The following is a 57,671-nucleotide window of genomic DNA, read 5'->3' on the forward strand; positions in this document are numbered from 1 at the left end:
CATTTTCTCGTTCCGTCAGGAGAGTATATAGTGACTGTGCAAGCAATTCCCCTAGAAGAACCTTCAGTAGATGCCTTGTATAAGATAAGATATGAATTGTTTTTTGAAGAGAACTAGTTATTACGTTGGTGTAGTGGTTTTTTATGCACAAGTATATGATTAATTATGAATGCAGAGTAGGTCTTCCATCGTTCTATGAAGTAGGTTAGTGTTCTTTTAATAAAATTAGAAAACTACTGTCCAAAGGGCAGTAGTTTTCTAATTTTTATCCCGCATTAACGGGCAGTAAGCCCCCAAAAATTCAGAGGAAATCGGGGGGCTTACTGCTAGCATGTGCCCGATTGGTTCAACTAACCATCAGTGGGGGATGAAGAAAACCCCCACTGATGAAAGTTTCACTTTATTATCGTGCATTTGTTTGCAAAAGTTGACGAGCTTTTACAGCCGCCTTTACCATATGTTCTAATGCAGGAATAACTTCTTCTGTTTTTCTTGTTTTTAAGCCGCAATCTGGATTAATCCAGAAATATTTTGGATCGCACACCTTTAATGATTGTTCTACAATTACATACATTTCATCTATACTTGGAACACGTGGACTATGAATATCATATACACCAAGGCCAATTCCCTTTTCATATGGATTTTCTCTTAATGTATTGATAAACTCCCCATGACTTCTTGATGTTTCAATAGAGATAACATCTGCATCAAGCTGACGGATTGCTTCAACGATATCTTCAAAGTTACTATAACACATATGAGTATGAATTTGTGTTTCGTTTTCTACTGAAGAAGTAGAAAGGCGGAATGCTTGGACAGCCCATGTTAAATATGTGTCCCAATCTTTCTCTTTTAGCGGCATTCCTTCGCGCAGTGCAGGTTCATCAACTTGAATAATACGAATACCAGATGATTCAAGTAATTTAATTTCATGACGAAGTGCCAGTGCGATTTGATAAGCAACTTCCTTTCTTGGAATATCGTTACGAACGAAAGACCAATTTAAAATTGTCACAGGACCAGTTAGCATGCCTTTGACAACTTTATTGGTACAACTTTGTGCAAATACTGTTTCTTTTACTGTCATACCATTAATAAACGCAACGTCACCATAAATAACAGGAGGTTTCACACAGCGAGAACCGTACGATTGTACCCAGCCATTTTTCGTAAAGGAGAAACCAGCAAGTTTTTCGCCGAAATATTCTACCATATCTGTTCGCTCAAATTCGCCATGAACGAGAACATCAAGACCAATTTCTTCTTGATATTGAATCCATTTTTTTGTTTCTTCTTCAATGAATCGTTCGTACTGCTCATTTGAGATGTCACCGCTACGCCATTGTTTTCTAGTTTGACGAACTTCTTGTGTTTGCGGGAAGCTACCGATTGTTGTTGTTGGAAGTAACGGTAAATTCAGCGCTTTTTGTTGTAAATTGTAGCGATCTTCAAATGAAAGAGAACGAGAAAAGTCTTCTTCTTGTAATGTTGATAGTGTAGAGTGTACATCTTTGCGATTACGAACTGCTGAAGTGCGAATTGTTTCGTGAACACTTCGATATGTTTGTAATTCATCAGAAATACTTTCTGTTCCATGAACGAGAGCTTTTTGTAAAATAGTAAGTTCTTCTAATTTTTGATTTGCAAAAGCGAGCACATCGTATAATTCGTTTACAAGGTGCGTTTCAGTTGTCTTGTCAACAGGTGTATGAAGTAAACTACAAGACGGTTGTACAATCCATTCTTTTGGTTGTATAGTTTCTTGTAATGTATGGAAAAGAGAAAGGATTTCATCCAAGTTTGCTCTCCAAATGTTACGGCCATCTATACAGCCAACACCTAATACTTTATTGGAAGGGAATCCATGTTGTAGCAGGGCGCGCAAATTACCTTCTTTACCGTGTACAAAATCAAGTCCAATACCAGTAACCGGGAATGAAATAATCTCTTCATAGTTTTCTTCTATGCTATCAAAATACGTTTGCAGCATAATAGATATATTTGGAACAGCTTTACGAATCGTTTCATATAATTCTTTCGCTATACCAATTTCTTGTTTTGATAGAGATGTAAAGATTGGTTCATCAATTTGAACCCAGCGTACGCCAGCGTCTTGTAATTCTTGTAGCAATTGAATGTATGGTTGTATTAATTTTTGTAAAATTTTTGTAAAATGTTCTTTTTTATAACCCTTTGCTAAGCTTAAAAACGTATATGGCCCTAATATTACAGGTTTACCATCAACGCCTAGTTCTTGTTTTGCTTCTTCATATAAACGAAGTGGACGATTCTCTTTAAGAGAAATATGTAAACCTTCCTCATATTCTGGAACGATATAATGATAATTTGTATTAAACCATTTCGTCATTTCACAAGCAACGTGATCTTTTGAACCGCGTGCCATACCAAAGTATACGTCAAGCTCCGATGTATACTTTGAAAAACGTGATGGGATAAATCCGAGCATACATGCTGTATCAAGGACATGATCATAATATGTAAAATCACCAATTGGGATGAGATCGATTCCTTTTTCTTGTTGTACTTTTACATGTTGAAGGCGAATGTCTTTCATTTGTTTCACAAATTGTTGTTCATCCACTTTGTTTGCCCAAAAAGCTTCTAAAGCTTTTTTCCATTCGCGATGTAATCCAATTCGTGGATACCCTAAGTTACTTGTTTGAATTGTCATTGTCATTTCCTCCCTAAATATAAGTAAGCATTTCCGTTTACTCGGAAATGCCTTTAACGAAAAGTAGATATAGAAGCAGAAAATGCTCCTCTTTCGTTAAAAACACCTCCTCATCATCCGTGAGTCTATCAGTGCCGTTAAAATAGGCAGGTCTCCTGGCTCATGCATCAGCGATTTCTATCACCTTCCCGTTTTCACAGTGGTATATCGAAAGAAACCTTTGCACTTACAGTGGCGGGACCGCGCTGGATTTTCACCAAACTTCCCTTTTAAACACGAAATAAATTTTTTCGTGTACCTATCTCCTTTTGGAAAGGAATGTAACTAGCGTATATGATATTGAAACAAATTCTAACATAATATTTTAAATTTTGTCTACTATTTTAAAATATGAATATTTAAAGTTTTTAAAAAATATTCATTTAATTACATTAACATGAAAAATTTTCCAAATGCCACCACCAATGTGATGATGGATATGTATATGGAAAAACACAGTAGTAAGGCTGTATATGTTTATATATATCGTGAGCGTGGTGAAAGAGTAACCGGTCATAGGAGAGTAGTTCTAGTTGTTCATTTGGCTGTAATGTATGGGATTGAAAAGCAATTTCACTGCGAAGAATTAGTATATATAAGATTTGTTTTTGTAAATAAGAATGGTAGTATACAGAAAATCCGTATTGTTTAATTAAATTACCCTTCATAAGGTGTCACCTCCTTTATTCCGCTAGTTGTAGGAAGTAAGACTCCCACCTCAAGAATTTGAGAAGTCAAAGAAGTAAGGTGAGAGCTTTCCATAAGTGGAAGCGGAAAAGCTCCCTGCTTATGGAAGTTTCACTTTATCCCGCATTAACGGGCAGTAAAACCCCCACCTCAAGATTGAGAGAAAAGCAAAGAAGATAGGTGGGGGATAACTGCCCGTAAAAGCTCGATTGGTTCAACTAACCATTAGTGGGGGATGAAGCCTCCCCACTGATGGAAGTTTCACTTTATATATTCGTATTGTAATGAAAAGGGGAAGAGGTTACAAAAAAGAAAAAAGGAAAAAAACGCTTAAGAAAATCCATTTTCATGAATATAAAAAACAGTCACTCCTGGGTGACTGTTTCGATGTTTAAGTATCTAACTCTGTATGGATTTCTGAAAGTTTTTCTTCTAGTGCGTCTTTATACAGTTGTTTCAGCCAACGAAATTCAACAGAAGCATGATCAATAACATTTTCCAAAATATAAAGCTGTGCACGAGGAATGCTAGTCTTATTATTTATATATATGCTTTGCATCGTTGTTATAAATGTCTGTGTTTCTTCAATTTTCTTTTTAAGAATCGGCACAATGCATTGATTGTCACCGAAATGACTGAAAGAAAGCCCGGTATAGATTGGTTTATATATATGATTTTTCGCTTGAAATTGTTCGAGTAAAAGAGTATGAAAAAGATTTTCCCCTTTTTCTGTAATATGATAAATCGTTTTATCCGGACGATTTGTATCACGTATGATATGCGTAACAGCGATAGCTCCCTGTTTTTCTAGCTGCTCGAAGGCGTAATATAACGACCCTTTTGCATATTTTATATAACAATCCATTTGTCTTTCTTTCATAATGTGTTGCACTTCGTAAGGATGTTTCTCTCCTTCAAGAAGTAAACCAAGAATGACTAATTTCATGCTCATTTTGTTTCAACTCCAATAGCATCAAACTACTAAAATAAGTATATTCTCCTCCTCATCAAGGAGAAGGAGAGAAGAATGTTAACTAACTTGCTTTTGCTTCTTGTTTGTTGGTACAATTAGTCGCTCTTTTCCCATTAATAAGATGCATATAATGCTAAGAGCTGCAGGAATAAGTGCCCATAAAAATGTGTCAGCGATAGAGGTTGCTAGTGCATGTTTAATACCATCTAAAATTTGTGGCGGTATTTTCTCAGTCGCATTTGGAGATAATAAGAAACTTGTATCGCCGCCTTTTGGAGCCATCTTTGCTAGTTCTGGCGGGAAAACAGATTTTAGTTGCTCTGTAAATACATGATTTTGAATCGTACCAAAAATTGTTACACCAAGTGTCATACCAAGTGAACGGAAGAAAGAATTTGTTGATGTCGCAGAACCTCGTTCTCTCATACTTAAATTATGAATAGAAGCCATACTTAAGACAGAGAAGGAAAACCCGACGCCAAATCCAGCTAAAATCATAAAGACTGTAATCATTGTACGTGACGTATCGACTGTTAAAGTACTTAATAAATACATACCAAGAATAAAGAAAATACCAGAGATCATCATAATGTTACGGTAACTTGTACGAGTTGATAACTGTCCACCTATTTGGCTTCCAATAACAGATCCTACCATCATCGGTGTTAAAATTAATCCAGCATTTGCTGCGGATCCACCAAGAACACCTTGGATGAAAAGTGGAATGTACACTGTACAAATAATAAATGTTGCACCATATAAGAAGGCAACGCCTTGACTTGCTGCAAATAAACGTTTTCTGAATAAATGGAAAGAAATAATAGGTTCTTCCACTTTTCGTTCAATAAAGAAAAAGATAATCATCATAATAGCAAACGTAGTAAATAAGCTCACAATTACGCTTGAATCCCAAGCATACTGTTTACCTCCGAGTTCTAAAGCAAACATGAGGCAAACAATACCAATAATTAAAGTAACAGCACCTGCCCAATCAATTTTTTGTTTACTATATTGTAAAGATTCTTTATAGTATTTTGTAATTAAAAAGAGCGAGATAATCCCTAATGGAATATTAATATAAAATACCCAATGCCAGTTAATATAGTCAGTAATATAAGCACCTAACAGCGGTCCAAACACACTTGACGTTCCAAAAACAGCTCCAAATAGTCCTGTCATTTTACCTCGTTTTTCTGCTGGGAAAATATCATACATAATTGTAAATGCGATTGGCATAAGAGCACCGCCGCCAATTCCTTGAATTGCACGGTATACACTTAATTGTTCAATGCTAGATGCAGTGCCGCAAAGCATTGAACCAATTAGAAAGAGAAGTAATCCTCCTATGTAAAAACGTTTACGTCCGTACATATCTGATAGTTTTCCGAAGATAGGCATTCCGGCCATCGTAGCTACCATATAGGCAGAAGTGACCCATACAAATTTATCAAAGCCGCCTAAATCACCTACAATAGTAGGCATTGCAGTAGCAACAATTGTGTTATCCATTGCTGCCAGTAGTATTCCCAGTAGCAATCCTGTTACAACCAATTTTGTGTTACTTGCTTGCTTTTGAGTTATTTGTTCCTCCAAGCATAACCCTCCTTTGTATATCAACAATAAATTATATTATAGTCAAATTTGACCAAATGATAAATAAATTTTTTTCGGCAAAATTATTTTGTCGTACATATGTACTTTTTAGTCAAAGATCACAAACATATACATATAAATTATTTAGTCGATATATATGTGAAAAAATATGCTATCGGTTACCTATTATAAAAACTGTAGAAATGCAGAAATGTAAAATATTTTTTAAAAACATATTATTGAAAATGATTCATAATATAGGAAGTGACGAAAGGACATAGAGCTTACTTGTAAGAATTAGAGAGGACAGAGAACTGTTTATGTATTGTTATACAATATAAAGCAAATTAAAAAATACTAGAATGAGAAACAATATATAAAGTGAAAATTTTATCAGTAGGAAAGTTTTTCATATGCCACTTATGATTAGTATAAGATAAAAGAATACATGAAACTTTATCAGTAAAGCTGTACATGATGTGCAGCTTTTTTAGAATGATTTTTTCTTTCGTTTATCGAATACTATATAAAGTAAAGGATATAAAAAGGCTAAGTTTTTGTCGGAGGCCGCGAAGAAAAAGTAGAGAGTGTGAAAATTATAAATTTAATATTAGAGTGGGGTGAATTTGTATGGTGAAATACTGGGGGAATTAGAAAATCGAGATAAGTTTTCTTTGTGTATACAACCTTCTTTATGGTCAGGGGGCAATGACAAGGATTTAACTTATAAGCAATACACTCCTCAAATAGAAGTAACGCTTACGGTGTGTAATATGAAACAACAGTCTTCGTTTTCAGACACTATTTATTATGAACTTCAAGATATAATTGCGATTCAAATTGAAGTGGATAATAAAGGGAAAGAAGCTGTTTCTCGTATATGCGTAAGTCATATGATTAGAGATCAACTATCGTATATACCAAATACATTAACGTCTAATAGTGGGGAAAACGAATTTCTTTTTCAACTTGTTCGTTGGCGCATTGATAATTTGTCGCCAAAAGAAAAAGCATGTTTAGTATTGCAAGTAAAGGCTGAGCGTAACAATATATCACCTTCTTTACCTCTTCGTGCTACGTATACATTTCAACATAACCAACAAGTGTATGGACCATTGCAAACAAAGCAGGCCCTGTTGATAAAACGATAAAAAGGAATTATGGGGTAGGAACTACCAAAACGAATTTATTTTAAGTAATTAAATATCGCTTTATCCCGCACTAACGGGCAGTAGGACTCTCACCTCAAGATTGTGAGAAAACAAAGAAGATAGGTGGGAGATAACTGCTGGCATGCGCCCGATTGGTTCAACTAACCATAAGTGGGGGATGAAAAAACCCTTCACTGATGGAAGTTTGACTTTATGTTGTGCAGATGATACTAAGTTGTTATGTCGGTCATCGTTATGATAAAAAACAAGAAGTGAAAAATAGAATACAAGGTTTAAAAAGTAGAGAATTTTCGGTGAGTTTTTTCGGGAAATTAGTAGCTTTATCACAAAGAGAAGTAGGTAAAGTTAGTATATATTTGTTTTCTATTAGAAATTGGGAGGAACTAAAGGTTAGTGTTTTAGAACCAAAACTAGAGCAGATAGTTCTAAAAGTAGAACAAACATTGGTGCAGACAGTTCGAAAAAGTAATGTTATAACATATAATTATTGCAGCAGATAAAGGGCACGAACAATCAACATTAATGAATCGAATAACTGAAAATTTAACAAAAGTGTTGCAAGATGATATTGTACACATCACATTTATATTTGGTGGAGCAACATATCCATTAGAGGGAGACTTATTTGAAGTGCTATTAGAACTAGCACAAATGCGATTATTTCAAAATAGAGATATGCAACAAGTGGAATTATAACATTATTATTTCGAAACATTTTTTTCATTTTTGTTACAATGTTTGTGTGTTTTGTAACAAATCCCTTTAAAAATGTGGTTAATCATCATATAATTAACGATGGATGTGTCAGTATATTTTGCACAATGATTTCTCATTAAAAGTGTAGAGTAGGAAAGATCTCTACACTTTTCCTTTTGAAGACAATTAGAGAATAATTGGAAAATATTGCATCGATTCCTTTGTACTGTGTAAAATGGAACAAATAGAGATAGAGAGATAGAAAGATAGAAAGGGAATGATAGAATGGTAGACGTTACGAACCACCGCTCTATAATAATTAAGCGGTTGGTTATTGTTGTTATAGCAATTTGTGCTGTAGCAGCAGGATTTTTTCTGTTTCAATCAATTACTTCTCCTGCAAAAGCAGTTGCAAATCAAGAAAATTCCGTTCAGTTTGCAAGTGAACAGACAAACGTAGAAATGAAAAAAGCAGCGCCCGAAAAATATAATGGTCAAGTGCGTAAAGTAGTATATTTAACATTTGATGATGGACCAAGTGAATTTCAAAAGGAAATTTTAGATATTTTAAAGAAAAATGATATAAAAGGAACATTCTTTATGATTGGTGGAAATATTCCAGCCTATAAAGAGAGTGTGAAGCGCTTAGTAAAAGAGGGACATTATCCGGGTGTTCATAGTATGACACATAATTATACAAAGCTGTATAAAGAAGGCAAATTTGTCGAAGAAATGAAACAAGCACAAGATATTATGAAAGAAGTAACTGGTATTCATCCAAACCTTGTTCGCTGTCCATATGGAAGTATGCCAGGACTTACTCAAGCGTTACGTGATCAAATGACGTCTGCTGGCATGAAAGAATGGGATTGGACTGTAGATTCTTTAGACTGGAAATTACCAGGAAATCCAAATGGAGTAACCCAAAATGTTGTCTCACACGTTAATAAAGAACGAGAAGTTGTTTTAATGCATGAGAAAAAGCAAACAGTGCAAGCTTTACAAACAATCATTGATGATCTTCGTAAAAAGGGGTATGAATTCGAAGTATACGATGAAGCAGATCATTTTCCATTAAATTTCTGGCATGATAATCGCATATAAAATAGGAGGAATTGAAGTTGAAATATAAAAAGATAGCACTAGTAGCAGTTATATCAATGAGTTTACTTGCAGGTTGCTTCGGACCTAAACCAGAAGAAGAGTTATACGTAGCATTTGAGAATGCTGCAAAACAAGAAAAAACAATGTTTGAAGATGCGAAAACATTGGAGACATTAGAAAAGCAAGGACAAGAATTGTACAGCCAGATTGTAGAGGGCGGAAAAGATAACAATCAAGTGGTAAAAGAGAAATTAGATCAAGCTATAAAAAACGATGCAGATCGTGAAAAAGTATTAGATAAAGAGAAAGAAACATTAGATAAAGCGCAAGAAGAAACAAAAGATGTTGATAAATATATAAAGGAACTTGAAGATAAAAAACTGCAAGAACAAGCAAAGAAAGTACAAGATGCGTATACAGGCCGTTATGATGCTTTTAAACAAATGTATGATAGCTATAAAAAATCATTAAATTTAGAAAAAGAATTGTATACGATGCTGCAAGCAAAAGATGAAAAGTTAAAAACGATTAGTGAGAAAGTAAAAGCTGTAAATCAATCTTATCAAGATATCGAGTCTTCAAAAAATAAATTTAATGAATATACAAAACAATATAATCAAGAAAAACTGTCCTTTTATAAGCAAGCAAACATTAAAATAAAAGAAGACAAAAAATAAAGAAGCTTTGGCCAAAACGGCCAAAGCTTCTTTATTTTTTGTGTAAGTACGACGATACCAAGGAATGGATTCGCTTAATTTTTTTCTTGTTGAAATGCTTCTTCCCCAATATACTGCTGGAGCATTTTTTTAGCAGATGTTAAGGATAGATATGTTTTTGGATTTCGATATGCACAATCAAGGCTACCGAGATGTGGAAGGTTACGAAAATCATCTTTCGTAGGAGGAATATGGAAGTAATAATTACCTGCTCGGACAAGAACGTCAGATTGTTGTTGGCTAAAACGTGGGTTTTTGGAAAAGTGTAAACCTTCTTTCGTAGCTTGCTTTTCTGAAATTAATCGTTCTAAAGCTGTCTTTTTTAACCAATATAAATATTTCGGATTTGTAGCTGATTTTGCATGTCGGTTGACACTGAAAATTGCTTCAGCAAGTTGATGGACCGAAAATTGATTGTAGGAACGAGACTGTGATTGTGAAGATTTCATCTTAGCACTCCTTTCCTGTCTACAGTATCATAATCTAACAAAAGCTAGCAATTCTTCTATGTAGAAAATTATTATACGTATTTTCAATATTAAAGCAATGTTGTAATAAAAAACAACTATTTTGTATAATAGTTATATCTTTCTTTGAAGTAAGTTAATACTTTATCCCGCTATTCGCGGGCAGTAAGACCACTCACCATAAGATTCAAAGAGAAACAAGGAAGATAGGTGGGGGATAACTGCTGGCATGCGCTCGATTGGTTCAACTAACCATCAGTGGGGGAGGAAAAAACCTCACTGATGGAAGTTTCACTTTACTTCATTTAGAGAAAAATATCTAGAAGACCCTCTTACTTATGAATTTAAGTGCTCTTGCGCTATGTTGTACGGGTTTTTATAACTTCAAATAACAATATAATGATATAGAGAAAAGGATGACGAAAGCGTTGAAACGACAATATGGGATTATTGATATTGGATCAAACACGATGAGATTAGTTATTTATGAAAAACAAAATGGTGGTTTTTACAAAGAGATTGAAAATACGAAGGTAGTTGCTCGCTTACGTAACTATTTAGTAGATGGTATCCTAACCGAAGAAGGAATCCATATATTGTTACATACTTTGCTACAGTTTCAAGAAAGCACGCGGTTTCACCAGTTACATAAAGTATTGTGCGTAGCAACTGCAACAGTTCGGCAAGCTAAAAATCAAATGGAAATTAAACGTCTTGTTGAAGAACACACTGACTTTAAGCTTCGGGTATTGTCTGAGTATGAAGAAGCACGTTATGGATATATAGCGGTTATGAACTCTACCTCTTTTACAGAAGGAATTACTGTTGATATAGGAGGTGGAAGTACAGAGGTTACTTATTTCCGAAATCGAGAGGTTGTGGAATATTATAGTTTTCCGTTTGGAGCATTGTCATTAAAGCAACAATTCATTCGTCATGATACACCAACTTCGGAAGAACTTGAGGAATTAAGAAATTATTTATGGTATCAGTTTCAATCGCTTCCATGGCTTAAAGGTAAGAAATTACCGTTAATTGCAATTGGAGGTAGCGCACGAAATATGGTGAAAATTCATCAAAATTTAATTTCTTACCCGATTTCTGGACTACATTTATATAAGATGAAGCGAACAGATATTGAACATGTACACGAACATTTATTAACACTTTCATTTACAGAACTGCAAAAGTTAGAGGGACTTGCTAAAGATCGAGCTGATACCATTATTTCGGCAGCAGAAGTGTTTAGAACGTTAACAACTATTATAGAAGCACCATCTTTTGTGTTGAGTAGAAAAGGACTACGAGAAGGTGTTTTTTATGAAGAATTAACAAATTCGTTTGGGATTACTTATTATCCCAATGTTGTGGAAGAAAGCTTATACTTACTTTCTCATGAATATGAGATGGATATGAGCGTTGTGATGCAACTTATGAAAAATGCCATGACTATTTGCAAAGAATTAGAAAAAAGAGAGGTTATCTCCTTTACGCAAGAAGATTGGACTGTGCTTCATAGAGCAGCAAAAGTATTTAATATTGGAAAATATATTGATGAAGAGTCAAGCAGCCAGCATACATTTTATTTATTAGCAAATAAAACGATAGATGGCATGATGCATAAAGAACGAATTAAATTAGCATTAATTGCTTCTTATAAATCGAAATTGTTGTTTAAACAATGTATCGAACCATTTACAGATTGGTTTGAAAAAGACGAACAAAGAAAAATACGATTATTAGGGTCTATTTTGCAATTTTCTGCAGCATTAAATGTGACAAATCGTAATCTTGTCGAATCCATTCATATTGTAAAAAACGAAGATGGTCTTGCTTTTTATATTTGCTGTAAGCAATCAGCATTATCTGAAAAAGTACAGGCGGAAAAACAGAAAAAACAGATAGAGAAAGTTTTAAAAACGAACATTGAATTATATTTTCATGAAAGATGTTAATTTGTACGAACTTCTTTACAAAAAATTTACACTTCTTTCAATGGATATTTGTTAAAATGAATATAATAAAATTATATTGAAAAAGTTTTAGAGGGAAGTGTGATGGGGGTATGGAAACGGTGAAGAGTAGTCTTATAAACTTGAATGATACTGCTTATTATAACAATCGTGAATTAAGTTGGCTTGCCTTTAATGAGCGAGTGTTACAAGAAGCGCAAGATGACTGTAATCCATTATTAGAGAGATTAAAGTTTATCAGTATCTTCAGCTCAAATTTAGATGAGTTTTTCATGGTGCGTGTTGCAGGATTGAAAGATCAGGTAAGAGCTGGGTTTAATCAGCCGGAAAATAAAGCTGGACTAACGCCGAAACAACAATTGGGGGAAATTTCAACTAAGGCACATGAATTAATGAAAGTACAGTATGATACTTATCAAAACATTGTACTTCCTGCGTTGAAGGAAGAAGGAATAGAATTGTTGTCTTTTCACGATTTAACGAAAGAACAACGAGAATTTATTGAAGAATATTTTGATGAGCAGATTTTTCCGGTGTTAACACCTGTGGCAATTGATGCGTATCGACCGTTTCCTATGTTATTGAATAAAAGCTTAAATTTAGCTGCTATTTTATATGATGAAAGACAAACAGTAGAAGAAAATCAGACCAAGCTTGGCATCGTTCAAGTTCCATCATTATTAGAACGTTTTATTTTTTTACCAAATGAAGATAATAGGCAAAAATTCATTTCTTTAGAAGATGTGATTAGTAACTTTACTCATAAATTATTTACAGGATATATGGTATCTTCTGTTACGCGTTTTCGCATTACACGTAATGCGGATTTGACTATTCATGAAGAAGGTGCACGTGATTTATTAAAAGTAATTGAGAAAGAATTAAAAAAACGAAAATGGGGCGCAGCGGTTCGTTTAGAGGTAGGAACAGATAACTTGGATGAAAGAGTATTATCTCTATTATATGAAGCGTTAGAAGTAAAAGATGAAGATGTATATATGATTGATGGCCCACTTGATTTAACATGTTTATTTGCACTTTATAAGAAGTTAGCATCTGCATATGATAATTTAATCTATCCAGCACTTATTCCACAGCCACCTCAAGATTTAGGTGATGAAGAAGATGTGTTTGAAAAAACTCTAGAACAAGATATCCTATTGCATCATCCATTTGAATCATTTCAACCTGTCATTGATTTTGTAGCAGACGCAGCAGAAGATCCTGATGTGTTAGCAATTAAACAAACATTATACCGTGTAAGTGGAGATTCGCCTGTTATTAAAGCTTTAAAAACAGCAGCAGAAAATGGGAAGCAAGTGACAGTACTTGTGGAATTAAAAGCTCGTTTTGATGAAGAAAATAACGTTCACTGGGCAAAAGAATTAGAAAAAGCAGGTTGTCATGTTATTTATGGTGTTAGCCATTTGAAAACACATAGTAAAATTACGCTTGTTGTAAGACGAAAATATGGGAAGATTGAACGCTTTGTCCATTTAGGTACAGGTAATTATAATGATGCAACAGCGAAACTATATACTGATTTTGGATACATTACATCACGTAAAGATTTTGGTATTGATGCGACAAACTTTTTTAATTATTTAAGTGGATATACAATGAAACCTCATTTTCATCAATTATCGGTTGCACCATTCGATATTCGTCAGCAATTTATTGAACTCATTGATGAAGAGATTCGTTATCATAAACAATATGGAAGTGGTTATATTATTGCGAAAATGAATTCGTTAACAGATAAGCCACTTATTCAAAAGTTATATGAAGCATCACAAGCTGGCGTGAAAGTTGACCTTATTGTAAGGGGAACTTGTTGTTTACGTCCCAAAATTTTAGGTGTAAGTGAAAATATTCGTGTCATTAGTGTAGTAGGGCGTTATTTAGAACATAGCCGCATTTATTATTTTCACCATAATGGAGAAGAAAAATTATTTTTATCGTCAGCCGATTGGATGACGCGCAATATGGAAAAACGTGTAGAAATTTCATTTCCAATTTTAGAGTTCGATATGAAAGCGCGAATTAAAGATATTTTACAACTCATTTTAGAGGATAATGTAAAAGCACGTGAACAAAATGAGCATGGAGAATATTACTATGTAGTAAATGATGATGCGCAAGAAATTGAAAGTCAGATGAGACTCTTTCAAATGGCATATACACACACAGAGGAAGAATAAAGTGAAACTTCCATCAGTGGAGGGGTTCATCCCCCACCTATCTTCTTCGCTTTTCTCTGAATCTTAAGGTGGGGGTCTTACTGCCCGCGAATAGCGGGATAAAGTGAAACTCTCATCAGTGGATGTTTCATTCTCTATTGTATGGGAAATTCTCATCAATTGGGCACATATTAGCAAGTAACTCCTACCTATCTTTTGGGATTTCTTAAAATCTCGAGATGGGAGTTTTACTGTTCAAAAGTAGCGGGATAAGAAATAGGTATACTCATTTTCTGATGTTTTACAGTTATTTATATAATATAGAGAAAAGGCCTCGATATGAGGCCTTTTTCCATAGTTGTTTCTATTTACATTAGTAAAAATACGGTGTTGGACAAGGATAGCCGCCAAAGCCGCCAAAGCCGCCATAGCCGTAGCAAGGATAATATGGTCTAGGGCCAAATGCCAATGCTCCGCCGATTAAACCTCCTGCAAGACCAGCTAAAAAAGGGAATCCGAAAAATGGTATAAATCGTGAGTTTCCGACTGGACCAACTAGTGCTGAGCGGAATGGAATCGGCTGGTATTGTGGATACATGTTAAAACCTCCTTCATTGAACTCATTGTTATCATATGGAAAAGATAACGTGGATGAGCGAGTACAAGAGAGAATGGTGCGGAAAATAGGCGAAATAAGTTCGTATATTATGTCGATTGTAATGTAAAGAGTGTAATTTCAGGTTTTGCTAAAAATCGAAATGGTACACGGGTTGTTCCGAGACCTCGATTAACATACAATAACAAATCATAGTTTTGCTTAATATGATAAAACCCTTCAATATAATGCTTTGCAAATGTCGGGGTAATAATGGCGCCAAAGAAAGGGAGTTGTACTTGTCCGCCATGACTATGTCCAGAAAGTAGTAAATTGACAGGGAAATTTGCAATATGGGGTGCGATATCAGGTTCATGCACAAGAGCAATCGTATACAGATTATTTTGTGCTTGTTGCAAGGTTCCGTGTATGTCAGGTTTTCCAAGCATGATATCGTCAATACCAAAAATGGAAATTTCACTTCCATCTAATAGGCGAATGCGTTTTTCGATATTTTGTAATATCTCAAAGCCAGATTGTGTCATGATGTGACTATAGTATTCCGTCCCGTATCCACCATGATCATGATTGCCGAAAATTGCAAATTTACCAAGTGGAGCAATGATATTTTGTAAAATTGATGCAACAAGTGGAGTATCTGCGTATGTTTGATAATTATCAATTAAATCTCCAGTAAAAATTACGATGTCAGGTTTTTTTTCATTTATTTTTGTTACTACTTTAGAAAGTTGTTGAAGCGAGTAATAATATCCTAAATGTAAATCACTAAATTGAACCATTTTAACACCATTAAATCCACGTGGGATGAGTGGAGAATGAATCGTATGATACGTAAAAGAGAGAAGGCGTGGTTCTATATATTTAGCATAATAGTAACCCGCTCCGGTCGTTATACAAGTATACAATAGTGTATGAATACCTTTTTTGATAAAGTTTCTTCTTGTTATATGATTCATATTTATATGAGCGAGATGATAGGAAATAATCATAGTAGAAGGGTGTGATTTGTTGGGATGAGTCGCTACTTATCTTCTCTCCTTTCCTTTCATTGTTAGCGATAGAATATAGTATATTTTATTAAAAGATATCAGAAAAATTAAAATTTATAAAGAATTCTGATGGATAAAGTGATAAAATGAATATGTATTCATTTTTGGGAGGGGATATTGTGAAAGAAAAAGTAGTTGTAATTACAGGTGGTTCAAGTGGAATGGGAAAAGGAATGGCAACTCGTTTTGCGAAAGAAGGAGCGCGTGTTGTTATTACTGGACGTACAATAGAACGATTAGAAGAGGCAAAGAAAGAAATTGAGCAATTTGAAGGTCAAGTATTACCTGTACAAATGGATGTGCGTAATACTGAGGATATAAAAAGAATGATTGAAAAAATCGATGAAGAATTTGGACGCATCGATGTACTTGTAAATAATGCAGCGGGAAACTTTCTTTGTCCGGCTGAAGATTTATCGCCAAATGGTTGGAATGCTGTTATTAATATTGTGTTAAATGGTACATTTTATTGTAGTCAAGCGATTGGGAAATATTGGATTGAAAAAGGGATAAAAGGAACAATTATTAATATGGTTGCAACTTACGCATGGGATGCAGGTCCTGGTGTTATTCATTCTGCATCAGCTAAAGCAGGTGTATTAGCAATGACAAGAACGCTTGCTGTTGAGTGGGGACGCAAATATGGAATTCGTGTTAATGCAATTGCTCCAGGGCCAATTGAGCGTACAGGTGGGGCTGATAAGCTGTGGATATCTGAAGAAGCAGCAAAGCGAACACTACAAAGTGTGCCGCTTGGAAGACTTGGAACACCAGAAGAAATTGCTGGTCTAGCTTTTTATTTATGCTCTGAAGAAGCTGCGTACATAAATGGAGCTTGCATCACAATGGATGGTGGCCAACATTTACATCAATATCCGTTTTAAGGGATGGGATTTTTGTGACAAATTTGTGACAGATAGAAAGAGGGCCTTTACAAGGAACTTGTTTATGGGGTATATTTAAGACCTCTTTTTTCTTCATAGTAGAATTGCTAATTCCCCTTAGCATTTTACTCCTCTAATCCCTTCAGGAAAACTGAAGGGATTTTTTTATTATTTTTTTTACATAACGTGTTATAATTTTTGAAAAGTAAAAGGAGGGAGTACTATGGTAGATGCATTAGACGTGATGAGTAATTTGGATCAAGTCCTTCCTTATTATCAAGCTATTTTTAGTGCGGATGAACATACTGTAATTGGATATGAAGTAGTAGGACGCATACAAACAGAAGAAGGAATTCACAGTCTTGCCTCATTCTTTCATGATGATTCGATTCCAGATGAGTTTCAACTTGAAGTAGATAATATCATTTTAGGAAAAGCATTGGATCGGTATTTAGAAACAGATCAATCATTTTTATTATTTTTGCATCGTAATGCAAATATACTGATGAGCGATGAAAGTGAAAGCTTACTACATTTATTATTAACGTATGAAAAGAAAGGATTACGTTTAAATCGTATCGTATTAGAAATAACAGAACATGACTTTAAAGAAGATCTTGAACAATTTAATCATTTACTTATGTATTATCGTACATATGGCATTCAGGTTGCAATTAATAAAGTAGGAACAGGAACAAGTAACCTTGAAAGAATTAGTGTACTAGCTCCGGATATTTTAAAAGTGGATTTAACAAATTTACGTCAAACGGCACTGTTACAATCGTATCAGGATATTTTATATTCATTATCACTCTTAGCGAGACGTATTGGTGCAACGTTATTGTATGAAGATATTGATGCATTCTATCAGTTGCAATACGCTTGGAAAAATGGCGGGAGATACTATCAAGGGAATCATTTGCAAAAATTTTCAGAAAATTTTATCGATAAAGACATTTTGAAAGAACGTCTTGGTAATGAGTGTCATCAGTTTATTCAGCATGAAAAACGAAAATTACAAAAAGTGTATAAACTGACTGAAACCCTTCGAGAATATGTTGGAAATGTATTAGCAAAACAGAGAAAAATAGAAGATTTTAATAAATGGCTAGTGAATTTTAGTCAACAAGTAACATATTGTAGCTTCCGTATTTATATTTGTAACGAAGATGGCTTTCAAAAGTCAGGAAACGTCATGAAAAAAGACGGAGAATGGGTGTTAATGCCAGAATATTATATGAAGAATTGGAGCTGGCGCCCATACTTTTTAGAGAACATTATGAAGCTGCGCTTTGAACAAAAAGGAAGATTGTCTGATTTATACGGGGATCTTGAAACGGGTGAGTTGGTTCGGACATTCTCGTTTCCTATTGATGATGAGCATTATTTATTTATTGATTTGTCTTATGAATTTTTATATGAAGAAGATGTTTTATTATAATGCACGAAATATTTCGTGCATTTTTTTGTTTGTTTTTATCATAAATTGGTAATAGTGACAATTATGATAAGAATGATGTCTATCGCTGTAAAGATTTTACGAACGAAAGGCACTCTATCATTGTATAATCATTGCTAAAATGGATACTAGAAGGACAAGCTCTTTTTACAAGGAGGGTGCGAGAATGAGAAAGTATGGGATTTGGATTGTGCTATTTCTTTTTGTTGCATTTGTAATTGGACAAAGTGTGACAACTGTTTTTGGAAAAGAAGAAACAAAAATTGATCAAAATGAAATATTTGAAACGATTCGAAAAGGATATGAAGCACAATTTTCTATTCGTGGTAAGCGGCTATCAATGGATAAAATGTATGGTACATTATCCCCTTATTTCACAGATAATTTCCTTCAAGTTTTTACCGATGAAAATAGCCAGGATGTAAAACGAAGTGCTCAGTATTTATTGCCTACAAAAGAAGCGCCATTTACTTTTTCATCAAAAACAAAAATTGTATACAATCAAGAGCATGATTTGTTATATGTGTATGAACATGATATAACAAATGATCAATATCAAATTATCACACTGCAAAGAGATGGTAATAGGTGGAAATTGGCGGGGTATCACGAAAATAAACAGCTTTTATCTGAGATTAGACAATCCGAAAAAGAATAAAGTGAAACTTTACATTGATGCGAGCTTACTGTCCGCGAGTAACGTGGGAAAAGGCGACTCATGCAGTCGCCTTTTTATTGTTCTAGTTCTAAAAGTTGTTGTAATTTTTCAATTTGAAAGCCTGCTACAACTTCTCCATCAACGACAACAGTAGGGGTAGAATAGGAATCATAATCATATAGAAGACGATTACGAGCGGCAGCATCTTTTTTGACGTCATATTCTGTAAATGTAATATGATTATGTTTTAAAAATTCTTTTATAATTTGACATGGTGGACAATCTGGCTGTGTATATACATCTACTTTCTTCATGTAAATCCTCCTCTTTAACTCATCTCAATTATAGTCTTGTATGTAAAAAACTTCAATGAAGTGAAGTTTTCATTAACACGGATGCACTTTCTATTGAAGGCTAGATCAATTCTCCTTTGTTTATCTTATCTGCTTTTGAAGAACATGAAGAAAACGTTTTTTACACTGTTAAGTGCGGAAGAAAGGGCGTAGAGGTATTTATTTCGGCTTTTTATATGTTTTTTCGACAAATTTTAGTTGAGTTTCTTGCTCATAACCATTATCCTAAGGTGTGTGACATTTTTTCAGTTATGACGGATAGAATGAGTACTGCTGCAAAACCTATTCGTAGGAAGATTAGAGAAAGGGGAGATTTCATGTCTCTGCTCCAAGGAATTTTAACTCGTCTTGTTAGTCTAAAAGAACAAGCTGAAAGCGGCGAAGTAGCACAACGCTATTTTGAAGTGAACGGTGAACGCAAATGTAGCGTGAAATATTTTGATAAAAGCGATATGTACGAGCTAGAAGTGTATCAACAAGGAGAAAAACCACAAGTATATCAATTCGATAATATTGATATGGTTGCAATCGAGATTTACGATATTCTTTCTTGATACATAAAAAGAAGGTGCCTAAGAAGAAAAAGGCACCTTCTTTTTTTATGTAAGATGAATAACATTCGTTCCTTGTCCCTACACTGATAACATATTCTATAAAGTGAAACTCCCATCAATTATTTCCCACCTATCTTCTTCAGATTCTTTACTTATGGTTAGTTGAAGCAACTGGAATCTTACGGGGAGTTATTTTCCGAATATATAATCTTGAGATGGGAATTTTACTGCCCACAAATAGTGGATAAAGAGGTGAGAAAATTGGAAAGAATGCCTGTTGTTGTATGTCCAAAATGTCATAGACAATCAGAAATTACACATGTGTTAACAGCGCAATCTAATCAAAATGTTATTTTCAAATGTCCATTTTGTACATATTCGATCCGGAATATCGAAACGAGTAAAGGATAAGTAAGACATATTTTGTTATTCTGTCCCATACAATGAGAATACGAAAGTCTGTCTATGAGAAGGGACGTGACTGTATGGACGGAAAATATCAATTTTACAATTTATCAGAGCGACATATGAGCTTTGAAACTGTATTCTCACGAATTTGTTACTTTATTCAAAGTGCACCGCGTAATATGTATCGATTGTCAATTGGAACAGATTCACAAGTGCATCAAAATAATACTCGTTTTATTACAGCAATTCATCTGCATCGTGTTGGAAAGGGAGCATGGGGTTGTTTATATCATCAGACAATAAGGGGAAAGCCACCGAGTTTGCGAGAAAAAATCTACTTAGAAACACAGTTTAGCCAAGAGATTGCCTGTTTATTTACGCCTGAGCGAATACAACAGTTGTGGGAGCTTCTTTATCCATACCGCGAAGAAGGTGCTGAATTCGTTATGGAAATTCATTTGGATATCGGGAAATACGGTTTGACGAGAGAGTTTATTTTAGATATGACAAATAAAATTACAGCGATGGGGTTAACGCCTAAAATTAAGCCAGATGCCTATGCGGCGTTTAGCTATGCAAATCGGTACACGAAATAATTGTTGTATTGAATTTTCAATCTATTAAATAGGGGAAATCTTTTATATAATAAAGAATAAGGACAGTTGAATAAGGAGAGGAGAAAATGAGTAGAGAAATTGATTTAACAAAAGAGGAACAAAACTTATTGCTAGATGTTTTATTTCGGCAAAATTATGCGAGTGAAATACTTGCCGTTGAACTTTCTGATATCGAAACTGGGCGAAAGAAAACAGACATATCTCATTATAAACAAATCACAAACTTATTTGCTCGTCTGAGAAACGAAGGATATTAAGGCTGCCGAACGGTAGTCTTTTCTTTTATTTCTATGGTAAAATGAACTGTGGTTATTTATTTTATATGAGAAACAAAAGGACTAATAATAATATGTAACCGTTGTCATAAACTAAAAATAGAAGTGAGAAAATAGAGAATTACTTGAACGAATTAGTTTTTACAATTAGTTTACAATTGCTACTTGTTAGAATGGGTTAAAGTGGGGGATAACAATATGATTAGTATTCCGAAAGAAGAATTTCAGCAAGTTTTTGTAAAGGACTTAATGATTTCATCTGAAAAGGTAGCACATGTTCAAATTGGAAATAGTTTGGAGCATGCTTTACTTGTTTTGGTGAAATCTGGTTATTCTGCTATTCCAGTACTAGATCCGATGTACAAACTGCATGGATTAGTAAGTACGGCAATGGTTTTGGACGGTATTTTAGGACTAGAGCGTATTGAGTTTGAAAAATTAGAGGATATGAAAGTAGAAAGTGTGATGAAAGGTGATGTTCCATGCCTGAAGTTACAAGATTCATTTGCAAAAGCATTAGAGATGACGATTGATCATCCGTTTGTATGTGTTGAAAATGAGGAAGGGTATTTTGAAGGAATTTTAACGCGTCGTGCAATCTTAAAATTACTAAATAAAACGGTAAGACGGTTTAATCGATAATGTTGAAAAGGGCGACTTCAAGTGAAAGAAGAAGTCGCTTTTATCGTTCAGTTGTAACGAAGGAAGGAGAAAACATTGCAAATTGATGATTTTCAAATGATGGTGATCTTAGCACAAGAGTTAAATATGCGAAAAGCTTCTGAGCGCTTATTTGTGTCACAACCAGCGCTTAGTCAAAGACTTCAATCGATGGAAAAACAATGGGGGATGAAATTTTTTATTCGCTCGCAAAAAGGATTAACGATTACACCGGAAGGCGAGAAAGTAGCAAATTATGCTAAAGATATGTTACAGAGAGAAGAAGCAATTAAGAGCGAATTAGCAACATTTCAGACGGAAACATATGGTACTTTAAAGATTGCAGTGGCCTCTGTTATTGGCCAATACTGGTTACCGCCAGTTTTAAAGCTGTTTGTACAACGGTATCCGTTTGTAAAAATTTCCCTTTTTACAGGCTGGAGTAGTGAGGTGCAAAATCATTTTTACGAAGGTGATGTTCACGTTGCAATTTTGCGAGGGACGCAAGAATATAAAGGATATAAAAAGCAATTATTTGAAGATGAGCTGTATTTAGTTGATACGGAGATTAAGGATATTTCCATGTTAAAAGACACTAATAGACCATTTATTCAATTTAAAAGTGATTCGACATATTATGGACAAATACAGAACTGGTGGTATGGTTTATTTTCTAATCCGCCTAAACGTACAATTGTTGTCGATCAAATTGAAACGTGTAAGCAGCTTGTTTTAAACGGTATTGGTTATGCACTTTTGCCATCTACTGTTTTAAAAGAAGTAAAGGAAAAAACATATAAAACTCCAGTGCAACTGACGAGAGAAACATGGCTATTAACAAGTGAATCGGCTAGACAGTTAAAACAAGTGCAGGCATTTTTAGAAATTATTGAAGAAATTCAAGAGGAAAAATAAGATTATTATCTTGCGAGGAGCCTTTTCGTTTGGTAGAGTAACATTATAAATGGATTTAGGAGGCAACAAGCATGAAAATGATGGATGCAAACGAGATTATTTCGTTTATTCAAAAAAGCGAGAAGAAAACTCCTGTAAAGGTATACATAAAAGGGGATTTAAAAGAAATTACATTCCCAGAAACAGTACAAGCATTTGTAAATAAAAAATCAGGTGTATTATTTGGAGAATGGTCTGACATTAAGGCAATTCTTGATGAAAATAAAAAGCGTGTTGAAGATTATGTTGTAGAAAATGATCGTCGTAACTCTGCAATTCCAATGCTTGACTTAAAAGGTATTAAGGCACGTATTGAACCAGGTGCAATTATTCGCGATCATGTTGAAATTGGTGATAATGCAGTTATTATGATGAATGCAACAATCAACATTGGTGCCGTAATTGGTGAAGGTTCAATGATTGATATGAATGTAGTGCTTGGTGGACGTGCAACAGTAGGTAAAAACTGTCACGTTGGAGCTGGAGCAGTACTTGCAGGCGTTATCGAGCCACCTTCTGCAAAACCGGTTATTGTTGAAGACGATGTTGTAATTGGTGCAAATGTAGTTGTTTTAGAAGGCGTTACAGTAGGTAAAGGTGCAGTTGTTGCGGCGGGTGCAGTTGTAACAGAAGATGTACCGCCATACACAGTTGTTGCTGGAACACCAGCACGCGTTATTAAAGAAATTGACGAAAAAACAAAAGCGAAAACAGAAATTAAACAAGAGCTTCGTCAACTGAATCCAGAAAACTAAAAAAGAAAGCGTAAGGGCTTGCAAGCTCTTACGCTTTTTATCAATGGTGGTGAAAAAATGATGATAAATAAATTTATACAGATGCGCAGAGATTTGCATCAAATTCCAGAGCTTGGTTTTCAAGAATGGAAAACACAGCAATATATTTTAAATTATATAAGCACTCTTCCGAGTGAATATATAGAAGTAAAAACGTGGAAAACAGGTGTCATTGTAAAAGTGAATGGCCGTAATCCAAAGAAAACAATTGGTTACCGCGCTGATATTGACGGGCTTCCAATTATGGAAGAGACAGGATATGAATTTGCTTCATTACATGAAGGTATGATGCACGCATGCGGCCACGATATTCATACAACAATCGGTCTTGGATTATTAACAGCTTTTGTAACAGAGCGAATTGACGATCATCTTGTTTTTATTTTCCAACCAGCTGAGGAAGGACCGGGAGGTGCCCTTCCGTTATTACAAAGTGAAGAATTTCAAGCATGGAAACCGGATATGATTCTTGGGCTTCATATTGCACCTGAATATCCAGTCGGGTCAATTGCAACAAAAGAGGGATTGCTTTTTGCAAATACATCGGAGTTATACATTGATTTGAAAGGGAAAGGTGGGCATGCAGCATATCCACATACAGCTAACGATATGATTGTTGCAGCAAGCCACCTTGTCACACAGCTGCAATCTGTTATTAGTCGAAATGTGAATCCGTTAGATAGCGCAGTTATTACAATTGGAAAAATTACTGGTGGAACAGTACAAAATATTATTGCAGAAAAAGCTCGTTTAGAAGGGACGATTCGTACATTATCTGTTGAATCTATGAAACGAGTAAAGGGACGCATTGAAGCGATTGTTGCAGGGATTGAAGCGTCTTTTCAATGTACAGCTCATATTGATTATGGAGCGATGTATCACCAAGTATATAATCATGAAACGTTAACACAGGAATTTATGAAATTTACGGCCGAACATACAGATATGAATGTTATCACCTGCACAGAAGCAATGACAGGAGAAGATTTTGGGTACATGCTTCGCGATATTCCAGGTTTTATGTTTTGGCTCGGTGTAGAATCTGAATATGGTCTACATCATGCAAAATTACAGCCGAATGAATCGGCAATTGAAAAAGCGATTACTTTTTTAACAACATACGTAAAATGGAAAGGGAACAGAGCTTGAGGCTTGTTCCCTTTTTACATAAGAAAAATTTTATGGTCTATCGTGCATTTTTTTTGTAATTCTAGCACAATACTTTATAATGGTAGGTAGGGGAAAAAGTTATTAGTTAGTTATTTTGTAATAATTATTAAATAATATTGACTAAAAACTATTTCTTCTTATATAATACAAGAGTAGATAACATATAATTAAAAATTTAACGGAGGTTGATACATATGGCAGAACGTATGGTAGCAAAACAGGCTCCACGCTTTGAGATGGACGCTGTTATGCCAAACAAAGAATTTGGTAAAGTAAGTCTTGAAGAGGTTATGAAACAAGATAAATGGACAGTGCTTTTCTTCTATCCAATGGACTTCACTTTCGTATGTCCAACAGAAATCATCGCACTTTCTGAGCGCTATGATGAGTTTGAAGACTTAGATGCAGAAGTAATTGGTGTATCAACTGACACAATTCATACTCATTTAGCATGGATTAACACTGATCGTACGAAAAACGGTTTAGGTGAATTGAAATACCCATTAGCTGCTGATACAAATCATGTAGTATCTCGTGACTATGGTGTATTACTTGAAGAAGAAGGTATCGCACTTCGCGGTCTATTCATCATTAGCCCAGAAGGCGAATTAATGTATCAAGTTGTACATCATAATAACATTGGACGTGAAGTTGACGAAGTAATCCGCGTTCTTCAAGCTCTTCAAACTGGTGGACTTTGCCCAGCAAACTGGAAACCAGGTCAAGCAACTTTAAACGTTTAATTTTTTGACTGAGTGAAAAAAGGTCTAACAAATCGTTGTTAGGCCTTTCTCTACATATATAAGGAGGAAATGTTATGAAGTTACGTGAACCAATGCCTTCCTTAGAAGGAGCAACAGCTGTACTAAATGGAGAAGTAGTAAGGGAAGCGCTAATTGGCGATAAACCAACATTGATTCATTTCTGGTCTGTTAGTTGTCATTTATGCAAAGAAGCGATGCCGAGCATTAACGAATTCCGCGATGACTATAAAAATAAATTAAATGTAATTGCTGTGCATATGCCGCGTTCAGAAGAAGATTTAGATCTTGAAAAAGTGAAAGAAGTGGCAGAGGAGCACGGTATTGTACAGCCGATTTTAGTAGACAATAAGCATACGATTACAGATTCCTTTGAAAATCAATATGTGCCAGCATATTATGTGTTTGATAAAAATGGTGTGCTGCGTCATTTCCAAGCTGGTGGTAGTGGAATGCAAATGCTAACAAAACGAGTAAATCGTGTTCTTGATGAAGCTGAAAAAGCAGCTGAATAATGGAAAACCTCCCTCGTGATAGGGAGGTTTTTAGTTTACATTTCACATAAGAAATGTGTAAAATCAATGTGTTACTTAGAGAAAAAAGGTAGGGGATAGCGTGCAAATCGGAAGTACTATACTATGTTTCTTTTTATATACATATGTAATCGTAGCTGCAATATATTTTGGTGTTAGTTTCTATACATATTGTTTAGCAAAAAAGAAAGCTATGCGAACACATATGAGTGGGTGAGAGTGTATGTATCACCTGTTGCAGAAATTATGAATGCGTTTGTACTATTCTTGTTTGTTGGGTTAATTGCTTTTTCTACGAGCTTAGTTGGAAATAAAACGACTTTATTTATCCTTGGTGCCATTATTTTTATGTTATTAGGAATTCGAATTTGTAATATGGTATTTTGGAATAACGGTCTAGTTGAGGGATATACTAGCATCGGCATTCCGGGTTTGATAGCTGCAATTGTTACAAATATAGAAAATGAGTATAATCAGCTTCATTTTTGGTTAATTATTGTTCTAACAATTGTATCGCTTTTATATATAAGTGCGACTTTTTTAACGTATTGCGCATATAAACGAGAAGACAGGCAAGCGGTATTACTTTTTCGAAAGTGGGCTTTATTTTGGAGTGTTCCGACGATGTGTGTCATAGGGGCAATTGCTATTATTGTGAACGGATATGAACTAGTAGGATGGCAAAAGATGATTGAAATATGGTGGGTATTTATTGTTTCTTTTGTTGGTTTTTTAGGAGCTACTCATTATTTATTTCATCAGCAGCACTATCAATTTGCATTGTTATTTGCTTTTATACAGTTACTATTTGCTTTTTTTGGACAAGAAACTTTAGTGTTTGTATTTCAGACGTTCAGTTCATTTGGAAATATATTTATCTTCGGTATGTTAATATGTATGCTTGCGTTCTATTTACAACAATTTTTCTATATTCAAAAACAGAAATAAGAGTGGGGAGGAATTTATTGTAATATTTATCCCGCATTAACGTGCAGTAGGCCCTCCACCTCAAGATTCAGAGAGAGGCGAGAAAGATAGGTGAGGATAACTGCTGGCATGTGCCCGATTGGTTCAACTAATCATCAGTGAGGAGTGAAAAAAACTGACTGATGGAAGTTTCAATTTACAAAATATGCTACAATGATAGTTGATCCTAATCAAAAGGCAGTAAAGCCTTTACATCCAGTTTTTGAAGAGGCAAAGAATTGATAAGAGAATAACTGCTCATAAGAGCTTGATTCGTTCAACTAACCATCACTGGAGGGATGAAAAAACCACTGATGGAAGTTTCACTTTATAAGATTCAATATTATTGGAGGAATTTGTGTGAGTACGAAGGAAAAAGAGTTTGCTGTTATTGGTCTCGGCCGATTTGGCGGCAGCATTTGCCGGGAATTAGCGCAGCTAGGAATGGAAGTTATGGCAATTGATATGGATGAAGATCGTGTAAATGAATTTGCAAATATTGCATCCCATGCTGTAATTGCCGATTCTACAGATGAAATGGTATTAAAAAGTCTAGGAATCCGTAATTTTGATCATGTTGTGGTAGCGATTGGGGATAATCTTAATGCAAGTATTTTAACGACTCTTATTTTAAAAGAATTAGGCGTGAAAAATATTACTGTGAAAGCGCAAAACGATTACCATGAAAAAGTTTTAACTAAAATCGGCGCTGACCATATTGTTCATCCTGAGCGTGATATGGGGAAACGAATTGCGAATAATATTGCTTCAAGTAGTGTCTTAGACTATTTAGAACTCTCAGATGAACATAGCATCGTTGAGATTATTGCGAATGAAAAGATTGACGGCCATTCGTTAATTGAATTAGATATTCGTGCGAAGTTTGGATTAAACATTGTGGCAATTAAACGTGGAAAGGAAGTTCTCGTTTCACCACGTGCGACAGAAAATATTCAAATTGGAGATATTTTGATAGTCATTGGTCATGATAATGATGTGGATCGATTCGAAATATTTTTAGCGAAATAATAAAAAGGACAATGCCAATATAGCTGCATTGTCCTTTTTATTTAAATTTCCATAATGATTGGTAAAATCATTGGACGGCGTTTCGTTTTTTCGTATAAGAATGGAGCCAATGTATCTGTAATTTCATTCTTAATCTCAGACCATTGTGTCGTTTTGCGTTCCATTACTTTTTCTAAATGATTTGTAATTAATGTCTGTGCATCGTTGATTAAATCGCTGCTTTCGCGCATATAAACGAACCCACGAGAAATGATATCTGGCCCGGCTGCCACTTTGAATTCCTTCATATCGATGCTAACAACAACGATAACAAGTCCTTCTTCCGAAAGAATACGGCGGTCGCGAAGTACAATATTACCGATATCACCAATGCCGTTTCCATCAATATAAACAGAACCAGAAGGAATCTTTCCTGCGATTGTTGCCTCATCTTCACGAAGCGCAAGTATATCGCCGTTATCAATTATGAAGCAATTTTCTTCTGGAATGCCACAATCATTTGCTAATTTTGCATGCATACGTTGCATACGGTATTCACCGTGAATTGGCATGAAATATTTTGGTTTAATGAGACGCAGCATTAGCTTCTGTTCTTCTTGTCCACCGTGTCCGCTTGTATGAATGTCAGTTAATGGTCCGTGAATTACATCAGCACCTGCTCGATATAACATGTTAATTGTACGGCTTACACTTACTGTGTTCCCAGGTATTGGAGAAGACGAGAATACAACAGTATCACCAGGAATAATTTGAATTTGACGGTGTGTACCGTTAGCGATGCGAGATAATGCAGCCATTGGTTCACCTTGACTTCCAGTACATAAAATCACAACTCGATTTGCTGGTATGCGATTTAGTTGTGATGGTTCAATAATTGTATCTTTTGGACAGCGAATATAGCCAAGATTTTGTCCGATTTCCATTGCTGCTTCCATGCTTCGACCAAAAACAGCAATCTTTCGATTGTTTGCTACTGCAGCTTCTACAACTTGTTGCAGTCGATGAATATTAGAAGCAAATGTTGCGAATATAATGCGTCCTTCTACTTTACGGAAAATATCCTGGATGCTGTCACCTACGCGTCGTTCAGACATCGTAAAGTGAGGGACTTCGCTATTCGTGCTATCAGATAGTAAGCAAAGGACACCTTCTTTTCCGATTTCAGCCATCTTTGTTAAATCTGCCGGCTCACCAACCGGTGTGAAATCAAATTTGAAATCTCCTGTATGAACAACCTGTCCTTGTGGTGTTTTTACAACAATACCGTATGAATCAGGAATACTGTGCGTTGTGCGGAAGAAGGAAACGGATGTTTTTTTGAATTTAATCACATCGTCTTCTTTAATTTCATACAATTGTGCTTTTCGCAGTAATCCGTGCTCTTCTAATTTGTTTTTAATTAGTCCGAGCGCTAGTTTCCCACCGTAAATTGGAATATTTACTTGGCGCAATAAATAAGGGATTCCACCGATATGATCTTCGTGACCATGCGTAATAAAGAGTCCTTTAATTTTTTCTTCGTTACGTACGAGATACGTGTAGTCAGGGATGACATAATCAATCCCAAGAAGTTCGTCTTCTGGGAATTTAATCCCAGCGTCAATAATAATAATTTCATCTTGAAATTGAACAGCATATGTATTTTTGCCGATTTCACCGAGTCCGCCAAGCGCGAAAACAGCAGTTTGATCATTTTTTAAGAATTTCATAAATTAAACGTTCTCCGCTAATTTGAAATTTGCATATTGCTTTTCATATTCAAGATGAGCACCAGTAACAGACTGGATAAACTCAATATTATACGCGAACTTGTGTAATTTTGTGCGAACTTCTCTTTCAGACTCAGCTTCTAGATATAGCACCTTAGTATTTTCACGTACAGGTACTTCTAGCATTTTTTCTTGATAAAACACTTTAAAAATCATTAAAACAATCTCTCCTTGTCTATGTTTTAGGCTATCTTTTACCTATTATAAAGCAAACGGTTATGATTTTCATGTTTTTTCGAATAAGAATGAAGAAAAAAACCCGAAAGGGGCACGATTTAAGCAATTGTTTTTTTACGAAGCAAATCGTTCCAATATACTTTTAACTTTTTCTTCAATTTCTTTAGCACGATTGTCCCTTCCTTTCCTAGCTCAAAACATGCAAATAATCTTATTGGGATGTGCAATAAGAATTAAGTTTCAAAAAATGAACTACTTATAAGAAAATATTTCGTTCAACTTATAGTATGAGATAGAATAGAAAAGAAAATTCATGTGTTGAACCGTAGTACTGTTTTTATTTCTGTATATGCCTGGTTAGGTAGGAAGGTTAGATGAGAAGCGCTTTATTCATCAATATGTTATACTTTTTTAGTATTTAAACAGATATTCAGATCATAAAGCGATACGTTTGAATCGATGAAGTAGAAAGGGTTATGGAAATGAACGATAAAATTGTCTTTTTTGATATTGACGGAACATTGTTAGATCATAACAAGGAAATACCACAATCTACAAAAGAAGCTGTACGTCGCCTTCAAGAAAATGGGGTACATGTAGCAATTGCAACAGGACGTGCACCATTTATGTTTGAAGATATTCGTCAAGAGCTAAATATTCATAATTACGTAAGTTTCAATGGGCAGTATGTTGTATTTGAAGATGAAGTTATATATAAAAATCCTTTACATCCAGATGCATTACATGCCTTCACAAAGTTTTCAGAAGAGGCAGGCTATCCTCTTGTTTATTTGGATCATAAAGATATGAAAGCAACGGTGGCATCACATCATTATGTAACAGAAAGCTTTGCTAGTCTTCGTATGAGCCATCCTGTATTTGAACCTAGTTTTTATGAAAAGCGTGACATTTATCAAACGCTTTTATTTTGCAGGACAGGAGAAGAAGAAAAGTTTATCAGCGACTATCCGCAATTTCATTTTATTCGCTGGCATGCGTATTCCATGGATATTATTCCAATGGGAGGATCGAAAGCGAAGGGAATTGAAAAATTTATTGAAAAGCTTGGATTCACTCGAGAACAAGTTTATGCATTTGGGGACGGGTTAAATGATTTAGAAATGATTGAAACCGTAGGAACAGGAATTGCTATGGGAAATGGACATGAAGATTTGAAGAAACTTGCGAATTATGTAACGAAAGATGTTGCAGAAGATGGTATTCTGCATGGATTGCAGTGGGCAGGATTATTATAAAGGACTGGTATGAAAACTATTCCATTTAAAAATTAGTCTGTTTTCATTAACTTCAGTGAAAACAGACTAATTTTTTATCCCGCTATTAGCGGGCAGTAAAGGTCCTCACTGATAGAAGTTTCATTTTATCTTTCTAAAGGTGTTGCATTTTCTGGAATGATAAATGGATTGTCTTTATTAATATGGTCATAAAACATAACGCCGTTTAAGTGATCAATTTCATGCTGAAAAACAATTGCTGGTAAACCTTTTAAACGTAGTTTCACGTCTTCACCGTCTATTGTTGTTCCTTTTACAGTAATGCGAGTATAACGAGGCACATAACCAGGAATTTCGCGATCCACTGACAGACAACCTTCACCACCTGGTAAGTATGTACGTTCTACAGAATGACTGATAATTTTCGGGTTAAACAAAGCGTAGCTATATAATGTCCCATCTCTATCTGTTACATGAACAGCAATCATTCTTTTAGAAACACCGATTTGAGGCGCTGCTAAACCAATTCCAGGACGTAAATTATATTTTTCAACCATTTCGGGGTTTTGACTGTTAATAACAAATTCAATCATCTTTCGTAATATATGTGCATCTTCTTTGCTTGCTGGCAAAGCTATCTCTTCAGCAACTGTTCGTAGAATAGGATCTCCTTCACGAATCACATCATTCATTGTAAGCATATGCAATCTCTCCTTTCATCTTTAGTCTACCAAAGGTTATGAAAAAAGTCATGATAAAGAACAAGGCCAAATCGCCTTGTTCTTTTATGGTTGTTTCATTTTACATTAACGGATGCAAGCAGCACCGACGATAATTAAAAGAATAAACAATACAACGATTAAAGCAAATCCGCTTCCAAATCCGCCGCAACCACCATATCCCCCATATCCATACGTAGGACATGCTGTTGGGTAATAACATTGAGTGTATCCGTACATGGTGTGACCTCCTTTATACATGGTGTGACCTCCTTTACCATTTCCGCGAATGCTGCGGTTAGTATAATGTATGGAAGAAAGAAGAAAAATGTTATAGTCATTTGCCTAAAAGGAGGTAGATGCTGCATATTTTTACTAGCATAGGACAAAAAATAAGAGTGAAGTAAATCGTTTACATATTATTCTATGATCAAAATATGTGTGAAAAGGGAATAATATAACAGGAGGTTTTTGTTCACTAATACAGATAGTATTTTGGAAACTTGTATTTGTTAAGAAAATCTCGTTAATTTTCGAAAAAAATTTCGAAATCAAAGTGATTGACATGGTGATTAGAATAGTTGTAAACTAAAAAACGTGATCAAGATTGTATTAATTTGTTTAAATGAAAACATTAGTACAGATTGTTAGGTGCACAAATTATTCAATAACTGATGAATGGTGCGTCAGTTTTCGCGCTTATGCTTTCATTTTAGCGAAGTGCTAGTGAAAGCGTTTAAGAATATGGTTCAAGAGAGGAAGAGGTGAACGGAATGGGTACTAAAACAAAAAAGGCCCTATTTAATGTTGATGAGCAAATGAAAGCTATCGCAGCTCAATTTGAAACATTACAAATTTTAAATGAAAAAGGCGAAGTTGTGAATGAAGCAGCTATGCCAGAATTAACTGATGATCAATTAAAAGAATTAATGCGTCGTATGGTGTATACTCGCGTATTAGATCAACGTTCTATTTCTTTAAACCGTCAAGGTCGCTTAGGTTTCTATGCGCCAACAGCTGGACAAGAAGCTTCTCAATTAGCAAGTCATTTTGCTCTTGAAAAAGAAGATTTCATCTTACCAGGGTATCGTGATGTTCCACAATTAGTATGGCACGGTTTACCATTATATCAAGCATTCTTATTCTCTCGCGGACATTTCATGGGTAACCAAATGCCTGCAGATGTAAATGCACTTGCTCCACAAATTATTATCGGTGCGCAAATCATCCAAACTGCTGGTGTTGCGTTAGGTATGAAATTACGTGGTAAAAAATCTGTTGCAATTACTTACACTGGTGACGGCGGAGCGTCTCAAGGTGACTTCTACGAAGGTATGAACTTTGCGGGTGCATTTAAAGCTCCAGCAATCTTCGTTGTTCAAAACAACCGTTATGCAATCTCTACTCCAGTAGAAAAACAATCTGCAGCAAAAACTGTAGCACAAAAAGCAGTTGCAGCAGGTATTTACGGAATTCAAGTAGACGGTATGGACCCATTAGCTGTATACGCAGCAACTGCTTTTGCTCGTGAGCGCGCAGTAAATGGTGAAGGCCCTACTTTAATCGAGACTTTAACATTCCGTTACGGTCCACATACAATGGCTGGCGATGACCCAACTCGTTACCGTACAAAAGATATCGAAAACGAATGGGAACAAAAAGATCCAATCGTACGCTTCCGTGCATTCTTAGAAAACAAAGGCCTATGGTCTCAAGAAGTAGAAGAAAAAGTAATCGAAGAAGCTAAAGAAGATATTAAAGAAGCGATTGCTAAGGCTGACCAAGCTCCAAAACAAAAAGTAACTGATTTAATGGAAATCATGTACGAAACAATGCCTTACAACTTAGCTGAACAGTATGAAATTTACAAAGAAAAGGAGTCGAAGTAAGCCATGGCTCAAATGACAATGATTCAAGCAATCACTGATGCTTTACGCGTTGAAATGAAAAATGACCCTAACGTACTTGTGTTTGGTGAAGACGTTGGTGTAAACGGCGGTGTATTCCGTGCTACTGAAGGCTTGCAAGCTGAATTCGGTGAAGACCGTGTAATGGATACTCCACTTGCAGAGTCTGGTATCGGCGGACTTGCAGTTGGTTTAGCACTTGAAGGCTTCCGTCCAGTTCCTGAAATTCAATTCTTCGGTTTCGTTTTCGAAGTAATGGATTCTATTTCTGGTCAAATGGCTCGTATGCGTTACCGTTCTGGTGGACGTTGGACTGCTCCAATTACAGTTCGTTCTCCATTCGGTGGCGGTGTTCATACGCCAGAATTACACGCTGATAGCTTAGAGGGATTAGTGGCACAACAACCAGGTTTAAAAGTTGTAATTCCATCTACTCCATACGATGCGAAAGGTCTTCTAATCTCTGCAATTCGTGATAACGATCCAGTTATTTACTTAGAGCACATGAAATTATATCGTTCTTTCCGTCAAGAAGTACCAGAAGGTGAATACACAATTGACCTTGGTAAAGCTGATGTAAAACGCGAAGGTACAGATGTATCTGTTATCGCATATGGTGCGATGGTACACGCTGCATTAAAAGCTGCTGAAGAACTTGAAAAAGAAGGTATCTCTTTAGAGGTTGTTGATTTACGTACAGTTCAACCATTAGATATCGAAACAATCATTGCTTCTGTTGAAAAAACAGGTCGCGTAGTTGTTGTTCAAGAAGCTCAAAAACAAGCTGGTATTGCAGCAAACGTTGTAGCGGAAATTAACGACCGTGCAATCTTAAACTTAGAAGCTCCAGTTGTACGTGTTGCAGCTGCTGATACAGTATTCCCATTCTCTCAAGCTGAGAGCGTATGGTTACCAAACCATAAAGATATTGTTGAAGCTGTTAACAAAGTAATGAACTTCTAATTTTAGCTTTTCATGTGCAACAGAAATCAGCACATGCTGATTTCTGTTGCACTTATTCCATAATAATGATATGAATCAGGGGGCTGAATTCCGTGGCATTTGAATTTAAACTACCAGATATCGGTGAAGGTATCCACGAAGGTGAAATTGTAAAATGGTTTATTAAACCAGGCGATGAAGTAAACGAAGACGATGTACTTCTTGAAGTACAAAATGATAAAGCTGTTGTAGAAATCCCTTCTCCAGTTAAAGGTAAAGTACTTGACATTCTTGTAGAAGAAGGTACAGTAGCAGTAGTAGGAGATGTTCTTGTTAAATTTGACGCTCCTGGTTATGAAAACCTTAAATTTAAAGGTGACGATCATGACGAAGCTCCAAAAGCTGAAGAAGTAAAAGAAGAAGCTCCAGCAGCGGCAGCTACTCCAGCAACTGCAGAAGTAGTGAACGATCGCGTAATTGCTATGCCATCTGTTCGTAAATATGCACGCGAAAAAGGTGTAGATATTCGTCTAGTAGCTGGTACTGGTAAAAACGGTCGTGTTGTAACAGCTGACATCGATGCATTTGCAAACGGTGGACAAGTAGTAGCAGCAACTGAAGCTCCAGTAGCGGCAGAAGCTCCAGCAGCGAAAGAAGAAGCTCCAAAAGCACAACCAATTCCAGCTGGTGAATACCCAGAAACTCGTGAGAAAATGAGCGGTATCCGTAAAGCAATTGCAAAAGCAATGGTAAACTCTAAACATACAGCTCCTCACGTAACATTAATGGACGAAGTAGATGTAACTGAACTTGTTGCTCATCGCAAGAAATTCAAAGCTGTTGCAGCTGAAAAAGGTATTAAATTAACTTACCTTCCATACGTTGTAAAAGCATTAACATCTGCATTACGTGAATACCCAATGATGAACACTTCTTTAGATGATGCATCTTCAGAAATCGTTCATAAACATTACTTCAACATCGGTATCGCAGCTGATACAGACAAAGGTCTATTAGTACCAGTTGTTAAAGATACAGATCGCAAATCTATCTTCACAATCTCTAACGAGATCAATGAACTTGCTGGTAAAGCCCGTGATGGTCGCTTAGCTCCAGCTGAAATGAAAGGTGCTTCTTGCACAATTACAAACATTGGTTCTGCAGGTGGACAATGGTTCACTCCAGTTATCAATCACCCAGAAGTAGCAATCCTTGGTATCGGCCGTATCGCTGAGAAACCAGTTGTGAAAAACGGTGAAATCGTTGCAGCTCCAGTATTAGCATTATCTTTAAGCTTTGACCATCGCTTAATCGACGGTGCAACTGCTCAGAAAGCACTAAACCAAATTAAACGTCTATTAAACGACCCACAATTATTAGTAATGGAGGCGTAATAAACAATGGTAGTAGGAGATTTCCCAATTGAATTAGATACAGTCGTTGTTGGTGCAGGTCCTGGTGGATATGTTGCAGCAATTCGTGCAGCACAATTAGGACAAAAAGTAGCTATTATTGAAAAAGCTAACCTTGGTGGTGTATGCTTAAACGTTGGATGTATTCCTTCTAAAGCATTAATCAATGCAGGTCATCGTTATGAGAATGCAAAACATTCTGATGATATGGGTATTACTGCAGAAAACGTAACAGTTGACTTCACAAAAGTTCAAGAATGGAAAAACGGCGTAGTTAAGAAATTAACTGGCGGTGTAGAAGGCCTTCTAAAAGGTAACAAAGTTGAAATCATTCGCGGTGAAGCTTACTTCGTAGATGCAAACACATTACGCGTAATGACTGAAGATGCAGCTCAAACGTATACGTTTAAAAATGCTGTTCTTGCAACTGGTTCTACACCAATCGAAATTCCTGGATTCAAATATTCTAAACGTGTTATCAACTCTACAGGTGCATTAAGCTTACCTGAAATTCCTAAGAAACTTGTTGTAATCGGCGGCGGTTACATCGGTATGGAATTAGGAACTGCATATGCTAACTTCGGTACAGAAGTTACTGTAGTAGAAGCTGGCGATGAAATCTTAGCTGGTTTCGAAAAAGCAATGAGCACAGTTGTTAAACGTGCCCTTCAGAAAAAAGGTAACGTAACAATCCATACAAAAGCTATGGCTAAAGGCGTTGAAGAAACTGAAAACGGCGTAAAAGTTAGCTTCGAAGTTAAAGGCGAAGTACAAACTGTAGAAGCAGATTACGTATTAGTAACTGTAGGTCGTCGTCCAAACACTCAAGAAATCGGTCTTGAGCAAGTTGGAATTAAAATGACTGACCGCGGTCTAATTGAAATCGATGAGCAATGCCGTACAAACGTACCAAACATCTATGCAATCGGTGATATCGTTCCTGGACCACCATTAGCTCACAAAGCTTCTTACGAAGGTAAAGTAGCTGTAGAAGCAATTAGCGGTCACGCAGCGGCAATCGATTACATCGGAATTCCAGCAGTATGCTTCACTGATCCAGAATTAGCATCTGTTGGTTACACTAAGAAACAAGCTGAAGAAGCTGGAATGACAGTAGTAGTGTCTAAATTCCCATTTGCTGCAAACGGACGTGCATTATCATTAAACAGCACAGACGGTTTCGTACAGCTTGTAACTCGTAAAGAAGATGGTCTTCTTGTAGGTGCACAAGTTGCAGGTGCAGGCGCTTCTGATATTATCTCTGAGATTGGTTTAGCTATCGAAGCTGGAATGACAGCTGAAGATATCGCTCAAACAATCCACGCTCACCCAACATTAGGTGAAATTACAATGGAAGCAGCTGAAGTTGCTCTTGGAATGCCAATTCACATTGTGAAATAATGTAAAATAAATAAAACAACCGCCTCCTAGTATCTAGGAGGCGGTTGTTTTATTTAGAAAAAATGAACCAAAATCTAATTTCAGATTTAGGCACTAACACTCTTTTTAATTTCCCCTTTAGTTTTTCAAAATGGCTTTAATAAGTACTTTGTAATTGTATCATGCCTCTTTTTTACTCAATAAATTGGATAATAATGTAGAATTAAAGAAATTTCATTATAAAAATAAGAGGTGACTTAAAGTCCCTCTTATTTCTTATGTGTTTTATCCGCATTAACGGGCAGTAAGACCCACCTAAAGATTCAGAGAGAAGCGAGGAAGATAGGTGGGTCTTACTGCCCGTTAATGCCTGATTGGTTCAACTAACAATGAGCAGAAAGCGTACTGATGGAAGTTTTGTTTTATTTCAGTTCTGCATATACTGTTAGTTACATATGATAGTTAGTTTAAAAAAGTAAACACACCTTACTTATCCTCGTTTTTAGGATAGTTAAAGTGTGTTTCTTTATATTATGTAATGATTTCTTATGGCGCCCATATATTGTAATAAAATAGGACGTGCGAAAGGAGGCAATGCCATGAGAATAACATTGGTTTCATTCCTCCATTTCATCATATGGAGCGGATTTTCAATTGTATTATTATTATCAGACCGTGATAAGCTGCATTACAAAGTGTTGCTCTTTTTTGTATTTTTTTATTTAGCTTATATTATTGCCAATATTATGTTGCACTCCAGAAAAGAGGCGTTTTTTTTCACTGTTATAAATAGCGTGCTTTTTTTATGAGTAAGCTATTATTTTTTACTGGTTAACGTTTATAAAAGTACATTGTTCTTCCATTAAAAAGCTGTAATTCCCCTTCTAATTTTTTTGCTAAAAATCTACAAAATTCATTAGCTTTTCCTTTATCCCCAAATGTTGCAGAAGGCGGTAATGTAATTTGCACAAAAGATTGTTCGTTTTCTATACCTATTCCTACATAAATGGAATGGTAGCGTTCATGATTAGACTTTAGATAGAGAGTTGTGTCAGATGTATCAACCATTTCGTATGGAAAAGCAGTACTTGAGTATGTAAAGCCGATTTGTTGGCCTGTTTGGGCTGTAATCGTTTTATAATAATGAAAGAGTTGTTTTACATCGTCTAATGAGATAGATTGCTGTTTTGACTTTGGGACAAGTTTAATGAATGCATCCTGCATAATAAGCCTCCTAATGACATAATATATCACTATTTTAACATTGTTGTAAATTTTTTGACAATTAAAAAGGGATATCTCCTTTTTTGTTTAATATATACAATATGGAAAAACCAAGAAGAAAGGAGAGCGAGAGACGATGTTTGAAAAATTATATGATGAACATGAAAAAGCAAAAGTCCGTTTTCTTGGTTTCATGACAAATGAGACTCGGTATGATTTTGGTGTAGTGTATACGACTATGTTTTTTGGTAAACCGCTTGTCGTTTGTATGCAAACTGGTCGAGCAACTCTCCTTGGACAGGATGATATTGAGGATGTGCAACATTTACAAGCTGTCTTTAAATTAAAAACGAGTGAAGAAGCAAAAGATCTTGCAGAGTTTTTTAAGTTTCTGCTACCACCTACATCCGTGCATGCTGAATATGAGGAATAATTGTTAAAAAGCAGTCGTAATTATAAAATATACGGCTGCTTTTTAATTGTAAATGTTTCATACTAATAAAATTAAAAAATAATTAATGTGTCATACTTAAAAACTATTGACGAAAAAAGTATAACATATTAAAATAAAGACAGAAAGTTAAGCGGTTACAAAAAGGTCTTGGGGATTACAATAATAGGGGGAAATTTAAAATGGGAACTATCGTATGTCAAGTTTGTGAGAGCACAATTGCACATTTTGAGGATGAAAAAGTAACGGTATTATACGGAAAATGTAGCTCTAAATGCGATTGTGAGCATAAAGAGCATACTAAAGCCCAATAAATAAGGAAGCGCCTGCATATGCAGGCGTTTTTTAGTGAATTGAAGTTGTATGACCAACTGTTGCAATAATGGCATCATCTCGAATTGGAATGAGTTCAAGTTGTGTTTGTATTTTCTTCTCAGAAGCAAATCGACTCATCATCCGGCTATCTATACGTGTTAGAGAGTCTGTTAAGTATGCTGATAAAAAAGCGAAAGGAATACGTCGTTGATTGAGCAAATCTATAATTTGATTTTCTGTTTTTACACCGACTCCATGCCCATAAAAAAAGAAATTTCCTAAGTAAATTGCATTCTCTCCTTGCCATTCAATTGTTGCCGGGTTTACTTGTGGGTTTTTAAAATAAACAAGGTCACCAGGAACGATTTCTCCTCCGGTTTTTGTAATTAGTTTCAAATCCTTATCATAGTCCCATGTATATAAAAGCAAGTTTGCAAATAAGCGATTAAACGTTTCTTCATCGTATAAAGCTAATAGTGACTTATAGAAGATAATAATCATCGCAGTTGCACATTCTGTTCCGTATTTTTTACCATTTACAAAAATATCACGAATTGCGAAAGAGGGTAACATATTAGGGCGAAGTTGAAAGCCTCCTAAATGAGTGCGTTCCCAAAATTCAGGATTACAGTAAGATTGCCCAAATGTACGGAATTGTAATCCGCTCTGAAACAACTCTAAAGCGGAAGTAATAATATGAACACGTATATTTATATCAAAATTTAACTCTTGTAATGATTGAAAATTATATACTTCTTGATTTCCTGTCATGATTTCTAAAATTTGTTGTTTTTCCGAAAAGAAGGGGTCGTTTTCATTCTTTATATATGGATGTACAATGGAACGGCCAATTACAATCATAAGATCCCACCTATATATTTACATTCTTTTTATTTGGAATTAACGGATAGTGAGATTTTAGCCCCAAAATTAAGAAGAAATAAAGAAGAGTGCTACTGAGACGTGTCTAATTCCTCAAACTACCATTGATGAAAGTTTTGAGAAATTCAAGAGGAAAACCTAAGATCCCGATTGGTTCAACTAATCATCAGTAAAAAACAAACTAATGGAAGTTTCACCTTATATCGTATGAATAGGCGAGTAAAGGGTGCATAAGAAAAATACTGTGAAAACAAAGAGGTATATAATTGTAAAGAAAAAATCCCACTTCAAAGATAGGAAGTGGGAAGGGTGTTATTCGCTAATTGGCTTATATTCTTTAATGACACGCAATGTTTGTAATGTCATATCTTCAGGTCCTTGCACTGGTAATCCTGCTGCTAAATTTTTTTGAATATAGTCTAAGTTTTCTTGTGTAATAATTTCACCAGGTGTAAAAATTGGAATGCCTGGTGGATAGACCATAACGAAATCTGCTATAATGCGGCCGGCCGCTTCTGCAAAAGGAACAACTTCTGTTTCAGAATAAAAGGCATCGCGCGGAGATAGCGCCAGTACAGGAATTGCTGGAATTTCGACTTGTACTTGTACGCCTTTCTCTGCCATATGTTTAAATGTAGTTGACAAATCGTGTAGAGCGTGTGCCAATAGATTTGTTTCTTCTTCTGTATCTCCAAGTGTAACAAGGCACAAGATATTATATAAATCAGAAAGCTCTACCTCTATATTATACTGCTCTCTTAACCATAGCTCGGCATCGTGTCCTGTAATTCCTAATTCTTTTACAGAAATGATGAGTTTTGTTGGATCATAATTAAAAGTTGCATCTGTTCCTAGTAATTCTTTACCAGGGCAATATAGATGTTCAATATCATTTACTTGTTTTCGAACTGTTTCTGCTAGTTGAATTGTTTTCGTAATAATCTCTCGTCCTTCTGTTGCAAGACGCTTTCTTGCGACATCCAGTGAAGCTAGTAAAATGTAAGACGTTGAAGTTGTTGTAAGCATACTAATAATAGATTGAACATGCTTCACATTTACAAGCCCCTCTTTTACATTCAAAATGGAGCTTTGTGTTAATGAGCCGCCTAATTTATGAACACTTGTTGCGGCCATATCGGCACCAGCTTGCATTGCTGACATCGGTAGTTCATCATGAAAATGAATATGAACACCATGAGCTTCGTCCACTAAAACAGGTATATTATAGGAATGAACTAAGTCGACAATTTGTTGCAGGTCTGCTGCAAAACCAAAATATGTTGGATTAATGACAAGTAATCCTTTTGCATCAGGATGTTCTTCAAGTGCTTTTTTTACAGAAGGAATAGTAATTCCATGTGAAATTCCTAATGTTGGATCAATTTCTGGATGAATAAAAATCGGCTTTGCACCTGAAAAAATAATCGCTGACATAACAGATTTATGAACGTTACGTGGTACAAGAATTTTATCCCCAGGACCACAAACACTCATCACCATTGTCATAATTGCTCCACTTGTTCCTTGTACAGAAAAAATGTATGATCAGCGCCGAATGCTTTTGCTGCTAAATCTTGCGCTTGTTTAATCATACCTTTTGGGTGATGTAAATCATCGAGCGGTGCAATATTAATTAAATCAATTGATAATGCATTATGCCCAATAAATTCGCGGAATTCAGGATCCATTCCTTGACCTTTTTTATGGCCTGGGATATGGAATTGGATTGGATTGCGCTTGCTGTGCTCTATTAAAGCAGTAAACAATGGTGTTTCGTATTGGGACAACTTATACACCCCTTCTTCATTATTATTAATATTTATTAGTTTTGTTTTATGTTTATCCTGTTTCACTAAACAATAGTAGAGAGAAGGTCTACGCTACTAATTGAATGATCACTTTATGTTCTACAAACCAAAAGCATTATATCACCTATATTGGAAGATGTATAGAAAAATAATAATGGTAATTATCATTTTTTTTACGCAGGAAGGTCAATGCGTAAAAAATAAGAAATAGTGTATAATGCAAAGAGTGGGACAAGTAAGATCGAAATGGAATAAATGAGGTGTTATCATGGAATATCAATATCCAATTGATTATGATTGGTCAACGGAAGAAATGGTTGCAGTAATTAAATTTTATGAAGCAATTGAGCAAGCTTATGAGAAAGGGTTGAAGAGAGAAAATCTTATGAGTTTGTATCGCCATTTTAAAGAGATTGTACCAGGGAAAGCAGAAGAAAAGAAAATCGACAAAGAATTTCAAGAAGTGAGTGGTTATTCCATTTATCGAACAATTCAAAAGGCGAAAAATTTAGAAGAAGAAGATACCGTGAAAATGTAAAAAAATTTTGAAAATTAGAACGTGAAGTGTTATAATGGGATAACAACAAAAAACGGACAATACATGTATTGTCCGTTTTGCTTTATCGATTACAAATTTTATATAAAGGAAGGAGTGAGTGTAACGTCGCTTCGATTTTTTTGATAAATTGTTCATCAGTAAGATTTGTAAACTCTTCTGGAGACATATGAACTCCTACTAATAACTCTGCTTTTTTTACGGTAGATAGCCGCTCGATCATTTTCTGTAACTCTTCTAATTGAAGGGTATCATGTGATTTTACCTCAGGCTTAGTATGGTCAATGGACCAAACGAAATCATTTGGTATATTTGCTTTTAAATCATTTAAATGTTTTAAAAAGGCATGAGCCGTTTCCATTTTTTGTGGGCACTCATAAATTAAACCAAAGTATATAAAAGCATGTGTACCCCATAATCCAATTTGAAAATGTGGCAACATTTTATATCCGCGTTTATTTGTTGAAAATGCAACCCAAGTATCGTTTGGTGGATTGACTTTACGACGTGCGTGTTTTGCTACATGATAGAAAAAGGATTCACCAGTTTCTTTCGTTAAGAAATGAGCAAATTGTTCGCCGAGAGCCTCTAACTTCGGGTGAATATTCATTTTAATTGCAGTCATTCTTTCTTCCAGACCATCCACAGAGAATACTGTAAAATCTTTTTCTTTGAAAGTTTTTGATGTCATGGTTGTTCCCCCAACTCCTAGTTTGTTTCTATTCTAGCATAGCTTGTACAATTCATAAAAAAGATGCTTATAAAAAAATTTCAGATAAAAATACAAATTAGTTGCATAGATGATTTATCCCACATAATATAGTATAAAACAAAAAATCAGAAAATTAAGTAAATTTTCCGATTGAGGGCAAACGAATATTGGGAGGAGGCAAACGAATATGAGACAGGTAATTAATGCGTTAAAAAGAACAGATGCGGAGAAGAGAATTCCGGTGTTACGTTTAGAGTTAGATTATGAATTAGCAACTTTATATGATGCGATGATGGAAAATGATGATATGAAAAAAGAAGAATGTATGAAAAAATTAGAAGTGTTAAGACTTGAAATGATTCGGTTAGAAGCGTAATAATAGTGTATGTATAAAAATTTAGTTGGTGCGAACCTTATAAAGGGTTCGTTTTTTCTGTGAACTGTACAGATCGGAGTGTTTAAATATGCAAGAGGTGTGGAAAGAAATTGATGCGTACGCAAAACAATGGATAAAAGAAGCTGGACAGCACCTGGTTTCATCATTGAAGCAATCTCTTATTATCGAAACGAAGTCAAATGCCTCGGATTTAGTAACGAATATGGATCGGGAAATTGAACAGTTTTTTATTGGGAAAATTAAAGATACCTTTCCGGAACATTATATTCTTGGAGAAGAAGGATATGGAGATGAGTTAGCTTCATCAGATGGGATTGTGTGGTTAATTGATCCGATTGATGGTACGATGAATTTTGTTCATCAAAAGCGAAATTTTGCAATTTCAATCGGCATCTATGAGAACGGTATCGGAAAAATTGGTCTCGTATATGATCCAGTTCATGATGAGTTATATCATGCGCAAAAGGGTGCAGGAGCATTTTGTAATGATATAGAAATTCCGTTGTTACAGCCGAGTCAAGTGTCCTTAGGAGTTATTGCTGTAAATGCAACGTGGCTTACTGATAATCCTCGTCTTGATATGAGAAAGATGGCACAGCTTGTAAAAGAGGCAAGAGGAACACGTTCGTATGGTTGTGCAGCACTTGAAATGGTATATGTAGCGACAGGACGATTGGATGCATATGTGACGCCTCGTTTGTCTCCGTGGGATTTTGGCGGAGGAATGATTATTGTAGAAGAAGTTGGAGGCAAAGTAACAACCTTTACTGGAGAGGCGCTTCGAATTATTGAGAAGAGTAGCGTTTTGGTTGCAAGGCCGGGTGTGTATGAAGAGGTATTGCAATATGTACAATAAGAGTATAAAATCCATAGAAAAAACAAAAAAGTAAGAGGCATAGAAAATTGCTTCTTACTTTTTGTTGTTATCGTAGTTTACGCATTTTTCGTTTTGTTATAAATCCGTATCCGATTGTAAAAATCGTACCGATAATGCAAATAATAACACCGATTGGGCTGTTCTCAGCAATCATAATTCCGATACCAATCATAAAAATAACGCCAATGATAGCTGTGAATAAAAAGCGATATTGAATCTGTTCCATATATTTCACCCTCCAATTTCATTGTACTTTCACAAAAGTGAGAATACAACTATATTTTCATCCTTGATTTTATTTTGTTTGCCATTGTATCCCTTCGCTCTTATAATAGAGAAGGATTAAAAAGACACTAGGAGTTGGACATGTTGAAAAAACGAGAAGATTTACGAAATATAGCAATTATCGCCCACGTTGACCATGGTAAAACAACACTTGTTGACCAATTATTACGTCAAGCGGGGACGTTCCGTGTAAATGAGCACGTTGAAGAACGTGCAATGGATTCAAATGATTTAGAAAGAGAACGCGGTATTACTATTTTAGCGAAAAATACAGCGATTCATTATGAAGATAAAAAAATTAACATTTTAGATACACCTGGACACGCTGACTTCGGTGGTGAAGTAGAACGTATCATGAAAATGGTAGATGGTGTTTTACTTGTTGTTGATGCATATGAAGGTTGTATGCCACAAACACGATTTGTTTTAAAGAAAGCTCTTGAGCAAAATTTAACTCCAATCGTTGTAGTAAACAAAATTGACCGTGACTTTGCTCGTCCTGATGAAGTAGTTGATGAAGTAATCGATTTATTCATTGAACTTGGTGCAAGTGAAGATCAATTAGAGTTCCCTGTTGTATTTGCTTCAGCAATGAACGGAACAGCGAGCTTAGATTCAAATCCAGCAAACCAAGAAGAGAATATGAAATCATTATTTGATACAATTATTGATCATATTCCAGCACCAATCGATAACAGTGAAGAGCCACTTCAATTCCAAATAGCACTTCTTGATTATAATGATTATGTAGGTCGTATCGGAGTTGGTCGTGTATTCCGCGGTACAATGAAAGTAGGACAACAAGTTGCATTAATGAAGGTTGATGGAAGTGTAAAACAATTCCGTGTAACAAAATTATTTGGTTACATGGGATTAAAACGTCAAGAAATTGAAGAAGCAAAAGCTGGAGACCTAGTAGCTGTTTCTGGTATGGAAGACATTAACGTTGGTGAAACGGTATGTCCAGTTGAACATCAAGAGGCATTGCCGTTATTACGTATTGATGAGCCGACACTACAAATGACATTCCTTGTAAATAACAGCCCATTTGCAGGTCGTGAAGGTAAATATATTACATCTCGTAAAATTGAAGAGCGTCTTCGTTCACAATTAGAAACAGATGTGAGCTTACGTGTAGATAATACAGAATCTCCTGATGCATGGATTGTATCTGGACGTGGAGAGTTACACTTATCTATCTTAATTGAAAACATGCGTCGTGAAGGTTATGAACTTCAAGTATCTAAACCTGAAGTAATTATTAAAGAGGTTGATGGCGTAAGATGTGAGCCTGTAGAGCGCGTACAAATCGATGTACCTGAAGAATACACTGGTTCTATTATGGAATCAATGGGCGCACGTAAAGGTGAAATGTTAGACATGGTGAATAACGGAAACGGTCAAGTTCGCCTTACTTTCATGGTTCCAGCACGTGGTTTAATTGGTTACACGACAGAATTCCTAACATTAACTCGTGGTTATGGTATTTTAAACCATACATTCGATTGCTACCAACCAGTACATGCTGGACAAGTTGGTGGACGTCGCCAAGGTGTTCTTGTTTCACTTGAAACAGGAAAAGCATCACAATACGGTATTATGCAAGTTGAAGATCGCGGTGTAATCTTTGTTGAACCAGGTACAGAAGTATATGCTGGTATGATTGTTGGAGAACATACACGTGAGAATGATTTAACAGTTAACGTTGTAAAAATGAAACAACAAACTAACATTCGTTCTGCGACGAAAGATCAAACTTCAACAATGAAAAAACCACGCTTAATGACTTTAGAAGAGTCATTAGAGTACTTAAACGATGATGAGTTCTGTGAAGTAACTCCAGAATCAATTCGTCTTCGTAAAAAGATTCTTGATAAGAGTGAGCGCGAAAGAGCTGCTAAGAAAAAGAAATCTGTAGAAGCTTAAGTAATATAGGGCTGCCTTTTGATAAAAGGCAGCTTTTTTATCGTAATTATTTTTTGAAAATTTGTTCTTTTTTGTGGACAGTACTTTTTTTGCAGGGTACTCTTATAGTAAGTAAATTGGAAACGAAATAGAAGGAGTTGTTATTCATCTGCGTGAGTAAGGGGGAGAAATGTAGTGCTTGAAAAAATGTCATTTTTTGCGAAGTTGTACAATGTAGATGTCAATCCAGAAGTGGGGATGTGGTTGCTTTACGGTACCATTATTATATTCAGCATTATTGTTTATAATTTAGGGTTTGCTAGAAAATTACCTTTATTAAAGAATGTAGTAATTTATACTGTATTAATACTTGGTTGTACTATTTTAACGTTTTTTGCTATCTTTCTACCAATAGGAGAGGGACTTGTTGTAGCGATTATTATACTTGGTATATATAAATTGCGTTTGCGTCAAGCGAAACATCAAAAAGCAAGCTAAAGGGGTAATGAAGATGCGTTCTGTGCAAGATGCATTATATAATTGGTTAACGATTAAAATTGTTGCAGAAGCTCGTCCGTATGATGAGGCTGCGCAAGAAACATATATGTTCTTTCATAATATGTTACATGAAGATCATCAGTTGAAACATATTATGGTAGAAAAAAAGAAGATATGTATTTTGTTACATATGAAAAAGAAGGGGAAAAGAAATCAACTAGGTTTCCGCTTGAACTAATCGATTGTTTTCTAGATCAGATGAACCGTGAGCCAGAAAAATATAAATAAGCTCTTATCGTATTTGATAAGGGCTTATTTGTATGCTGCACATAGTATTGCATCATATAGGAGATGGACGTCGGTCTACTATAGAGTGATGTTTGTTTTATCTCGCTATTTCAGGATAGCAAGGGCCCGGTTGGTGATGGAAGTTTCACTTTATTGCTACCATTGTTCAAGAGGAACAGAGAAAGATGGTAAGGGGAAAATCTATTTTGGAAAACGAATGGCCCTAACGATAGGAATAAAGTCTATAATAAATACCAGTATTACATTATGTGCACAATTGTTTTTAACAAAATTTCCATGGTTATTCCACTTGTAAATTCAGCATATACTTCTTGTAATAGATTACCATTCATCTTCTACTGTTTTATCACGATACAATCTAAAATGCCCTGTTGCTTTTCGTTCTAAAGTACGTTCTGTAATTCGATCTGTACATTGTTTGCACATATATGTATGAATAGGACGGTTACGAAGCCGTTTCGCCACTGGATTTTCGTCATTTAAATCTTCTTTTTTATCGCAAAGAATACATTTAACTCTCATTTCTTCACCTCAGCACAAGTTCTATCGTACTTTAGTATATCATGGGTGCTAGATATTTTTGAACTATAGAAGAAAAAATAAATATTTTCGCAATTCGAAAAATAAGTTATTATATAAAGTGAAACAACTATCAGCGAGGAGCTTGAATTTTTGCTGATGGCTAAACCCTACGGGCAGAGTCTTACCTTCTTGGTTTCTTACATTCTTATAATGAGAGTCCTATTGCCTGTTAGAGCAGAATCAGTATGGATGATTATGGAGGTGGAAACATGGCAAACATAGTAGAACCAACATTAACAGCTATCTTAGTGCAAGCGTTGCGTGAAGAACGTATTGTCACAATTGCAACGACTGATTTTGAAAAAGATGTTCCAAATGTAAATGCAATTTCATGGGTATATGCAATGGATGAAAAATCTATCCGTTTTGCAGTGGATCAACGCTCGCGTATTGTAGAGAATTTACGCCATCGTGCAGGACTTGTTCTTACTGTTATGGCGAATGAATCTGTATATTCTATTAGTGGTGAAGCGATTATAAAATCAGAGCGGATGGAAGGTGTTCCGCTTAAATTAACTTTAATTGAAGTTTCTGTGCAAGAGGTGCGTGACGTAATGTTTTACGGTGCTAAGCTTGCTATTGAACCAAAATATGAAAAAACATACGATCTTCGTGCTGCGGCAAAGTTAGATAACCAAGTTTTATCGGCGATGAAGGATGTGTGAAAAAAGGATGAGCAGCAAAGAAAGTTGTTCATCCTTTTTCTGTATCCCGTTATTTGCTTTAAGATTCTGAGAAAACCAAGAAGGTAGGTGAGATAACTGCTGGCATACATCCGATTTGTTCAATTAACTATAAGTGGAGGATGAAAAAAATCAACTTATGGAAGTTTCACTTTATATTTCAAGTGATTTCTATTCTATCTCGTTTATACCGTACATATAATTATAACAATGGTTTGTCCATAATATGGATGAAACCCTTGTTCTACAAATTTCATGGTGGAGTCAGGGGGTAACAGGTTGAATAAAATTTATGTGCTAGATACAAATGTGCTTTTGCAGGATCCGTTATCTATTTTTTCTTTTGAAAATAATGATGTAGTCATTCCGGCTGTTGTGCTAGAAGAAGTAGATTCAAAGAAACGTTATATGGATGAAGTTGGAAGGAATGCACGCTACGTATCAAAACTAATAGATAAATTTCGTGAACTTGGAAAACTGCATGAAAGTATTCCTCTCGAGAATGGAGGGACGTTTCGGATTGAGCTAAATCATCGTTCATTTGTTCAATTACAAGATATTTTCGTAGAAAAAACAAATGATAATCGTATTTTAGCTGTTGCCAAAAATTTATCAGTAGAAGAGCAAGAAAAAGAAGATGGAAAATCTGTCATCCTTGTAAGTAAAGATGTACTTGTAAGAGTAAAAGCTGATGCTCTAGATTTACAAGCTGAAGATTATTTGAGTGATCGTGTTACGGAAGTAGAAAACATATATACGGGCTTTTTAGAGTATTACATACAAAAAGAGATTTTAAATCGTTTTTATGAAAAAGGAGAGCTGCCTCTTTCTGAAATTGCAAATCATCCGTTTTATCCAAATCAATTTATTGTGATGAAGGATGCTTTAGGGGGATCGAGCTCAGCTCTCGGTATTGTTGATCATTCAGGAAAAAAATAAAAAAGATTATTTTTCCGAATGAGCAAATTTGGGGGATTCGTCCTCGAAATGTACAGCAAATTATGGGGATGGAATTATTACTACGTGAAGATATTCCCCTTGTTACATTAACTGGAAAAGCAGGGACTGGGAAGACATTATTAGCATTAGCTGCAGGGCTTATGCAAACAGAAGATTTGGGAATGTATAAAAAGCTACTTGTAGCAAGACCGATTGTTCCAGTTGGAAAAGATATTGGGTATTTACCAGGAGAGAAAGCAGAGAAGTTAAGGCCTTGGATGCAACCTATTCATGATAATTTAGAATATTTATTTAATACAAAAAAACCTGGAGAATTAGATGCAATTTTAGCGGGAATGGGTTCTATTGAAGTGGAAGCTTTAACGTATATTCGTGGACGGAGTATCCCAGAGCAGTTTATTATTATAGATGAAGCGCAAAATTTAACAAAACATGAAGTGAAGACAATTTTAACGCGTGTTGGAGAGAAAAGTAAAATTGTTTTAATGGGAGATCCGCAACAAATTGACCATCCGTATTTAGATGAATATAATAATGGCTTAACATATGTTGTAGAAAAGTTTAAAGAACAAAAAATTAGTGGGCATGTGAAATTTGTGAAAGGTGAGCGCTCTAATTTAGCGCAACTAGCAGCGGATTTATTGTAGGAGAGAGTGGTGAAAAGCCACTCTTATTTGTTTATCCCGCTATTCTCGGAAGAGGTCCTGAGAATAGCGGGATAACGGCCCGTAAAATTCCAATTGGTGAGGAGGGCCCTTACTGATGGAAGTTTCACTTTACACGATGGTAAACTTTCGAATATATCGAATTGGATCATTGATATTAGAGCTATCTCCGAAATAAAGATGAACAGGACCATCTTCTTTTAGTGGCTTTCCGTTTTTAGAAAAGCCGAGAATAGCATCCTTTGCTTTTTGTAATGAAATAGTTGTGATGCCGGTTTCTGTATGAATTTCTACATGAGTTGCATCGCTGGAAATTTCGGAATTTTGTAAAAAGGGAGCGAGCGGTATACCAAATGTCCCTGTAATGATTTTCTCTTTTTCAAATTTTGCAATGCTTTTATTGATAGGCGGGAAAATAGCTCCTTCTCTAATTTCACGATCCCAATGTTTAGATGCTTGTTTCGTATAGTGTTCTAATTCATTTGTTGTTTCTTTTGGATTTGTAAAGTATGTTGTTAAGTCAACTTTTCGATCATCAAAAATCCAGACACTTGGATCAATTGTAATTGGAAAGCGTACATTTCCGTTAATAAATAAAATTTCACTCATTATTGTTCCCCCATTTGTCTTATACTCCCACTTTTCAGTATAATAGGACTAGGGACAATTGTCACAGGAAATGTTTCTATTGCAATTTATGAAAACTATCGCTAATATTAATAGATAGGATAGGAGAGTAGGACGGAAACGGAGGGAACCAATTTGACGTCTGAGACAGTAACAAATCATCAGGAAAAGGCACTTGCCCTTCTACAAGCTGATGCAGAGAAAATTCTAAGACTTATTAAGGTGCAAATGGATAACCTTACGATGCCGCAATGTCCATTATACGAAGAGGTGCTCGACACACAAATGTTTGGCTTATCCCGTGAAGTTGATTTTGCGGTTCGTCTTGGTCTCATTGCGGAAGAGCAAGGTAGGGAAATATTAGGAGAATTAGAACGAGAGTTATCGGCACTGCATGAAGCTTTTACAAACAAACAATAATAGCTGGTTCAAATAAGGAGCTCAAACTGAATCAGTTTGAGCTTTTTTGTGCAAAAAAATGATTTTCCTGAAAAGCAGGAAGAACACAAATACATATGGAATACAACTGTTAAAAAAGAAAAGAGAAAGAGGATTTTTGAATGAAAAGAGTCTGGAAGTCCATAGATTATTCTTTAGTGCTTCCTCTTGTTATCGTATGCGTGCTCGGAGTCATTATGGTGTATAGTGCCAGTTCTATCGTTGCGATTACAAAGTATTATCCGAAATATGGATGGACGAGCGATCACTTTTTTCGATCGCAGTTAAAAGCAATGTTAGTTGGGACAATCGGGTTGCTTGTTATCATGTTTATTCCTTTTCAAGTATGGAGGAAGCGCATGGTTACCGTTTTAATTGTTGTTGGTAGCATCGGTATGCTGCTAATAGTATTAAAATGGGGAACGGTTGTAAACAATGCAAAATCATGGGTATTTGGGATGCAGCCTTCAGAGTTTATCAAAGTAGGAATTATCATTGTATTAGCGCGTTTCTATGCAAAAAAGCAAACGACAGATGGACCAATTTGGCACGGTGCTGGTCGAGTAGTTGCTTTTTTAGTAATTACAATTTATTTAATTTTGAAACAGCCTGACTTAGGAACAACATTATTAATTCTTTCAACGATTGGAATCATGACGTTCTGTTCGGGCATACCGTTTCAACTTTGGATGAAACGAATTGCCCTTACATCTATTATATGGATTCCCTTGGGATATTTCATAGGGAAAAATGTTTTAACAGATGTTCAAATTGCACGTTTCACCACATTTTGGAATCCATTTGCGGATCCACAGGGGAAAGGATTTCAATTAATTAATTCGTTTGTTGCAATCGCTTCTGGTGGTATAAGTGGTAGAGGGTTAGGAAATAGTATCCAAAAGTATGGGTATTTACCAGAGCCACATACAGACTTTATTATGGCAATTGTATCTGAGGAATTAGGTTTCGTTGGAGTAGCGATTATTTTAATATGTTTACTAGTCATAGTCGTCCGTGCTTTTCGAGTTGCACAAAAATGTCAAGATCCTTTTGGGAGTCTACTTGCAATCGGAATAGGTAGTATGATTGGTGTGCAAGCAATTGTAAACTTAGGCGGAGTTACTGGATTTTTGCCGCTTACTGGTGTGCCTTTACCATTTGTTAGCTATGGTGGTACTTCTTTAGTAGCAAACTTACTAGCTATGGGGATTTTATTAAATGTAGCTAGCTCTGTAAAACAGAGAGAAAAAAGAGAACAACAAGGGCGGGAGCAACAGCAACAGCCTAAACAAGAGAGACACCTCGTTGTTGTAAAATAAAGAAGCTTTGTACAAGTGTACAAAGCTTCTTTTTGTGCATAATTTTAGGGAAAAGGACCTATTTTTTCTGTTTTTGATCAAAAAGTATATCACATTTAATTAAATGTGTTTTACAAAAAGCTTGGTTGCGTATTGAAATTTATGCTATACTAATTTTGTGAGACAAATTGGACAGAAAGCTTATCATTTGTCTAAAAATAAGGTATGATGAATAAAAATAAAGTGCAGCTTTCGGGTAGTGAATACCACTGCTAGAAGTAAGGTACTTATTCCTGCTAAAGCAGGACAAATTTATGTTGTTATGAATGGTAGAAAAATAGAGGGGGAAAATCATGAAAAAGCTGCAACGTATTCAAAAAGTATTAGTAGCTAACCGCGGTGAAATTGCGATTCGTGTGTTTCGGGCTTGTACAGAATTAGGACTACGCACAGTTGCGATTTACTCGAAAGAAGATAGCGGTTCATATCATCGATATAAAGCAGATGAAGCGTATTTGGTAGGGGAAGGTAAAAAACCAATCGATGCATATCTTGATATTGAAGGTATTATTGAAATCGCAAAACGCAATCATGTTGATGCAATTCACCCAGGATATGGTTTTTTGTCAGAAAATATTGAATTTGCAAAACGTTGTGAAGAAGAAGGTATTGTCTTTATTGGTCCAAAGAGTAAACATTTAGATATGTTTGGGGATAAAGTGAAGGCAAGAACACAAGCACAATTAGCCAATATTCCTGTCATTCCTGGTAGTGATGGTCCGATAAGTATAATTGAAGAAATAGAGAGTTTTGCTAAAACGTATGATTACCCGATTATTATTAAAGCAGCTCTTGGTGGCGGCGGTCGTGGAATGCGTGTCGTACGCAGCGAAGATGAATTAAAAGAAGCATATAACCGTGCGAAATCCGAGGCGAAAGCAGCGTTTGGTAATGATGAAGTATATGTTGAAAAGTTTGTTGAAAATCCAAAGCATATTGAAGTGCAAATATTGGCAGATGAACAAGGTAATGTCGTTCATTTATATGAGAGAGATTGCTCGGTGCAGCGCCGTCATCAAAAAGTTGTAGAAGTAGCACCAAGTGTGTCTCTTTCAGAAGAACTTCGCAATCGTATTTGTGAAGCTGCAGTTCAATTAACGAAAAATGTCGATTATGTGAACGCAGGGACAGTTGAGTTTCTTGTAAAAGAAAACAATTTCTATTTTATTGAAGTAAATCCACGTGTCCAAGTTGAACATACGATTACAGAAATGATTACAGGCATTGATATCGTTCAATCACAAATTTTGATTGCTGATGGCTATGCTTTACATAGTGAAAAAGTAAGTATTCCAAAACAAGAAGATATAATTACACACGGATTTGCGATTCAATCTCGTGTGACAACAGAAGATCCGCTTAATAACTTCATGCCAGATACAGGAAAAATTATGGCATATCGTTCTGGTGGTGGTTTTGGTGTACGTTTAGATACAGGAAACAGCTACCAAGGTGCAGTTATTACACCGTATTATGACTCATTACTTGTAAAAGTAACAACTTGGGCGTTAACGTTTGAACAAGCAGCAGCTAAAATGGAACGTAATTTAAAGGAATTCCGTATTCGTGGTATTAAAACAAATATTCCGTTTCTAGAAAACGTTGTAAAACATAAGAACTTTTTAATAGGAGAATATGATACATCGTTTATCGATTCTTCGCCGGAATTATTTGTATTTCCGAAACGAAAAGACCGCGGTACAAAAATGCTATCATACATTGGCACAGTAACAGTCAACGGATTTCCTGGAGTAGGAAAACAAGAAAAACCGATTTTTGCAGAAGCGCGCGTTCCAAATGTGAAATATACTGAACCGATTCCAACTGGTACGAAGCAAATTTTAGATGAGCGCGGAGCTGATGGATTAGTAAAATGGGTTCAAGAACAAAAACAAGTTTTATTAACGGATACTACATTCCGTGATGCGCATCAGTCATTATTAGCAACACGTATCCGTACACAAGAGTTAGAAAAAATTGCTGAACCAACAGCAAGAATGCTACCGAATTTATTTTCGGCAGAAATGTGGGGCGGAGCAACATTTGATGTCGCGTATCGTTTCTTAAAAGAAGATCCATGGGAACGTTTATTAGAATTACGTGAGAGCATGCCAAATGTATTATTCCAAATGCTTCTTCGTGCATCAAATGCAGTAGGATATAAAAACTATCCAGATAACTTAATTCAAAAGTTTGTAGAGTGTTCTGCGCAGGCTGGCATTGATGTATTCCGTATTTTTGATAGTCTAAACTGGGTAGAAGGTATGCGCGTTGCGATTGATGCTGTACGTCAAAACGGTAAAATTGCAGAGGCAACAATGTGTTACACAGGTGATATCCATGATCCAATGCGCAGTAAATATGATTTGAATTACTATAAAAACTTAGCAAAAGAGTTAGAGGCATCAGGTGCTCATATTTTAGGTATTAAAGATATGGCAGGATTATTAAAACCAAATGCAGCATATGATTTAGTTTCCGCATTAAAAGAGACGGTATCGATTCCAGTTCATCTTCATACGCATGATACGAGCGGAAACGGTGTATTAACATATGCGAAAGCAATTGAAGCTGGAGTTGACATTGTAGACGTTGCGGTAAGCTCTATGGCAGGATTAACATCTCAGCCGAGCGCTAATACGTTGTACTATGCATTAGAAGGAAATGAAAGACAACCGAATGTAGATGTGAAATCTTTAGAGAAGCTCTCTCATTATTGGGAAGATGTTCGTAAATATTATTCTTCATTTGAAAGTGGAATGAATGCACCGCATACAGAAGTGTATATGCATGAAATGCCAGGTGGTCAATATAGTAATCTACAGCAACAAGCAAAAGCTGTCGGTTTAGGAGATCGTTTTGATGAAGTGAAAGTGATGTATCGCCGTGTCAACGATATGTTTGGTGATATTGTTAAAGTAACTCCATCGTCAAAAGTAGTGGGTGATATGGCTCTATTTATGGTACAAAATCATTTAACAGAGAAAGATATTTATGAGCGTGGTCACGCATTAGACTTCCCAGGATCAGTTGTAGAAATGTTCTCTGGTGATCTTGGACAACCGTACGGTGGTTTCCCGAAAGAGTTACAAGAAATTATTTTAAAAGGAAAAGAACCTTTAACAGTAAGACCAGGTGAACTGTTAGAACCAATTGATTTTGAAGGGGTAAAAGAAGAGTTATTCCATAAGCTTGGTCGTGAAGTAACGATGTTTGATATTGTAGCGTATGCGTTATATCCGAAAGTATTTATGGACTATCAAAAAGTTGCAGAGCAATATGGAAATATCTCTGTTCTTGATACACCAACATTCTTCTATGGTATGAGGCTTGGTGAGGAGCTTGGTGTGGAAATTGAACGTGGTAAAACATTAATTGTGAAATTAGTTTCGATTGGAGAACCACAATTAGATGGTACACGTGTTGTCTATTTTGAATTTAACGGACAACCTCGTGAAATTGTTGTAAAAGATGAAAGTATCAAAGCAACAGTTTCACAACGAGTGAAAGGGAATCGCGAAAACCCAAATCATATTAATGCAACAATGCCGGGAACTGTAATTAAAGTAGTAGTCAATGAAGGAGATACAGTAAAAAAGGTGATTCCATGGCAATTACAGAAGCGATGAAAATGGAAACAACTGTACAAGCTCCATTTACTGGTACGGTGAAAAAAGTGTATGTGAAAGATGGAGAGGCAATTCAAACAGGTGATTTGTTGATTGAATTGGAACAATAAAATAAAGTGAAACTTCCGTCAGTGGGGGATCTTCATCCTCCACTGACGGTTAGTTGAACCAATCGGGCTTTTACTACCTGTTAATGCGGAATGAAACTGCTATGTGTACGATTTTTTACATATCTTACTCATTTGACAGTTGTAAAAGATAAAAATAAAAAAGAGCTGCTTGATGCAGCTCTTTTTGCTTTTTGAAAATAATAACTTGTCGCAATAGAAAAGTTATTATATTAGTTTCTTTTGCTGTGTAGTATGATTCATTTCTGTTTTTTGTATGTTTGAGTTACTACGTGTTGCTAGCATAACTAAATAGCATAATACAGCAAATAAGCATGATATAAAGAGTGAATGCAGAAGTGACATCGTTAAGCTTGCCCCTGTGAATACAACTAAAATACCAGAGATTGCTTGACACATCACAAGGCTAAATGCTGTGATCCACCCATAATATATAACAGCTTGTTGTTTATATTGCCGGATAGCTATAATCATTGCGTATAAAATCCAAACAAAAATTAATGTAGCGGCAAATCGATGTCCCATTTGTACCCATTCATGAAATTGCGTTGGAAATGGACTGTTTTTGCTGCATAATGGAAAAGTTGGACATGCTAAGCTTGCATGTTCATGACGTACCAATGCTCCTGTATAGACAACAATGTAACTGTAAATTGTTACACCGTAAATATGAAATTTCATCTTCTTATCAATATTAAGTGAGCGGACATCAAACTTTTTATCAATTTCAAAGATGAGGAGTGTCAATAAAATAACAGCAGCAAATGAAATAAGAGAGATACCGAAATGAATTGCTAATACAGCTG

General features: G+C 35.6%; 56 protein-coding genes, 6 pseudogenes and 1 riboswitch (2 of these 63 running past the window's edge). Of the genes and pseudogenes, 42 read left to right on the forward strand and 20 right to left on the reverse strand.

What is annotated here, in order from left to right; translation table 11 throughout:
• Window positions 1–117 (forward strand): annotated as a pseudogene (gene comJ / locus ACEWFJ_RS08640) (competence protein ComJ) (it extends 268 nt beyond the left edge of the window).
• Window positions 118–403: 286 nt separating this feature from the next.
• Here the strand turns inward: comJ and metE are convergent.
• The 4 genes from metE to ACEWFJ_RS08660 all read right to left on the reverse strand — a co-directional run bounded on the left by metE (window position 404) and on the right by ACEWFJ_RS08660 (window position 5,987).
• Window positions 404–2,695, reverse strand: a complete 2,292-nt coding sequence (gene metE, locus ACEWFJ_RS08645; protein ID WP_473691590.1) for a 5-methyltetrahydropteroyltriglutamate--homocysteine S-methyltransferase — start codon at window positions 2,693–2,695, stop codon at window positions 404–406.
• A gap of 128 nt (window positions 2,696–2,823) precedes the next feature.
• Window positions 2,824–3,012, reverse strand: a riboswitch (cobalamin riboswitch).
• 114 nt (window positions 3,013–3,126) lie between these two features.
• Entirely contained in the window at window positions 3,127–3,402 is a 276-nt protein-coding gene (locus ACEWFJ_RS08650; protein WP_253630292.1) for a hypothetical protein, read from the reverse strand.
• A 410-nt stretch (window positions 3,403–3,812) separates the two neighbouring features.
• Window positions 3,813–4,373, reverse strand: a complete 561-nt coding sequence (locus tag ACEWFJ_RS08655; RefSeq protein WP_473691592.1) for a PadR family transcriptional regulator — start codon at window positions 4,371–4,373, stop codon at window positions 3,813–3,815.
• Window positions 4,374–4,451: 78 nt separating this feature from the next.
• Window positions 4,452–5,987, reverse strand: coding sequence for an MDR family MFS transporter (locus ACEWFJ_RS08660; protein ID WP_473691594.1), 1,536 nt, complete (start codon window positions 5,985–5,987; stop codon window positions 4,452–4,454).
• Between the two features lie 773 nt (window positions 5,988–6,760).
• On the opposite strand from ACEWFJ_RS08660, the gene ACEWFJ_RS08665 reads away from it, so the two are divergent.
• From ACEWFJ_RS08665 to ACEWFJ_RS08685, 5 genes are all read left to right on the forward strand, one after another.
• Window positions 6,761–7,138, forward strand: a complete 378-nt coding sequence (locus ACEWFJ_RS08665; protein ID WP_473691596.1) for a hypothetical protein — start codon at window positions 6,761–6,763, stop codon at window positions 7,136–7,138.
• A 218-nt stretch (window positions 7,139–7,356) separates the two neighbouring features.
• Window positions 7,357–7,659 carry a hypothetical protein gene (locus ACEWFJ_RS08670; RefSeq protein ID WP_473691598.1) on the forward strand — a complete coding sequence of 101 codons (303 nt, stop codon included), beginning with the start codon at window positions 7,357–7,359 and terminating at the stop codon, window positions 7,657–7,659.
• Window positions 7,660–7,681: 22 nt separating this feature from the next.
• Entirely contained in the window at window positions 7,682–7,855 is a 174-nt protein-coding gene (locus ACEWFJ_RS08675; protein ID WP_473691600.1) for a hypothetical protein, read from the forward strand.
• A 285-nt stretch (window positions 7,856–8,140) separates the two neighbouring features.
• Window positions 8,141–8,959: a peptidoglycan-N-acetylglucosamine deacetylase gene (locus ACEWFJ_RS08680; RefSeq protein ID WP_473691602.1), complete on the forward strand. Its 819-nt coding sequence runs from the start codon at window positions 8,141–8,143 to the stop codon at window positions 8,957–8,959.
• Window positions 8,960–9,015: 56 nt separating this feature from the next.
• On the forward strand, window positions 9,016–9,636 hold the full coding sequence (locus ACEWFJ_RS08685; protein WP_098305799.1) for a YkyA family protein: 621 nt from the start codon (window positions 9,016–9,018) through the stop codon (window positions 9,634–9,636).
• A 74-nt stretch (window positions 9,637–9,710) separates the two neighbouring features.
• Here the strand turns inward: ACEWFJ_RS08685 and ACEWFJ_RS08690 are convergent, their stop codons facing one another.
• Window positions 9,711–10,124 carry a YkyB family protein gene (locus ACEWFJ_RS08690; protein ID WP_473691604.1) on the reverse strand — a complete coding sequence of 138 codons (414 nt, stop codon included), beginning with the start codon at window positions 10,122–10,124 and terminating at the stop codon, window positions 9,711–9,713.
• Window positions 10,125–10,558: 434 nt separating this feature from the next.
• On the opposite strand from ACEWFJ_RS08690, the gene ACEWFJ_RS08695 reads away from it, so the two are divergent.
• Together ACEWFJ_RS08695 and ACEWFJ_RS08700 are read left to right on the forward strand one after the other, a co-directional pair.
• The gene (locus tag ACEWFJ_RS08695) at window positions 10,559–12,097 is read left to right on the forward strand and encodes a Ppx/GppA phosphatase family protein (protein WP_473691606.1); all 1,539 of its coding nucleotides are present in this window, start codon (window positions 10,559–10,561) and stop codon (window positions 12,095–12,097) included.
• 110 nt (window positions 12,098–12,207) lie between these two features.
• Window positions 12,208–14,316 (forward strand): RNA degradosome polyphosphate kinase, encoded by a 2,109-nt coding sequence (locus ACEWFJ_RS08700; RefSeq protein ID WP_473691608.1) that lies wholly within the window; start codon window positions 12,208–12,210, stop codon window positions 14,314–14,316.
• Window positions 14,317–14,668: 352 nt separating this feature from the next.
• Here ACEWFJ_RS08700 and ACEWFJ_RS08705 read toward each other — a convergent pair whose 3' ends face one another.
• Entirely contained in the window at window positions 14,669–14,893 is a 225-nt protein-coding gene (locus ACEWFJ_RS08705; RefSeq protein WP_440602698.1) for a hypothetical protein, read from the reverse strand.
• 107 nt (window positions 14,894–15,000) lie between these two features.
• On the reverse strand, window positions 15,001–15,867 hold the full coding sequence (locus tag ACEWFJ_RS08710) for a metallophosphoesterase (RefSeq protein ID WP_473691611.1): 867 nt from the start codon (window positions 15,865–15,867) through the stop codon (window positions 15,001–15,003).
• A 212-nt stretch (window positions 15,868–16,079) separates the two neighbouring features.
• Here ACEWFJ_RS08710 and fadH point away from each other — a divergent pair, with 212 nt between their 5' ends.
• The 3 genes from fadH (at window position 16,080) to ACEWFJ_RS08725 (ending at window position 18,961) form a co-directional block, all read left to right on the forward strand.
• Complete coding sequence (gene fadH, locus ACEWFJ_RS08715; RefSeq protein ID WP_098305717.1) at window positions 16,080–16,844, forward strand: 2,4-dienoyl-CoA reductase; 765 nt, start codon at window positions 16,080–16,082, stop codon at window positions 16,842–16,844.
• Window positions 16,845–17,067: 223 nt separating this feature from the next.
• Window positions 17,068–18,285 carry an EAL-associated domain-containing protein gene (locus tag ACEWFJ_RS08720; RefSeq protein WP_473691613.1) on the forward strand — a complete coding sequence of 406 codons (1,218 nt, stop codon included), beginning with the start codon at window positions 17,068–17,070 and terminating at the stop codon, window positions 18,283–18,285.
• A 184-nt stretch (window positions 18,286–18,469) separates the two neighbouring features.
• On the forward strand, window positions 18,470–18,961 hold the full coding sequence (locus ACEWFJ_RS08725) for a DUF3993 domain-containing protein (RefSeq protein WP_473691616.1): 492 nt from the start codon (window positions 18,470–18,472) through the stop codon (window positions 18,959–18,961).
• 74 nt (window positions 18,962–19,035) lie between these two features.
• Here ACEWFJ_RS08725 and ACEWFJ_RS08730 read toward each other — a convergent pair whose 3' ends face one another.
• Window positions 19,036–19,275, reverse strand: coding sequence for a glutaredoxin domain-containing protein (locus tag ACEWFJ_RS08730; RefSeq protein ID WP_098305711.1), 240 nt, complete (start codon window positions 19,273–19,275; stop codon window positions 19,036–19,038).
• 356 nt (window positions 19,276–19,631) lie between these two features.
• Here ACEWFJ_RS08730 and ACEWFJ_RS08735 point away from each other — a divergent pair, with 356 nt between their 5' ends.
• The 12 genes and pseudogenes from ACEWFJ_RS08735 (at window position 19,632) to ACEWFJ_RS08790 (ending at window position 28,035) form a co-directional block, all read left to right on the forward strand.
• Window positions 19,632–19,868 (forward strand): YkuJ family protein, encoded by a 237-nt coding sequence (locus ACEWFJ_RS08735; protein ID WP_020059327.1) that lies wholly within the window; start codon window positions 19,632–19,634, stop codon window positions 19,866–19,868.
• 261 nt (window positions 19,869–20,129) lie between these two features.
• Window positions 20,130–20,279 (forward strand): hypothetical protein, encoded by a 150-nt coding sequence (locus tag ACEWFJ_RS08740; protein ID WP_253630282.1) that lies wholly within the window; start codon window positions 20,130–20,132, stop codon window positions 20,277–20,279.
• 74 nt (window positions 20,280–20,353) lie between these two features.
• Entirely contained in the window at window positions 20,354–20,872 is a 519-nt protein-coding gene (locus tag ACEWFJ_RS08745; protein WP_440602702.1) for a ribonuclease H-like YkuK family protein, read from the forward strand.
• 86 nt (window positions 20,873–20,958) lie between these two features.
• Window positions 20,959–21,150, forward strand: coding sequence for an antirepressor AbbA (gene abbA / locus ACEWFJ_RS08750; protein WP_098305705.1), 192 nt, complete (start codon window positions 20,959–20,961; stop codon window positions 21,148–21,150).
• Window positions 21,151–21,366: 216 nt separating this feature from the next.
• Window positions 21,367–21,810: a cyclic-di-AMP-binding protein CbpB gene (gene cbpB / locus ACEWFJ_RS08755; protein WP_473691619.1), complete on the forward strand. Its 444-nt coding sequence runs from the start codon at window positions 21,367–21,369 to the stop codon at window positions 21,808–21,810.
• Window positions 21,811–21,885: 75 nt separating this feature from the next.
• Window positions 21,886–22,743 carry a LysR family transcriptional regulator gene (locus ACEWFJ_RS08760; RefSeq protein ID WP_473691621.1) on the forward strand — a complete coding sequence of 286 codons (858 nt, stop codon included), beginning with the start codon at window positions 21,886–21,888 and terminating at the stop codon, window positions 22,741–22,743.
• Window positions 22,744–22,814: 71 nt separating this feature from the next.
• Entirely contained in the window at window positions 22,815–23,537 is a 723-nt protein-coding gene (gene dapD / locus ACEWFJ_RS08765; RefSeq protein ID WP_429717461.1) for a 2,3,4,5-tetrahydropyridine-2,6-dicarboxylate N-acetyltransferase, read from the forward strand.
• A 57-nt stretch (window positions 23,538–23,594) separates the two neighbouring features.
• Window positions 23,595–24,725, forward strand: coding sequence for an N-acetyldiaminopimelate deacetylase (locus ACEWFJ_RS08770; protein WP_429708975.1), 1,131 nt, complete (start codon window positions 23,595–23,597; stop codon window positions 24,723–24,725).
• 215 nt (window positions 24,726–24,940) lie between these two features.
• Window positions 24,941–25,489: a peroxiredoxin gene (locus ACEWFJ_RS08775; protein WP_098305695.1), complete on the forward strand. Its 549-nt coding sequence runs from the start codon at window positions 24,941–24,943 to the stop codon at window positions 25,487–25,489.
• Between the two features lie 74 nt (window positions 25,490–25,563).
• Window positions 25,564–26,022 (forward strand): TlpA disulfide reductase family protein, encoded by a 459-nt coding sequence (locus ACEWFJ_RS08780; protein ID WP_098305693.1) that lies wholly within the window; start codon window positions 25,564–25,566, stop codon window positions 26,020–26,022.
• A 100-nt stretch (window positions 26,023–26,122) separates the two neighbouring features.
• Window positions 26,123–26,988: pseudogene (locus ACEWFJ_RS08785) on the forward strand (cytochrome C oxidase assembly protein).
• A 378-nt stretch (window positions 26,989–27,366) separates the two neighbouring features.
• Window positions 27,367–28,035 carry a potassium channel family protein gene (locus tag ACEWFJ_RS08790; RefSeq protein WP_098305689.1) on the forward strand — a complete coding sequence of 223 codons (669 nt, stop codon included), beginning with the start codon at window positions 27,367–27,369 and terminating at the stop codon, window positions 28,033–28,035.
• Between the two features lie 41 nt (window positions 28,036–28,076).
• On the opposite strand, the gene rnjA is transcribed toward ACEWFJ_RS08790, so the two are convergent.
• Together rnjA and ACEWFJ_RS08800 are read right to left on the reverse strand one after the other, a co-directional pair.
• Window positions 28,077–29,744 carry a ribonuclease J1 gene (gene rnjA, locus ACEWFJ_RS08795; RefSeq protein WP_473691624.1) on the reverse strand — a complete coding sequence of 556 codons (1,668 nt, stop codon included), beginning with the start codon at window positions 29,742–29,744 and terminating at the stop codon, window positions 28,077–28,079.
• A 3-nt stretch (window positions 29,745–29,747) separates the two neighbouring features.
• Window positions 29,748–29,960: a DNA-dependent RNA polymerase subunit epsilon gene (locus ACEWFJ_RS08800; protein ID WP_098305685.1), complete on the reverse strand. Its 213-nt coding sequence runs from the start codon at window positions 29,958–29,960 to the stop codon at window positions 29,748–29,750.
• Between the two features lie 503 nt (window positions 29,961–30,463).
• On the opposite strand from ACEWFJ_RS08800, the gene ACEWFJ_RS08805 reads away from it, so the two are divergent.
• Window positions 30,464–31,237 (forward strand): Cof-type HAD-IIB family hydrolase, encoded by a 774-nt coding sequence (locus tag ACEWFJ_RS08805; protein ID WP_429720031.1) that lies wholly within the window; start codon window positions 30,464–30,466, stop codon window positions 31,235–31,237.
• Between the two features lie 125 nt (window positions 31,238–31,362).
• On the opposite strand, the gene def is transcribed toward ACEWFJ_RS08805, so the two are convergent.
• Both def and ACEWFJ_RS08815 read right to left on the reverse strand, forming a co-directional pair.
• A complete protein-coding gene (gene def, locus ACEWFJ_RS08810; protein WP_098305681.1) occupies window positions 31,363–31,917 on the reverse strand; it encodes a peptide deformylase in 555 nt (184 codons plus the stop codon).
• 105 nt (window positions 31,918–32,022) lie between these two features.
• Entirely contained in the window at window positions 32,023–32,175 is a 153-nt protein-coding gene (locus ACEWFJ_RS08815) for a YjcZ family sporulation protein (RefSeq protein WP_473691627.1), read from the reverse strand.
• Window positions 32,176–32,708: 533 nt separating this feature from the next.
• Here ACEWFJ_RS08815 and pdhA point away from each other — a divergent pair.
• The 5 genes from pdhA to ACEWFJ_RS08840 all read left to right on the forward strand — a co-directional run bounded on the left by pdhA (window position 32,709) and on the right by ACEWFJ_RS08840 (window position 38,385).
• Window positions 32,709–33,824, forward strand: coding sequence for a pyruvate dehydrogenase E1 component subunit alpha (gene pdhA / locus ACEWFJ_RS08820; protein WP_473691629.1), 1,116 nt, complete (start codon window positions 32,709–32,711; stop codon window positions 33,822–33,824).
• 3 nt (window positions 33,825–33,827) lie between these two features.
• Window positions 33,828–34,805: a pyruvate dehydrogenase complex E1 component subunit beta gene (gene pdhB, locus ACEWFJ_RS08825; protein WP_253630273.1), complete on the forward strand. Its 978-nt coding sequence runs from the start codon at window positions 33,828–33,830 to the stop codon at window positions 34,803–34,805.
• A 92-nt stretch (window positions 34,806–34,897) separates the two neighbouring features.
• The gene (locus ACEWFJ_RS08830) at window positions 34,898–36,178 is read left to right on the forward strand and encodes a dihydrolipoamide acetyltransferase family protein (protein WP_473691631.1); all 1,281 of its coding nucleotides are present in this window, start codon (window positions 34,898–34,900) and stop codon (window positions 36,176–36,178) included.
• A gap of 6 nt (window positions 36,179–36,184) precedes the next feature.
• Window positions 36,185–37,597, forward strand: coding sequence for a dihydrolipoyl dehydrogenase (lpdA, locus tag ACEWFJ_RS08835; RefSeq protein ID WP_473691633.1), 1,413 nt, complete (start codon window positions 36,185–36,187; stop codon window positions 37,595–37,597).
• A gap of 578 nt (window positions 37,598–38,175) precedes the next feature.
• Window positions 38,176–38,385 carry a hypothetical protein gene (locus ACEWFJ_RS08840; protein ID WP_473691635.1) on the forward strand — a complete coding sequence of 70 codons (210 nt, stop codon included), beginning with the start codon at window positions 38,176–38,178 and terminating at the stop codon, window positions 38,383–38,385.
• A gap of 22 nt (window positions 38,386–38,407) precedes the next feature.
• Here the strand turns inward: ACEWFJ_RS08840 and ACEWFJ_RS08845 are convergent, their stop codons facing one another.
• Window positions 38,408–38,800: a DUF1885 family protein gene (locus ACEWFJ_RS08845; protein ID WP_230573368.1), complete on the reverse strand. Its 393-nt coding sequence runs from the start codon at window positions 38,798–38,800 to the stop codon at window positions 38,408–38,410.
• A 136-nt stretch (window positions 38,801–38,936) separates the two neighbouring features.
• On the opposite strand from ACEWFJ_RS08845, the gene ACEWFJ_RS08850 reads away from it, so the two are divergent.
• Together ACEWFJ_RS08850 and ACEWFJ_RS08855 are read left to right on the forward strand one after the other, a co-directional pair.
• Window positions 38,937–39,233 (forward strand): DUF3055 domain-containing protein, encoded by a 297-nt coding sequence (locus ACEWFJ_RS08850; RefSeq protein ID WP_473691638.1) that lies wholly within the window; start codon window positions 38,937–38,939, stop codon window positions 39,231–39,233.
• Window positions 39,234–39,433: 200 nt separating this feature from the next.
• Window positions 39,434–39,565: a GapA-binding peptide SR1P gene (locus ACEWFJ_RS08855; RefSeq protein WP_098305665.1), complete on the forward strand. Its 132-nt coding sequence runs from the start codon at window positions 39,434–39,436 to the stop codon at window positions 39,563–39,565.
• A gap of 31 nt (window positions 39,566–39,596) precedes the next feature.
• On the opposite strand, the gene ACEWFJ_RS08860 is transcribed toward ACEWFJ_RS08855, so the two are convergent.
• Both ACEWFJ_RS08860 and ACEWFJ_RS08865 read right to left on the reverse strand, forming a co-directional pair.
• Window positions 39,597–40,427 (reverse strand): protein-glutamine gamma-glutamyltransferase, encoded by an 831-nt coding sequence (locus ACEWFJ_RS08860; protein WP_098305663.1) that lies wholly within the window; start codon window positions 40,425–40,427, stop codon window positions 39,597–39,599.
• 333 nt (window positions 40,428–40,760) lie between these two features.
• Window positions 40,761–42,235 (reverse strand): annotated as a pseudogene (locus tag ACEWFJ_RS08865) (aminotransferase class I/II-fold pyridoxal phosphate-dependent enzyme).
• A 289-nt stretch (window positions 42,236–42,524) separates the two neighbouring features.
• On the opposite strand from ACEWFJ_RS08865, the gene ACEWFJ_RS08870 reads away from it, so the two are divergent.
• Complete coding sequence (locus ACEWFJ_RS08870) at window positions 42,525–42,794, forward strand: UPF0223 family protein (protein WP_473691641.1); 270 nt, start codon at window positions 42,525–42,527, stop codon at window positions 42,792–42,794.
• A gap of 82 nt (window positions 42,795–42,876) precedes the next feature.
• On the opposite strand, the gene ACEWFJ_RS08875 is transcribed toward ACEWFJ_RS08870, so the two are convergent.
• Window positions 42,877–43,503, reverse strand: a complete 627-nt coding sequence (locus tag ACEWFJ_RS08875) for a YktB family protein (RefSeq protein ID WP_473691643.1) — start codon at window positions 43,501–43,503, stop codon at window positions 42,877–42,879.
• A 208-nt stretch (window positions 43,504–43,711) separates the two neighbouring features.
• Here ACEWFJ_RS08875 and ACEWFJ_RS08880 point away from each other — a divergent pair, with 208 nt between their 5' ends.
• Together ACEWFJ_RS08880 and ACEWFJ_RS08885 are read left to right on the forward strand one after the other, a co-directional pair.
• On the forward strand, window positions 43,712–43,900 hold the full coding sequence (locus ACEWFJ_RS08880) for a hypothetical protein (RefSeq protein WP_035429204.1): 189 nt from the start codon (window positions 43,712–43,714) through the stop codon (window positions 43,898–43,900).
• A gap of 88 nt (window positions 43,901–43,988) precedes the next feature.
• Window positions 43,989–44,777, forward strand: coding sequence for an inositol monophosphatase family protein (locus tag ACEWFJ_RS08885; protein ID WP_473691645.1), 789 nt, complete (start codon window positions 43,989–43,991; stop codon window positions 44,775–44,777).
• Window positions 44,778–44,844: 67 nt separating this feature from the next.
• Here the strand turns inward: ACEWFJ_RS08885 and ACEWFJ_RS08890 are convergent, their stop codons facing one another.
• The gene (locus ACEWFJ_RS08890; RefSeq protein ID WP_098305653.1) at window positions 44,845–45,024 is read right to left on the reverse strand and encodes a DUF5325 family protein; all 180 of its coding nucleotides are present in this window, start codon (window positions 45,022–45,024) and stop codon (window positions 44,845–44,847) included.
• A 140-nt stretch (window positions 45,025–45,164) separates the two neighbouring features.
• Between ACEWFJ_RS08890 and typA the strand changes: the two genes are divergently transcribed.
• The 3 genes and pseudogenes from typA to ACEWFJ_RS08905 all read left to right on the forward strand — a co-directional run bounded on the left by typA (window position 45,165) and on the right by ACEWFJ_RS08905 (window position 47,774).
• Window positions 45,165–47,009, forward strand: a complete 1,845-nt coding sequence (gene typA / locus ACEWFJ_RS08895) for a translational GTPase TypA (protein WP_473691647.1) — start codon at window positions 45,165–45,167, stop codon at window positions 47,007–47,009.
• A 174-nt stretch (window positions 47,010–47,183) separates the two neighbouring features.
• Window positions 47,184–47,486: a YlaH-like family protein gene (locus ACEWFJ_RS08900; protein WP_098305649.1), complete on the forward strand. Its 303-nt coding sequence runs from the start codon at window positions 47,184–47,186 to the stop codon at window positions 47,484–47,486.
• 13 nt (window positions 47,487–47,499) lie between these two features.
• Window positions 47,500–47,774: pseudogene (locus tag ACEWFJ_RS08905) on the forward strand (hypothetical protein).
• Window positions 47,775–48,116: 342 nt separating this feature from the next.
• Here ACEWFJ_RS08905 and ACEWFJ_RS08910 read toward each other — a convergent pair.
• Window positions 48,117–48,317: a YlaI family protein gene (locus ACEWFJ_RS08910; protein WP_141524951.1), complete on the reverse strand. Its 201-nt coding sequence runs from the start codon at window positions 48,315–48,317 to the stop codon at window positions 48,117–48,119.
• Window positions 48,318–48,586: 269 nt separating this feature from the next.
• On the opposite strand from ACEWFJ_RS08910, the gene ACEWFJ_RS08915 reads away from it, so the two are divergent.
• Together ACEWFJ_RS08915 and ACEWFJ_RS08920 are read left to right on the forward strand one after the other, a co-directional pair.
• On the forward strand, window positions 48,587–49,042 hold the full coding sequence (locus tag ACEWFJ_RS08915) for a pyridoxamine 5'-phosphate oxidase family protein (protein WP_098305645.1): 456 nt from the start codon (window positions 48,587–48,589) through the stop codon (window positions 49,040–49,042).
• Between the two features lie 297 nt (window positions 49,043–49,339).
• Window positions 49,340–50,667: pseudogene (locus tag ACEWFJ_RS08920) on the forward strand (PhoH family protein).
• Between the two features lie 129 nt (window positions 50,668–50,796).
• On the opposite strand, the gene ACEWFJ_RS08925 reads toward ACEWFJ_RS08920, so the two are convergent.
• Window positions 50,797–51,294: a peptidyl-prolyl cis-trans isomerase gene (locus ACEWFJ_RS08925; RefSeq protein ID WP_473691650.1), complete on the reverse strand. Its 498-nt coding sequence runs from the start codon at window positions 51,292–51,294 to the stop codon at window positions 50,797–50,799.
• A 153-nt stretch (window positions 51,295–51,447) separates the two neighbouring features.
• Between ACEWFJ_RS08925 and ACEWFJ_RS08930 the strand changes: the two genes are divergently transcribed.
• The 3 genes and pseudogenes from ACEWFJ_RS08930 to pyc all read left to right on the forward strand — a co-directional run bounded on the left by ACEWFJ_RS08930 (window position 51,448) and on the right by pyc (window position 56,847).
• Window positions 51,448–51,732 carry an Fpa/YlaN family protein gene (locus ACEWFJ_RS08930; RefSeq protein ID WP_429707283.1) on the forward strand — a complete coding sequence of 95 codons (285 nt, stop codon included), beginning with the start codon at window positions 51,448–51,450 and terminating at the stop codon, window positions 51,730–51,732.
• A 140-nt stretch (window positions 51,733–51,872) separates the two neighbouring features.
• A complete protein-coding gene (locus tag ACEWFJ_RS08935; protein ID WP_473691653.1) occupies window positions 51,873–53,069 on the forward strand; it encodes an FtsW/RodA/SpoVE family cell cycle protein in 1,197 nt (398 codons plus the stop codon).
• 332 nt (window positions 53,070–53,401) lie between these two features.
• Window positions 53,402–56,847 (forward strand): annotated as a pseudogene (gene pyc / locus ACEWFJ_RS08940) (pyruvate carboxylase).
• 225 nt (window positions 56,848–57,072) lie between these two features.
• Here pyc and ACEWFJ_RS08945 read toward each other — a convergent pair.
• A protein-coding gene (locus tag ACEWFJ_RS08945) for a COX15/CtaA family protein (protein ID WP_429719635.1) crosses the window boundary here: on the reverse strand, window positions 57,073–57,671 show its 3' portion. Its footprint extends 349 nt past the window's final position; the window shows 599 of its 948 coding nt (coding positions 350–948); its start codon lies beyond the right edge, outside the window; the stop codon is at window positions 57,073–57,075.

Source organism: Bacillus sp. EA-CB0995 (assembly GCF_055814245.1).

Excerpts from the sequence above, each read along its gene's own strand:
- metE (WP_473691590.1), bottom strand. The coding sequence starts at position 2,695 with ATGACAATTCAAACAAGTAACTTAGGGTATCCACGAATTGGATTACAT.
- ACEWFJ_RS08650 (WP_253630292.1), bottom strand. The coding sequence starts at position 3,402 with ATGAAGGGTAATTTAATTAAACAATACGGATTTTCTGTATACTACCAT.
- ACEWFJ_RS08655 (WP_473691592.1), bottom strand. The coding sequence starts at position 4,373 with ATGAGCATGAAATTAGTCATTCTTGGTTTACTTCTTGAAGGAGAGAAA.
- ACEWFJ_RS08665 (WP_473691596.1), top strand. The coding sequence starts at position 6,761 with ATGAAACAACAGTCTTCGTTTTCAGACACTATTTATTATGAACTTCAA.
- ACEWFJ_RS08675 (WP_473691600.1), top strand. The coding sequence starts at position 7,682 with ATGAATCGAATAACTGAAAATTTAACAAAAGTGTTGCAAGATGATATT.
- ACEWFJ_RS08680 (WP_473691602.1), top strand. The coding sequence starts at position 8,141 with ATGGTAGACGTTACGAACCACCGCTCTATAATAATTAAGCGGTTGGTT.
- ACEWFJ_RS08685 (WP_098305799.1), top strand. The coding sequence starts at position 9,016 with ATGAGTTTACTTGCAGGTTGCTTCGGACCTAAACCAGAAGAAGAGTTA.
- ACEWFJ_RS08690 (WP_473691604.1), bottom strand. The coding sequence starts at position 10,124 with ATGAAATCTTCACAATCACAGTCTCGTTCCTACAATCAATTTTCGGTC.
- ACEWFJ_RS08695 (WP_473691606.1), top strand. The coding sequence starts at position 10,559 with ATGACGAAAGCGTTGAAACGACAATATGGGATTATTGATATTGGATCA.
- ACEWFJ_RS08700 (WP_473691608.1), top strand. The coding sequence starts at position 12,208 with ATGGAAACGGTGAAGAGTAGTCTTATAAACTTGAATGATACTGCTTAT.
- ACEWFJ_RS08705 (WP_440602698.1), bottom strand. The coding sequence starts at position 14,893 with ATGTATCCACAATACCAGCCGATTCCATTCCGCTCAGCACTAGTTGGT.
- ACEWFJ_RS08710 (WP_473691611.1), bottom strand. The coding sequence starts at position 15,867 with ATGAATCATATAACAAGAAGAAACTTTATCAAAAAAGGTATTCATACA.
- ACEWFJ_RS08720 (WP_473691613.1), top strand. The coding sequence starts at position 17,068 with ATGGTAGATGCATTAGACGTGATGAGTAATTTGGATCAAGTCCTTCCT.
- ACEWFJ_RS08725 (WP_473691616.1), top strand. The coding sequence starts at position 18,470 with ATGAGAAAGTATGGGATTTGGATTGTGCTATTTCTTTTTGTTGCATTT.
- ACEWFJ_RS08730 (WP_098305711.1), bottom strand. The coding sequence starts at position 19,275 with ATGAAGAAAGTAGATGTATATACACAGCCAGATTGTCCACCATGTCAA.
- ACEWFJ_RS08735 (WP_020059327.1), top strand. The coding sequence starts at position 19,632 with ATGTCTCTGCTCCAAGGAATTTTAACTCGTCTTGTTAGTCTAAAAGAA.
- ACEWFJ_RS08745 (WP_440602702.1), top strand. The coding sequence starts at position 20,354 with ATGGACGGAAAATATCAATTTTACAATTTATCAGAGCGACATATGAGC.
- abbA (WP_098305705.1), top strand. The coding sequence starts at position 20,959 with ATGAGTAGAGAAATTGATTTAACAAAAGAGGAACAAAACTTATTGCTA.
- cbpB (WP_473691619.1), top strand. The coding sequence starts at position 21,367 with ATGATTAGTATTCCGAAAGAAGAATTTCAGCAAGTTTTTGTAAAGGAC.
- dapD (WP_429717461.1), top strand. The coding sequence starts at position 22,815 with ATGAAAATGATGGATGCAAACGAGATTATTTCGTTTATTCAAAAAAGC.
- ACEWFJ_RS08770 (WP_429708975.1), top strand. The coding sequence starts at position 23,595 with ATGATGATAAATAAATTTATACAGATGCGCAGAGATTTGCATCAAATT.
- ACEWFJ_RS08775 (WP_098305695.1), top strand. The coding sequence starts at position 24,941 with ATGGCAGAACGTATGGTAGCAAAACAGGCTCCACGCTTTGAGATGGAC.
- ACEWFJ_RS08780 (WP_098305693.1), top strand. The coding sequence starts at position 25,564 with ATGAAGTTACGTGAACCAATGCCTTCCTTAGAAGGAGCAACAGCTGTA.
- rnjA (WP_473691624.1), bottom strand. The coding sequence starts at position 29,744 with ATGAAATTCTTAAAAAATGATCAAACTGCTGTTTTCGCGCTTGGCGGA.
- ACEWFJ_RS08800 (WP_098305685.1), bottom strand. The coding sequence starts at position 29,960 with ATGATTTTTAAAGTGTTTTATCAAGAAAAAATGCTAGAAGTACCTGTA.
- ACEWFJ_RS08805 (WP_429720031.1), top strand. The coding sequence starts at position 30,464 with ATGAACGATAAAATTGTCTTTTTTGATATTGACGGAACATTGTTAGAT.
- def (WP_098305681.1), bottom strand. The coding sequence starts at position 31,917 with ATGCTTACAATGAATGATGTGATTCGTGAAGGAGATCCTATTCTACGA.
- ACEWFJ_RS08815 (WP_473691627.1), bottom strand. The coding sequence starts at position 32,175 with ATGTACGGATACACTCAATGTTATTACCCAACAGCATGTCCTACGTAT.
- pdhA (WP_473691629.1), top strand. The coding sequence starts at position 32,709 with ATGGGTACTAAAACAAAAAAGGCCCTATTTAATGTTGATGAGCAAATG.
- pdhB (WP_253630273.1), top strand. The coding sequence starts at position 33,828 with ATGGCTCAAATGACAATGATTCAAGCAATCACTGATGCTTTACGCGTT.
- lpdA (WP_473691633.1), top strand. The coding sequence starts at position 36,185 with ATGGTAGTAGGAGATTTCCCAATTGAATTAGATACAGTCGTTGTTGGT.
- ACEWFJ_RS08840 (WP_473691635.1), top strand. The coding sequence starts at position 38,176 with ATGAGAATAACATTGGTTTCATTCCTCCATTTCATCATATGGAGCGGA.
- ACEWFJ_RS08845 (WP_230573368.1), bottom strand. The coding sequence starts at position 38,800 with ATGCAGGATGCATTCATTAAACTTGTCCCAAAGTCAAAACAGCAATCT.
- ACEWFJ_RS08850 (WP_473691638.1), top strand. The coding sequence starts at position 38,937 with ATGTTTGAAAAATTATATGATGAACATGAAAAAGCAAAAGTCCGTTTT.
- ACEWFJ_RS08855 (WP_098305665.1), top strand. The coding sequence starts at position 39,434 with ATGGGAACTATCGTATGTCAAGTTTGTGAGAGCACAATTGCACATTTT.
- ACEWFJ_RS08860 (WP_098305663.1), bottom strand. The coding sequence starts at position 40,427 with ATGATTGTAATTGGCCGTTCCATTGTACATCCATATATAAAGAATGAA.
- ACEWFJ_RS08870 (WP_473691641.1), top strand. The coding sequence starts at position 42,525 with ATGGAATATCAATATCCAATTGATTATGATTGGTCAACGGAAGAAATG.
- ACEWFJ_RS08875 (WP_473691643.1), bottom strand. The coding sequence starts at position 43,503 with ATGACATCAAAAACTTTCAAAGAAAAAGATTTTACAGTATTCTCTGTG.
- ACEWFJ_RS08880 (WP_035429204.1), top strand. The coding sequence starts at position 43,712 with ATGAGACAGGTAATTAATGCGTTAAAAAGAACAGATGCGGAGAAGAGA.
- ACEWFJ_RS08885 (WP_473691645.1), top strand. The coding sequence starts at position 43,989 with ATGCAAGAGGTGTGGAAAGAAATTGATGCGTACGCAAAACAATGGATA.
- ACEWFJ_RS08890 (WP_098305653.1), bottom strand. The coding sequence starts at position 45,024 with ATGGAACAGATTCAATATCGCTTTTTATTCACAGCTATCATTGGCGTT.
- typA (WP_473691647.1), top strand. The coding sequence starts at position 45,165 with ATGTTGAAAAAACGAGAAGATTTACGAAATATAGCAATTATCGCCCAC.
- ACEWFJ_RS08910 (WP_141524951.1), bottom strand. The coding sequence starts at position 48,317 with ATGAGAGTTAAATGTATTCTTTGCGATAAAAAAGAAGATTTAAATGAC.
- ACEWFJ_RS08915 (WP_098305645.1), top strand. The coding sequence starts at position 48,587 with ATGGCAAACATAGTAGAACCAACATTAACAGCTATCTTAGTGCAAGCG.
- ACEWFJ_RS08925 (WP_473691650.1), bottom strand. The coding sequence starts at position 51,294 with ATGAGTGAAATTTTATTTATTAACGGAAATGTACGCTTTCCAATTACA.
- ACEWFJ_RS08935 (WP_473691653.1), top strand. The coding sequence starts at position 51,873 with ATGAAAAGAGTCTGGAAGTCCATAGATTATTCTTTAGTGCTTCCTCTT.